Source organism: Collinsella sp. LCP19S3_A7 (assembly GCF_052121995.1).
In the GTDB taxonomy this organism is placed as follows: domain Bacteria; phylum Actinomycetota; class Coriobacteriia; order Coriobacteriales; family Coriobacteriaceae; genus Collinsella.
On record NZ_JBQKDE010000005.1, the window covers coordinates 57672 to 114599 of the forward strand.

Below are 56928 nucleotides of genomic sequence, written 5' to 3' on the forward strand. Positions count from 1 at the left end.
GATTACGCGCACGCCGAGTAACGCGCCTGACGCAAACATCGCTTGAGCGCGAAGCGGCATAGCCGGCTCCGCGCAACTCAACGCACTACAGAGCCCCCGGAATGTGATTCGTTCGCGTTCCGGGGGCTTTTTGCTGCCGCGAGGATGCGGCTGAACGATACGCTCGGGTTAAATCGGATCTTATATTTCGCATGCGCTTTATATGGCTCCATTTTTGGGTACAGTGTTGAGCCGATATTGCATTGGGGGATATATGAGCGATGAGACACGTGGCCGCGAGGATGCGGCCCAGGATGCGGAAGCATGTGCCGAGGCCCTGGAGAGCCTTGACCGGATTGCGCTAGACGAGCTCTCGTTGAGCGATTTGGCCGTCGACGCGCAGGACGAGGTGCGCGAAGGCACTGAGGACGAAGGCAGCGACGCCAAAGACGCTTCTGACGAGGCCGAAGCCGAAGCCGAAGAGGACGATAGCAAGGACGACGTCCAGTCGGAATCCGCCTCGGGAGAAGAGACCGCCCTGCTTGGCAGCTTGCCTGCCGATGACTCGCTCACCCGCGAGCTTCCTGGCCTGGGTTCTGCGCCGGCCGTCGACGAGACCATCGCCATGGGCGATATTCCCCTGCCGTCCGTTCCCTCGGCACGCGAAGCCAAGGCTCGCCATCACAAGATGTCGCCCAAGCGACGCAATTTGATGGTTGCCGGCGTCGTTGCCGCCGCGCTCGTTGCCGGCGGCGCGGGCTATGCCGCTTGGAACGGATACCAACAAGAACAGGCCGCCATCGCTGCCGTCAACGCCCACACCATGATGTCGGTGCAGATTGGCGTACATGCCGCAGGGCTCGACTGTTCCACCGGCTCCAAGATTCCCGTGCAGGTGAGCGGGCAAGACTCTGACGGCTCCTCCGTGAGCGAGACGCTCTATGTTGATGAGCACGGTCGCGGTATTAAGCTGCTGCCTGGCGACTATACGCTCTCCATCGCTGGGTCCCCCATCGCAGCTGACGGTACCATTTACACCGTGCCAACCACCAAGGCGCAGGTTAGCGTAAAGAGCGACGGGCAGGACCTGAGCGCTCAGGCATCCTTTAAGCTTAAGGTACCTTCGGCAGACACGGTGACCGACGACCAGATCGATGCCGCGGCCAAGTACGCCGAGGAGGGCGGCGCGAGCTCTGCCGCGGTCGCAAAGGTGCTCCAGCAGGCGGCAACCGCGCGCCGTGACGCCGCCGTCAATGCCATGAGTTCCCGCGAGGCGCAGGCGGCCCGCGACGCCGATGCTCGGCATAAGGCAACGAACCTGTATCAGCTCGATATTCCCGTTGAGTGGTACGGCAAAGTCGCGACTTGGCAAAACGGCAATACGCTGTGCATCTATCTTGCCAGCGACAGCAATACGCCGATCGCGACGCTTGTCGCAGTACGCGACGGCGAGAGCTTTACACCCGATAAGGGTGATACGGTTTTAGGTGCGGCAAGCCTTGGCAACGGCTACACGGTCTACGCCAGCGGCCCCGTCTATCCGTATGTGGTGCCCCAGACCATCAACGGGCGCACGCAAGACCCCGTGTCGACCTACCCCATGGACACGGCCATTGAGCTTGTCGAGCTTACAACCGGCAACCGCTATACCTATAGCCAGATCAAGAACGTACTGGTCGGTAAAGACGGCAAGGCAGACGCCGCGACCAAACTCGAGACCGACTACCTCGCCCAGATTCTGATGCCAAGCATCAAGGCCCAAGACTAGCCGGCCGCAGCGAGGGTAGCTAATTTGGGACGGGGCTTTTTTAGCTGCCCCGACCGTTAATCGACTAAACCGGCACATTACCAGCCGGGCAGCTAAAAAAGCCCCGTCCCAAATTAGCTACCCTGCAGGAGTTAGCGCCACGGATCGGCTTCGAACATCGGCTCGCGCTCGGGGCGGCGATCGCTGTAGGGATCGTAGCCGTCGTCGTCCTCGTTCTCGGCACGGATGTAGGGGTCGCGCGGCTTGGGTGCCGGCTTAGGCGCAGGCTTGGGTGCGGCGGGCGCTGGCTCAGGCGCCGGTGCGTTCGTCTCGTTCTCGTCTTTCATCTGCATAGCTCCTTGCCATGTACTCATGTTCAGCATCATCGATTGTCGCACGAAAAAGGGCGGCGGACCCAATTGGATCCGCCGCCCTTGGCGTTTGGCTCAAAAGGTAGATTTTAAGGCATGGCCCAACAATCTACTCGGCGTCGGGCACCTCGTAGGTGGCAGACGGCGTGTTATCGCACACGACGGTAAAGGCACCGTCCTTGTCGACGTCAACCGTCACCTGATCGCCCTCGCGCACCGTACCGTCGATGATAGCGGCGGCGATGGCGTCCACGACCTCGCGCTGCACCAGACGCTTGAGCGGACGGGCACCAAAGACCGGGTCCAGACCGCCCACGGCGAGCATCTGCTTGGCCGCCGGGGTGATGGCAAGCGTCATGCGCTCCTTGGCCAGACGTGCGCGGACGTCGGCGAGCTGAATATCGACGATCTTTTCGATCTGCGCCATACCGAGCGGATGGAACACCACGATATCGTCGATACGGTTGAGGAACTCGGGGCGGAAAGTCTGAGCCATGGCCGCGTCAACCTGATGGCGCATCTCCTCCTCGTCCTTGCCCGAAAGATCGGCGATAGCCTTGGAGCCCACGTTGGACGTCATGATGATGATCGTGTTCTTGAAGGACACCTGACGACCCTGACCATCGGTCAGACGACCGTCGTCGAGCACCTGCAGCAGCACGTTGAAGACATCCGGGTGAGCCTTCTCCATCTCGTCGAGCAAGATCACGGAGTACGGGCGACGGCGCACGGCCTCGGTGAGCTGTCCACCCTCGTCGTAGCCCACGTATCCCGGGGGCGCACCGATCAGACGCTGAACGCTGAACTTCTCCATGTACTCGGACATGTCGATACGCACGAGCGCGCGCTCGTCATCGAACAGGCACTCAGCCAGCGCCTTGGCGAGTTCGGTCTTGCCCACACCGGTGGGGCCCAGGAAGAAGAAGCTGCCGATGGGCTTGTCCGGATCGGAGAGGCCCGCACGGCTACGGCGCACGGCCGCGGCGACGGCGGAGACGGCCTCATCCTGGCCGATGACGCGCTTATGCAGCTCGCCTTCCAAGCCCTTCAGCTTGTCGAGCTCACCCTGCATCATCTTGGAGACGGGCACACCGGTCCAGGCGCTCACGACCTCGGCGATCTCGTCGGAGGTCACCTGCTCGTTGAGGCCTTCACCGTCCTGCTGCTTTTGTGCCTCGAGCGCGGCCTCGGAATCCTGAATCTGCTGCTGCAGACCCGGAATCACGGAGTAACGCAGCTCGGACGCACGGCCCAAGTCTCCGTTGCGCGTCGCACGTTCCTCTTCGCTCTTGGCCTCATCGAGCTGGCCCTTGAGCTCCTGCACATGGTCGATGGCGTTCTTTTGGTTGAGCCAACCGGCCTTTTGCACGTTGAGCTTTTCCTGGACCTCGGCGATTTCCTGGCGCAGGGTCTCCAGACGCTCCTTGGAGGCGTCGTCGGTCTCCTTCATGAGTGCCTGCTCCTCGATCTGCAGCTGGGTGAGCTGACGCGTGGTGGCGTCGATCTCGACCGGCATGCTGTCGAGCTCCATGCGCAGGCGGCTTGCGGCCTCATCGACCAGGTCGATGGCCTTGTCGGGCAGGAAGCGGTCGGCGATGTAACGATCGGAGAGGTCGGCGGCGGCCACGAGCGCGCTATCGGTAATGTGCACGCCGTGGAAGATCTCGTACTTCTCCTTGAGGCCACGCAGAATCGAGATGGTGTCCTCGACGGTAGGCTCGGAGACCATCACGGTCTGGAAACGACGGGCGAGCGCCGCGTCCTTCTCGATGTACTTGCGGTATTCGTCGAGCGTGGTCGCGCCGATCGCGTGCAGGTCGCCGCGGGCGAGCGCAGGCTTGAGGATATTGCCGGCGTCCATGGAGCCCTCGGTGGCACCCGCGCCCACAATGGTGTGGAGCTCATCGATGAACAGGATGACCTTGCCTTCGGACTTCTGTACTTCCTTGAGCACGGCCTTTAAGCGGTCCTCGAACTCGCCGCGGTACTTGGCACCGGCGACCAGCGCGCTCATGTCGAGCTCGATGAGGTCGCGGTCGCGCAGCGTGCTCGGCACGTCGCCGGCCACGATACGCTGGGCGATGCCCTCGACGATGGCCGTTTTACCGACACCCGGCTCACCGATGAGCACAGGGTTGTTCTTGGTGCGACGGGATAGTACCTGAATGGTACGACGGATCTCGTCGGTACGGCCGATAACCGGATCGAGCTTGCCGGCACGGGCCAGGTCGCAGATGTTGCGGCCGTACTGCTCCAGTGCCTCAAACTGGGTCTTGTCCTCGGCGGACGTCACGCGGTCATCGCCACGCAACTCCTCGTAGACCTGCTCGATACGCTCCTTGGTAACGCCGGCGTCGCGCAGCACGCGGCCCGCCTCACCTTTGTCCTCGGCAAGCGCCATCAGCAGATGCTCGGTCACTACAAAGCTGTCGCCCATCTTGGTGGCCTTTTTCTCGGCCTTCTCGATGACACGGACGAGCTCGTTGGACAGGCCCATCTGCTGGCCCTCGCCCGAAACCTTGGGTGCGCGGTCGATGGCATCTTGCGTGGAGTGTGCAAGCTGGGCTGGGTCGGCGCCGATGCGCTCGATAATCACGGAGATATTGCGCTCGCCGGCACCGAGCAGGGCGGACAGCAGGTGAATCGGCTCCACCGCGCCGGCCTGCGCGTCGGCAGCCGTGCTCATGGCGGTCTGCAACGCCTCGCGCGACGTCATTGCTAGCTTATCGATTCTCATGGAATCACCTCTCTTGGGGCGGCCGCCCTACGGGGCGGCTTCACGTTGTCCGAGAAGTATTGTTGCCAGCTTTGTACGATCTTATACACAAATCTAAGTCTCTATATATAAGATTTTCTGAGTGATTAAGAGATAGGGAGCAGGCACGCTCACCCGCTGCGCTCTCGTCCCCTTACTATCTCAATCAGTAACATCTAGCGGCTGTTTATGGCTCCAGATGTTACAAATCAAGATGAAATGACCAGCGGCACCCGTTTGTCTCAATCTGTAACATCTACTCGGCAAATAGAGCTCTATCTGTTACAAATCGAGACGAACAGAAGACACCCGAATCGAAAATCTAAATCTGTAACACCAGGCCCACTTTTAGCGGCCAAGATGTTACAGGTCGAGACAAACGGGATCACCACAAAGGTGCCTGTCCCCTATGTGGCGGTTCTCGACAAAAAAGAAGCCGCCCCATTAACAGAGGCGGCATCAAGCAAGTCTATTTTTGGCGTCCCTCAAGACCCAACGAGAACGTCGCGGTAGCCCCGGACACACCTTTCCCTCGGGCGACCCTCGCGAAGCGCGTGAGCACGAGGGAAAGGTGTGTCCGGGGCGTACAGCAACGTTACTCGGCAGCGGCCTTGAACTTGTTGTAGTTGATCAGGCAGCCGGCCTTGACGATGGCACGCTCCTCAGCCGTCATATCGGCAATGTAGAGCTCAATCTGCTCGACCGCACCATCGGCGCGCACCACGTAGGCGGCGATGTTCTGCAGATCGCCGTCGAGCGCGGCACGGATACCCGGCACGAAGACGTAGTCGCCCACCTCAAAGTTGGGCTCGGCCTCCATCTGGAAGGGCACCATGCCCCAGTTCATCACATTGGAGCGATAGCGCTTGGTGGCGTACTCGTGGACGATGTTGGCCAGACCGCCAATCACGCGCTGGCAGCTCGCGGCCTGCTCGCGGGCAGAACCGTCACCGGGCTTCTTGGCATAGAGCATGGAGCCGTACTCGGTCGCCTTGGCATCGGCCACGACACCCGCGCCGGCCAGTGCCTCAAACACGCCGGCAAGCTCGGCGTCGAGTGCCGCCAGGTCGCCCGCCGCCTCGCCGGCAACGCGGCGCTTCTCCACGGCGTCGACCTCCTTGGAGCGGCCCACGTAGGCCGGATCGCGGCGGCTGAGCGTAAACTCTGCCAGGCCCAGCGGATTGGAGCGGAAGGAGCTCGTCTCGCCCGAGGGAATGAGCTCGTCGGTCGTGGTGACCGAGTCCATGATCTTGGAGCACACCTTGAGCAGGATATCGTCGCCGAGAGGCTCCATCGCGGGCCACGGCTTGATGTTGGGGCCTTCGACCAGCTCGTCGGCAGGCTCTGCCTTGCCAAAGCCCCAGTACACGCGCTTTTTGTACGGCGCGTCATCAAAGGTGTACTCGCAGGCCTCGTCCCAAGTCTCCTCGGGCAGGTCGGTCGCCGGCGTCAGGACGCCGCCGTTGGCGGCCGTCGCCGCAATGGAGCGAGCGTCCATTAGGGCCACGGCGCTCAGCTGACCATTGCCCGGCTTGGAACCCTCGCGGTTGGGGAAGTTGCGCGTGGTGTGGCGGATGGACAGGCCGTTGTTGGCAGGCGTGTCGCCGGCGCCAAAGCACGGACCGCAGAACGCCGTGCGCACGATCGCGCCGGCCTCCATAAGGTCGTAGATATAGCCACGGCGCGTAAGTTCGAGCGCCACGGGCTGGCTCGTGGGATAGACCGACAGCGAGAACTCGCCGCAGCCGGTGTTGGCGCCCTTGAGCACGCGGGCAGCCTGGACCACGGAGTCGTAGTTGCCGCCCGAGCAGCCGGCGATAACGCCCTGTTGCACGTGAAGCTTGCCGTCGACAATCTTGTCGAGCAGGCTAAAGTGTATCTTGCCCTCGCCGATCTTGGCGGCCTCGAGCTCCACCTCATGCAGGATGTCCTCGAGGTTCTCGTTGAGCTCCTCGATCTCAAAGCCGTTGGAAGGATGGAATGGCAGCGCGATCATGGGCTTGATGCTCGACAGATCGACCTCGACGCAACCGTCGTAGTAGGCGACATCGGCGGGCTTGAGCTCGCGGTAGTCGTCGCCGCGACCGTGCATGGCCAAAAACGCGTGCGTGTCCTCGTCAGTGGCCCAGATGCTCGACAGGCAGGTGGTCTCGGTGGTCATGACGTCGACGCCGTTGCGGTAATCGGTCGTCATGCTCGCGATACCCGGGCCCACAAACTCCATGACCTTGTTCTTGACATAGCCTTTGGCAAAGACGGCACGGATGATGGCGAGCGCCACGTCGTGCGGGCCGACGCCGGGACGCGGGGCGCCCGTGAGGTAGATAGCGACGACGCCGGGATAGGCAACGTCGTAGGTGTCGCGCAGCAACTGCTTTGCCAGCTCGCCGCCGCCCTCGCCCACGGCCATGGTGCCCAGGGCGCCATAGCGGGTGTGCGAGTCGGAGCCCAGGATCATCTTCCCGCAACCGGCGAAGTTCTCGCGCATAAAGGAGTGGATGACGGCGATGTGCGGCGGAACGAAGATGCCGCCGTACTTTTTGGCCGCGGAAAGGCCAAAGACGTGGTCGTCCTCGTTGATGGTGCCGCCCACGGCGCACAGCGAGTTATGGCAGTTGGTGAGCACGTAGGGCAGCGGGAACTGCTCCATGCCCGAGGCGCGCGCCGTCTGGATGATGCCGACGAAGGTGATGTCGTGGCTCGCCATGGCATCGAAGCGAATCTTGAGCGCCTCGGGGTCGCCGGACGTATTGTGTGCCTGGAGGATCGAATACGCGATGGTGCCGCGCTTGGCATCCTCGGGCGTCTGCGTAATACCGCGCTCGGCAGCCTCGGCCGCAGGCACAACCTCGCTGCCGCCGCGCAGGTAGATGCCGTCCTCGTACAGCTTGACCATACTGTCTCCCACTCTGCCCAAAAAATTTGGGCGCATAGCATGCATTCGTTCAATATCGTGCCATAGAACGGTTGCGAATGGGTTACGAATCTGCACGTTCACTTTATCTCGGTAAAGTACAGGACGAGCCCGATGTGGGTCAGCAGATTTGGTGCAAGAGTGTCCCTTTCGACTAGTCATTTAAGAACGTCCCCAATGACTACCCATAACAACGCCGATGTTTTGGCGCGGATAGCGAAAGCCCGCCAGAGCGAGTAAGGCAACGCCGCAGGTAGAGGACGGACAGCGAGCGACGTCCAGAGCGAACAAGTTGGCATGAAAAAGGCAAGGCATAGACCTTCTGGTCATGCCTTGCCTTTTGAATGACAAATTGTCGCTCTGGGCGGCGCGCAGCGTCGACCGGTCCGCCGTTCGTTAGAACGGCGGAACCTAGAGATCCCCGCCGGCTCCCAGTAGCTTGCGCATGACCTGTTCGGGATTAACCGAGCCATCGCGCGGGGCCAGGGAGGTGATCTTCTTCTGCATCTTGTACTCGTGCAGCTCGTCCTCGAGCTGGCGCATGCGGGCGCGGAGCTTTTCGTTCTCGCGCTCGCGCTCCTCGGCACGCTCCTTCATATCGAGGATGCGCACCACGCCGGCAAGGTTGATGCCCTCGTCGGTCAGCTGGTTGATGAGCTCCAGGCGCTCGATATCGGCACGCGAATACAGGCGCGTGTTGCCGCCCGAGCGCTGGGGGTTCACCAGACCCTTGGACTCGTAGACGCGCAGAGTCTGCGGATGCATGCCGGTCAGCTCGGCCGCCACGCTGATCATGTACAGCGGTTTGTTCCTATTGTCCTCGGCCATGCTACCTGACCCCTTTCCGTCTCGTTATCGTCCATCATAAGCCCGCGGGCGTGGGCGTGCACCGCGACCGCCCTAGAACGTCGCCTTGTAGCGGTTAACTTTCTCGCGGTAGTCGCGCGTGTCGGCTTCGCGCAGCTTGGTCATGGCATCGCGCTCGTCATCGGATAGGTTCGTGGGAACCTGCACCTTGATCTCGACGAGCAGCGCGCCCGTACGGCCACGGTGCTTAACGTCGGGCGCCCCCATCTCCTTAAAGCGGAACTTCTTGCCCGTCTGGGTACCCGCAGGCACTTTCAAACGGACCGTCGCACCGCCGGGCGTGGGCACGTCCACCGTACAGCCGAGCGCCGCCTCGTAGACCGAGACCGGTACCTCCATGGTTACGTCGGCGCCTTTGCGCTTAAACAGCGGGTGCTCCTCCACATGCGTGGTCACGACCAGGTCGCCGCGCTCGCCGCCGGCGACGCCATACTCGCCGCGACGCTTGTAGCGTAGCTTGCCGCCGTCGACCGCGCCCGCGGGCACCGAGACCGTAATGGTCTGCTGCTCGCCTGTCGAGGGAATGCGATAGGTGACCTTGTGCGTCACGCCGCGAAACGCGTCCTCGGCCGTCACATCGACGGTCAGCGACAGGTCGCCGCCCTTGCGAGCGCGGCTGCGACCCGCTCCGGCACCGGCAGCGCCTGCAGCCCCGGCAAAGCCCGAGCCCCAATCGCTACCCCAGGCGCCGTTGCCGCTAAAGATGCTGTCGAAGATGTCGCCCCAGCCGCTGGCACCCGCGCCGGCACCGTAGCCGCCGCCATACGCGCCGCCTGCGCCCGGCATGCCGCCAAACATGAGCATCTGGTCGTACTCTTTGCGCTTCTTCTCGTCCGAAAGCGTCTCGTAGGCCTCGCTGATCTCCTTGAACTTGGCCTCGTCGCCGCCGGCGTCGGGGTGATATTTTTGCGCGAGCTTGCGAAACGCGCTCTTGATCTCTTTGTCGGAGGCGCTCTTGGATACGCCCAGGATGTCATAGAAGGTTTTGCCTGCAGCCATCGTAGCTCCTCTCCTGTTTTATCCGTCGCCCAGCGGGCGGCGGTTCATGCTTTCATATGGCACTAGGCCAGAAAGGGCCCCGGGTGTTGCCCCGGGGCCCTTCTCAATTACTCCTCGGTGCTCTCGGCCGTATCGGCCGCAGCATCCTCGGGCGCCGCTTCGGGCTCCGGTGCGGGGCGCTTTTCGCCACCGTAGGTCACCGTCACCATCGCGGAACGCAGGATGCGGTCCGCCATGCGGTAGCCCTTCTGGTACACGTCGTTGACGGTCTCGTCGTACTGCGACGAGTCCTCGACGCGACCCACAGCCTGGTGCTCGAGCGGATCGAACGCCTCGCCCTTGGGGTCGATGGGCTCAACGCCCTCGTGCGCAAACACATCGAGTAGCTTGGCATGCACCGCGTCGACGCCGTCGACGAACTGCTTAAAGTCGTCGGCAAGCTCTTGGCTGCGGGCATGGTCGATCGCGCGCTCGATATCGTCGACCACCGGCAGCAGCGCAGTGACGAGCTTCTCTGTCGCACGCTCACGCTCGGCGATACGCTCGCTGGCGGTGCGGCGACGGAAGTTCTCCCAGTCGGCCTGCAGACGGGCGGTGCGCTCGGTGGCGTCCTTCGCCTTGTCCTCGGCAGCCTTCTGAGCCTCTGCCGCAGCATCGAGCTCATTGCGCACGTCGGCAAGCTCCTTCTGGGCCTGCTCGAACTTGAGCTTAAAGTCGTTGTCGGCGGCTTCCTCACCGGCGCGGATAGCGGCTTCCACCATCTCGTCCTCGGTCATCGTCGCCTCCTTGTTGGAATCCTCTACCTGGTTCTCGACAGCCTCGGCGGCCTCGGCCTCGTTGGCCTCGGTATCGTCGACGGCCTCTACGGGAATCTTCACGTCCTTCTCCTCAGAGTCAACGGGGGCGGCTCCAACGGCAGCCGCCTCCGTGCGAGCTTTACGGGCGGACATGATTACTTGTCCTCGTCGTCCACAACCTCGTAGTCGGCGTCGACGACGTCATCGTCGGCAGGCTGGGCGCCGGCGGCACCGTCGGTCTGCTGCTGAGCGTCGGCGTAGACAACCTGAGCCAGCTCGTAGGCCACGGACTGCAGGGACTCGCCAGCGGCCTTGATGGCCTCGACGTCAGAGCCCTCGAGCGCCTTCTTGGCATCGGCGATAGCGGCCTCGGCCTTGGACTTCACGTCGGCGGAAACCTTGTCGCCCAGCTCGTTGAGGGTCTGCTCGGTGGAGTAGCACAGGCTGTCGGTCTGGTTGCGGACCTCGACCTCTTCCTTCTGCTTCTTGTCCTCCTCGGCATGAGCCTCGGCGTCCTTGACCATACGATCGACTTCTTCGTCGGACAGAGCGGTGGAGCCGGAGATGGTGATTTGCTGCTCCTTGCCGGTGCCCTTGTCCTTAGCGGAGACCTTGACGATGCCGTTGGCGTCGATGTCGAAGGTTACCTCGATCTGCGGCACGCCACGGCGGGCAGCCGGGATACCGGTCAGCTGGAACTTACCGAGCGACTTGTTGTCGCGGGCAAGTTCGCGCTCGCCCTGGAGCACGTTGATCTCGACGCTGGTCTGGTTGTCGGCAGCGGTGGAGTAGACCTCGGTCTTGGAGGTCGGAATCGTGGTGTTGCGGTCGATCATCTTGGTCATGATGCCGCCCATGGTCTCGACGCCCAGCGACAGCGGGGTAACGTCGAGCAGCAGGATGCCCTCGACGTCGCCGGTGAGCACGCCGCCCTGGACGGCAGCGCCGTCGGCAACGACCTCGTCGGGGTTCACGGACATGTTGGGCTGCTTGCCGGTCATGGTCTTGACGAGCTCCTGGACGGCGGGCATACGGGTGGAGCCGCCGACGAGGATGACCTCGGTCAGATCGGAGAGCTTAAGGTTAGCGTCGCGCAGGGCGTTGGTGACAGGCTGCTTGCAGCGCTCGAGCAGGTCGCGGGTGATCTTCTCGAACTCGGCGCGGGTCAGCGTGTAGTTGAGGTGCAGCGGGCCGGACTGGTTCATGGTGATGAACGGCAGGTTGATAGTGGACTGCTGGGCGGCGGAGAGCTCCTTCTTGGCGTTCTCGGCGGCCTCCTTCAGACGCTGCAGGGCCATGGGGTCCTGACGCAAGTCGACACCGTTCTCCTGCTGGAACTTATCGGCCATCCAGTCGATGACGCGCTGATCCCAGTCGTCGCCGCCCAGGTGGTTGTCGCCCGAGGTGGACAGAACCTCAAACACGCCGTCGGCGAGGTCGAGGATGGAGACGTCGAAGGTACCGCCGCCCAGGTCGAAGACCAGGATGCGCTGGTCGGAGCCCTGCTTGTCCAGGCCATAGGCCAAAGCGGCAGCGGTCGGCTCGTTGACGATACGCTTAACGTTGAGACCGGCGATCTTACCGGCGTCCTTGGTGGCCTGACGCTGGGCATCGTTGAAGTAGGCCGGGACGGTGATGACGGCGTCGGTGACGGTCTCGCCCAGATACTTCTCGGCGTCGGCCTTCATCTTTGCGAGCGTCATGGCGCTCACCTGCTCGGCGGTGTATTCCTTGCCCTCGATGTCGACGACGGCACGGCCACCCTGGCCCTCCTTGACCTCATACGGCACGGTCTTGAGCTCGGAGGTGCACTCGGAGTACTTGCGGCCCATGAAGCGCTTGATGGAGAACACGGTGTTCTTGGGGTTGGTGACCGCCTGGTTCTTAGCGGCCTTGCCCACGACGCGATCGCCGTCGGCACGGAAGCCCACGACAGACGGGGTGGTGCGGTCGCCCTCGGCGTTCACGATGATGGTCGGAGAACCGCCCTCGAGAACGGCCATTGCGGAGTTAGTAGTACCAAGGTCGATACCAAGAATCTTGCCCATTAGAAATTCCCTCTCTCTTGTGCGTTTGCACCGACTCGGCGGTCTGCCAAGCGGTCTTTCGGTTTGTCTTTCAGGATGTAGTGTATCCCCTTATGGACCGGAATATACAAAATCTAAGTCAATTCATATAAGATTTCTTATCACTTAGAGTTTAGGTTCTCGAATGCGCAGGTAAACGCGCTGATTGAGTTCTCGGCAAATCTATCGAGATCTATGTAGAGATGGCTGAGGTTTGAGCCGGGGGTGCCTGGGGCTGCTTTACGGAAAGCTCGTCCCGGTTTGAGTGTGGATTCCGGGTCGCAGTTTCCGTCTGAAGGCTCAACCGGAAACCATATCCCGTTTTGAGAGCTGATACCGGGTCGCAGTTTCCGCTAGCGGGCCCAACCGGAAACTGCGACCCGTTTTTCGACCAGGTAACGGGATGCGCTTTCCGAAAGCCCACTCAATTGCTCAATAATTCGAGTCACCTTTATCTAACATTTGCACAGCTCACCAGCCTCACCTGTGCATTTCTTAGTAAGCCTTGGCATACTCGGCGAATGGTATGAAGATGCCGGCCAGAGGGTATTGCAAACGGTCGCTCACGTGGTATGTTTTTGCCCGAATCAAACCGGCGCGCATCGCCTGTAGCGTCGGTCAACAGAGAGGAAACTACCATGGCTCATCCCGTAATTGATGCCGACGAGTGCATCGCTTGTGGCGTTTGCGTCGACTCCTGCCCCGCTGGCGTTCTGGAGCTCCAGGACGTCGCTACCGTTGCTGACGAGGACTCCTGCGTCGCCTGTGGCGCTTGCCAGGACGCTTGCCCCGCCGGCGCGATCACCGAGATCGTCGAGGAGTAACAGCTCTTCCACCTGCACACACTCAAAAGTACACCGTGCACAAACAAAAAGGAGGCCTCCGCATCGCCGCAGAGGCCTCTTTTTTGTACGGATAGCTAATTTGGCACCGTCGCAGGTTGAGCATAAATCAGCGAAAACGCCCCTAAGCGAGCAAGGTGACGTGAAAGAGGAGGGAAGCGTACTTTTGTACGCGACCGACGATTGAACGTCAGATTGCCGCTTAGGGGCGTTTGCAGCATCGGCTACGATAGATCGTCTTCGTAGGGCATCAGGTCTGCCAGATAGCCCTTCTCCTTGAGCATAGCCTCGATCTCGTCGAGGGTTTGCTCATCCTCTGCCGCGATGCGATGGAAGTGATAGCCGCTCGTCACCGTTAGTAGTGGAAAGCTCTTGCCGCTCTCGATATCGTGCAGGTAGCGCTCAACATCGCGACGATTGCGGATGTCCAGGTCGGCCGTGATCTTACCGTACACGCGGTGATTGACGATCACGTTGAGCACGGCGCCTCCGGCGTCAACGATACTCGTGAGCTCATCGCCTGTCTGCTCCACGCCATGGCGAACCTTGACCAGGCGCGTGGGCACGGCGGGGCTGCTGGGGGCCTCCTGCAGCACGTAGCCGCGATTGGTCGCCACGATATCGTGCCCATCGGCGCGCAGCAGGGCGATGTCTTGCACGACAACCTGGCGGCTCACACCCACCTCGCGAGCAAGCGTACTGCCGGAGACGGGGTCTTTGGCTCGCTCGAGCACGCCCATGATGGCACGGCGACGCTCGCGGGCGTCCATTATTTACCGTCCAGCAGACGCAGGTGCTTAAGCGAGAGGTCGAGAATCGGCGCAGAGTGCGTCAACGCCCCCGAGCTAATAAAGTCAACGCCCAGGTCGGCAAGCGCACGGATATTGCTGGCATCCACGTTGCCCGAACACTCGGTCTTGGCGCGACCGGCAATAAACTCAATCGCGGCAGCCATGTCATCGTGGGTCATGTTGTCGAGCATGATGATGTCGGCGCCGGCCTCCACGGCCTCGCGCACCATGTCCAGGTTCTCGCACTCGATCTCGACCGTCGCGGTAAACGATGCATGGGCGCGCGCCATCTCGATCGCACGCGTCACGCCGCCGGCGGCATCGATGTGGTTGTCCTTGAGCATGACGGCCGTCGACAGGTTGTAGCGGTGGTTGCTGCCGCCGCCGATCTCGACCGCGGCCTTCTCGAAGACGCGCATACCCGGCGTGGTCTTGCGCGTGTCGACGAGCACGGTCTTGGTGCCCTCGAGCGCCGCAGCCATCTGGTGCGTATAGGTAGCGATACCGCTCATGCGCTGCAGGTAGTTGAGCGCCACGCGCTCGCCCGAAAGCAGCACGCGCGCATCGCCGCGTACCTGGCCCACATGGTCGCCGGCGTGCACCTCGTCGCCATCGGCAACGTCAAACAGCACCGAGCTCTGCGAATCCAGCAGCTCAAAGGTGCGAGCGAACACATCCAGGCCCGCGATGATGCCATCGGCCTTGGCGATGAGCTCCACCGTGGCGGGACGCGCCGTGGGGCACACGCTCGCCGTGCTCACGTCCTCAAACGTAATGTCCTCGCGCAGAGCCTGCAGAATCAGATCATCGACGACGAGCTTCATGGTAATGGGGTTCATGGTCTACTCCTCCACGGCCTGCGTGCCGGCGGCACGGGCCAAATCATCGATTGCCAGGGTGTCGGCGCTCAGGGCGCGATGACGGCCGTCGAGCGCGGGCTCGCCCGCCTGCTCCACGGCGAGCGACTCGCCGGTACGCATGTGCCACGCAGCGCGACGACCCCAGACCAGCGCCTCGAGCAGGCTGTTTGATGCAAGGCGGTTCTTGCCGTGAACGCCGTTGCAGGCCGTCTCGCCGGCGGCGTAGAGCTCGGGCATCGAGGTGCGGCCGTCCTTGTCGACCCACACGCCGCCCATAAAGTAGTGCTGCGTGGGTGTGACGGGGATGGGCTCGTCCAAGATGTCGCGGCCGTCCTCCAGGCAGCGTGCGCGAATGTTGGCAAAGTGCCCGGTCACCACGTCGCGCTCAACGGGGGCAAAGCTCAGCCACTCGTGCTCGGTACCATCCTGCTTCATCTGCTCGCGAATAGCGGCGGCGACCACATCGCGCGGCTGAAGCTCATCGGTAAAACGCTCGCCGGCGGCGTTGAGCAAAATCGCGCCCTCGCCGCGGCAGCTCTCGCTGATCAGGAAGGTGCGGCCCGGCTGCGGCGAGAACAGTCCCGTGGGGTGAATCTGCACGTAGTCCAGGTGCTCCATCTTAATGCCGTGCTCCTGGGCGATGTAGCAGGCATCGCCGGTGAGCTGCGGGTAGTTGGTCGAGTGGTCGTATACGCCGCCGATACCGCCTGTCGCCCACAGCGTGTGGCGGGCATGGATCTTAAACGGCTCGCCGGCATGCACGCCCTCGGCGGCATTTGCCAGCTCGTCGGCGGGGCGAACCGAGTTGTCCTCGTCCACGGGAACGGCGACGACGCCGAGGCACGCCGTGGCGCCATCACGCTCGCCCGTCAGAATGTCGGTCATGGCCACGTGCTCCAAAATCTGCACGTTATCCAGCTTGCGAACGGCCTGGAGGAGCTTGGTCGTGATTTCCTTGCCCGTAATGTCGGCATGGAAGGCGATGCGCGGGCGACTGTGCGCACCCTCGCGGGTAAAGTCGAGGCTGCCGTCGGCCTTGCGCTCAAAGTCCACGCCCATGGCCAGCAGGTCGTTGATGACCGAGCGGCTCGAGCGGATCATGATGTCGACGCTCTCGCGGCGGTTATCGTAGTGGCCGGCGTGCATAGTGTCCTCAAAGAAGGCGTCGTAGTCAGAGCCTTCGGGAAGCACGCAGATACCGCCCTGCGCGAGCATCGAATCGCACTCGTCGACAGCGCCCTTGGAGAGCATGATCACGCGCGTGCTCGTCGGCAGATTGAGGGCCGCGTATAGGCCCGCCACGCCGCAACCGGCAATGACGACGTCGCACTCCATGTCGGGGCATTGTTTGGTTTCCACAGGAATCCTCTCCCTTGTAATGTGGCATAAGGGATGGTCCCTCATGTCACATCGTTCTAGCGCGCCGCGTATTCGAGCATGCGGTCGAGCGTGAGCTTGGCCTGGTCGGCGGCCTCATCCGACACGCCAATCTGCACCTCGCCCTCGCCCGTCTCCAGGCAGCGCACGAGCTTTTCGAGCGTGATGAGATCCATGTTGACGCAGGTGGGCTGTACCGCGGGGAAGTAGAACTTTTTGCCGGTGCCCTGACAGCGGCGCTCGAGCTCGTAGAGCACGCCGCGGACCGTCACGATGATAAACTCGCTCGCGTCCGACTCCTCGGCATACTTGATAATGCCGGCAGTGGAGCCGATGTAGTCGGCCTCGGCCAGGACGTCGGCCTTGCACTCGGGGTGCGCCAGCACGAGCGCATCGGGGTGCGCCTCCTGTGCGTCGACGATCTGCTCGACGGTGATGATGTGATGGCGCGGGCAGTAGCCGTTGTTGAGGATGACGTGCTTTTGGGGCACCTGCTCGGCCACAAAGCGGCCCAGGTTCTGGTCGGGAATGAACAAGATGTGCTGCTGCGGCAGCTCGGAGACGATCTTGACGGCGTTAGAGCTGGTAACGCACACGTCACTCCAGCTCTTGATCTCGACCGTCGAGTTGACGTAACACACCACGGCCAGGTCGTCGCCATATTCGGCGCGCGCCGCGTCGACCGTCTCGTGCTTGACCATGTGCGCCATGGGACAGTCCGCGCCCGGCTCGGGCAGCAGCACGGTCTTGGTGGGGTTGAGCAGCTTGGCGCTCTCGCCCATAAACTCCACGCCGCACAGCACGATAGTCTGCTGCGGCAGGCTCTTGGCGAGCTTTGCCAGGTAGAAGCTGTCGCCGACGTAATCGGCAACGGCCTGGACCTCGGGCGCCACATAATAGTGCGCCAGGATCACTGCGTCACGTTGGGTTTTTAGCTGATGAATGGCCTCGACGAGCTCTGCGGGCACCAGTGCCGCGCGCTCCGTTGCCGTCGTTGCCGATGCCAGGCCGGCCGCGATATCGCGTGCAAGCTCCGATGCATCCATGTTCGCACTCTGTGCCATCAAGGCCCCTCTCTTTTGGCGAATCTTGGGGCTTTAGTATGACACCTGGCTTTACAGCTGACAAGACAGCTGTAAAGCCAGGTGTAAAGTTGGAATAAGGATTCAATCTTGGGGCGGGTCCATTTTCGAACTGGCAAGCTGAGGACAGTCGAGCTCTCGATAACGCAGGGGGCATCTTTGGGCGCCCGCCGCGCATGGTCGACGGCATGCCCGTGGCCGAGCACACCGGACACGGCTTTGGAACCAGGAGCATTAAGCTTGCCGTCGAGCGCATGAACGGCAACTGCCAGTTTCGCATTCACGGCAATCGGTTTGAGCTTCGCGCAGTGATGTAAGGGCGCGACAAGTCGGCGCCGCGCTCGACCCATCAGGACCGCCTTGCCGGCGCCAGTCCGCTACAGCGGTGCGGCGGCCGGGGTCAGCTGCTTGATATAGGCCCACATGCGCTGCTTGGCGGCCTTGTCGGTCAGCGCGGCCTCAAAGCCGTCGAGCGCGAGTACGCGACGACCCTGCACGTGGGCGACCAAGCCTGGCTTGAGCATGGCGGTATCAAAGTCGTCGATCGCCACGAGCATGTCTGCGTAGGTCTCGCGCATGGTATCGGCCGCGCGATCGTCCAGCAGCAGGACCGCCTCGGGGTCCAAAGACTCGAGCGCCTCGCGGAACAGCTCGCACGGCAGGTCCTCGCCTGCCGCAACCGCCCCGTCGCCCGCGCCGGCAACACTTGCCAGCACGCAGAAATCCTCGGGCGCGTAACCGATGGCGCCGAGCGCCTTACGCAACGCGGCGCCGTCTGGACCGGCAGCCAACTCGCCACCTGCGCGCTCGGCATCGTCTAAATCACCTTTTACCAGCACAATTGGCGAGCACGCGTTACCCGCGATACGCACGCCGCGACCCGCGAGCGATGCGAGCTCCTGCTCGGTCGCCTGGGCGATGGCTTCTTTTTTCTGGCTTTGTGACGTGGGCATGCGCTCTCCAATCGTTTGCGTGCCCACCATTATATAAAAGAGCCGCCCGCGAGTGGTTGCATTGCGGGCCGTTGGGTATAAGCACGGTCGTACTGAGTTTTACGCGGCCGAGCCGCGTCGCACTATGGAGGTCACCATGGCTGACATTAAGCAGATTACCCCCGAGAATTTCGATTCCGTCGTTAACGGCAGCCTTCCCGTGCTGGTTGATTTTTGGGCACCGTGGTGCGGTCCCTGCCGTTCGCTCTCGCCCATTGTTGACGAAGTGGCCGACGAGCTGGCCGGCAAGATTACCGTCGCCAAATGCAACGTCGACGACAATCAGGACCTGGCCATGAAGTTTGGCGTTATGAGCATCCCCACGCTGGTTGTCTTTAAGAACGGCGAGGAAATCGACCGCTCCGTCGGTGCGCTGCCCAAGGCCAGGCTGCAGGCGCTGCTGGAGAAGCACCTGTAATACGCCGGTCATTTGTTGCCGTCCATGAGTGGTTTTGTGCCGCTCGCCGGAGAGCCGGGTGTTGCGCCCGCGACCACGGATAGTATGGTAATCACAAACAGCCCCCAGTGAACGGGTGCGGGTCAGACGGACTCGCACCCGTTTTCTTATGCGGCGATGCGTAAAGCGGGCGTAGTAGAATCTGAACCACTGATTAGACCCGTACAAAAGGAGATTCCCATGCATGACGTCGGAATGAACATGAGCCAGCTTGCCATGAGCGTCAAACAGGTCGACGACACGATCGAGCTCGCCCACGAGTGGAGCCATCAGCTGCTGCATGCGACCGAGAACTTTGACATGGAGCGCATTGGCGCCAAACTCGAGGCCGTCATGGCGGCGCTCCACGAGGCGCACGATGTGCTCGAGGGCTACGAGGAGGCCATCGAGGCCGACCATAACTCCGTTGGCTCCGTAAAGCTGGTGTAGCGTGGCCGAGCACGAGCACGCCTGCGAGCACGAGCATCCGCACGGGCCGACCGGCGACGTGGGCTGCCGCCTCAGCGGCTCCGCCTCCGAGCTGGTCCGTTTTTCGGTCACCGCTCCCGACGACCTGTTGCGCCGCTTTGACGAGCAAATCGCGCGCCGCGGCGACGTTGCCAACCGCTCCGAGGCCGTGCGCGACCTGATTCGCGCCTCCATTGCCAAGGAGCAGATGCGAACGCCCGACGAGCAGGTCATCGGGTCGCTCACCATGATCTATGACCACCATACCGGCGATCTGACGCGCCGTCTGGACGAGGTGCAGCACGACTACACCGACGAGATTGTCTCGACCATGCACGTGCATCTGGACCACCACAACTGCTTGGAGATTCTGGCGCTCAAGGGTCGCGGCGAGCGTGTCTACGAGCTGGCTGACCGTCTGCTGGGCCTGCGCGGCGTTAAACACGGCGAGCTCACCTGCGCCGCCACCGAGCAGAGCCTGGGGCTGTAGCGGGTCTTTGCGCGGCGCACCTGCCAATAAGGGACAGGTTTGTTTTGGCAGGTTTAACGTTTTACCTACCAAAATAAACCTGTCCCTTTTTGGCAGGTCTCGATGAAGGAGGGTCGCATGCGACATGCGCATATCCATGTAACGGGCATTGTGCAGGGCGTTGGCATGCGGCCATTTGTGTATCGCGAGGCCATGGCGCATGGCATTTGCGGATGGGTGCTTAACGCGGGCGATGGCGTGCATATCGAGGCGCACGCCCTAAGCGAGGCGCTCGACGAATTTGTCGCCGCGCTTTCCGAGCATGCGCCCGCGGCGGCTCGTGTGGAGCATGTCGAGGTTATGGACCTAGCGCCCGGCGACTGGGACGCCGCCAACGAGCGGGGCTTTCGCATTGTGGCATCGCAGGATCAAACCGCCCACACGACGCTCGTCTCGCCCGACATCGCCACGTGCGACGACTGCCTGCACGAGCTGTTCGACCCCGCCGACCGACGCTTTCACTATCCCTTTATCAACTGCACCAACTGCGGACCGCGCTTTACCATCATCCGGTCGCTGCCCTATGACCGAGCGGCCACCTCGATGGATTGCTTTCCCATGTGCCCCACCTGTGCCGCAGAGTATGGCGACCCGCTTGACCGGCGGTTTCACGCGCAGCCCGATGCCTGCTTTGATTGCGGGCCGCACATTACGTGGCGCGAGGCCGGCGAAGCCGCCGCGTCGCTGACCGTCGGCACCACGCGCAAGACCAGCGACGCCATTATCGACCGCTGTGTTGAGCTGCTGGCCAACGGCGGTATCGTCGCCATCAAGGGTCTGGGCGGATTTCACTTGGTATGCGACGCCTCCAACGAGAAGACGGTAGCCGAGCTTCGCCGCCGCAAACGCCGCAGCAACAAACCGCTTGCCGTTATGGTGCGCGGCCTTGCCGATGCTGAACGCCTGTGCCATGTCAACGACGTTGAACGCGGCTTGCTGACCGGCAGCATTCGCCCCATTGTGCTGCTGCGCCGACGTGCCGTTTGCGAGAGCGGCGGCTCCCCCAACGCGCTCGCACCGTCCGTCGCGCACAACCTTCCTGAGCTTGGCGTTATGCTCCCCTATACACCGCTTCAGCATCTGTTGCTTGCCGCGGCAGAAGCCCGCGGTATGCACGCACTCGTCATGACCAGCGGAAACCTGAGCGAGGAACCTATCGAGACCGATGACAACCTTGCATGGGAACACCTTGTTGCCGCCGGCATCGCTGACGCGCTACTTGGCAACGACCGTGCGATTCTCTCGCGCTACGATGATTCCGTGGTGCGCGTGGTCGGTGGGGTCGCCATGCCCGTTCGCCGCGCTCGCGGATATGCACCCCAGCCGCTGCCGTTGCCGGCGCTCGACGGCACCACGCCCTGCGTGCTCGCCTGCGGGCCACAACAAAAGGCCACGATTGCGCTCACGCGTGAAGGGACGAACGGCGAGGCAACCTGTTTTGTGTCGCAGTATATCGGCGATGTTGAAAACGGCGGGACCTTCGATGCCTGGAACGCCGCGCGCACGCGCTTGGAAGATCTCTTTGACTTGGCGCCCGCCGCCTTGGCCTGCGATCTACACCCCAGCTATCTATCGAGCCAGTGGGCGCGCGAGCAGGCGCGAAAACGCAATCTGCCGCTCGTCGAGGTGCAGCACCATCATGCGCACATCGCGAGCGTAATGGCCGAGGCGATTGCCGCGGGCCAGCTTACAACCGACGCGCGCGTCCTTGGCATCGCCTTTGACGGCACCGGCGCCGGCACCGATGGGACCATTTGGGGCGGCGAGTTTCTTGTTGCCAGCCTTGGCGGCTTTGAGCGCGCCGCGCATTTGCGCACCTGGACGCTCCCCGGCGGGGCGGCCTCCGTGCGCGACGCCCGCCGCAACGCCTTTGCCCTGCTCAGTGAGCTCGGCCTGCTTGAACATCCGGGGGCCGAGCGGCTCTTGGACGGCCTAGACGAGCAAACACGCAGCGTGACGGCAACGATGATCGAGCGGAACATCAACAGCCCACGCACGAGCAGTATGGGGCGTCTCTTTGACGCCGCCGCTGCAGTTTTGGGCATTTGCGGGCAGGCAACCTACGAAGGCGAGCCCGCCATCGAACTCGAAGCCGCCGCCTGGCGCGCGCTCGGCAGCAAAATTACCCATGTTCCCGGCGATAAAGACGGCTGTTCCGCATCTGACCCATTGCGACTGGACAGTTTGTTCAGATTTGTATTAAAAACGGACCCTCTAACCAACGGTTTTGGCTCAGATTACCCCGAAGAGGGCTCTCCAGGCACCTCATTTGCGGTTAATACGCCCGCCGGATACCCCAAATCAACCCATTCGGGGCCCTCGCAGACGATCTATACCACCCATTACCACTCTAAAAAGTACAAATCTGAACTAACTGTCCAAGCTACCTCGAGCAGGTCTCTCGTCCTGAGCCCCAGCTCACTTTTTGCGGCGCTTTTGGAGGGAACCAGAGCCAGTGTGCCCGCCGACAGGCTCGCACTCGACTTCCATGTCGCCGTCGCGCGCTCCTCGGCACGCATCGCCAGCGAGATCTGCGCGTGCGAGGGCATCGACACCGTCGCGCTCTCGGGCGGTGTGTTCATGAACCGACTTCTGCTCCAGCTCCTCACCCGCGAGCTCAAAAGCGCAGGTCTTACTGTCCTTATCCCCCATACCGTGCCCGTCAATGACGGCTGCATCGCCTACGGTCAGGCGGCGGTCGCAAGCGCTCGTCTTGCGCAGATCGCATCGCAGTAGCTCGCTCTCGCACACCGCTGTGCCCAGCCGTCTCACAGGCGTAACGCGTTTGCCCGCGAACCCCGCGAGCGCTACCATCAACTGATGGATTATCGAGCGCCTATCCAGCGCAAAGCGTCTAAAAGGGGAACAATATGTGCCTTGCCGTCCCCGGTAAAGTAGTCAAACGCGACGACGGCCTCAAGGCCACCGTCGACATGATGGGCATCGAGCGCCCCGTGTCGCTACGACTCGTGCCGACGGCGCAGGTTGGCGACTATATTCTCGTGCACGCTGGCTTTGGCATCCAGATTGTCGACGAGCAGGAAGCGCAAGAAACGCTCGAGCTCGTTAACGCCATGACCGAACTGGCCGAAGAAGACCAACTGGCCAGCAACCCGGCCGAGGCATACTAGTGGCGGCCGGACAGCCGGCTCGCTCCGGTATCGACTTTTCGGCATTTCGCGACCCCAAGCTGGCTCGCGAGCTCATCGAACGCATTCGCGGTCTTGTCGGCGACCGTACCATCAACCTTATGGAAGTCTGCGGCACACACACCGTGAGCATCGGCCGCTATGGCTTTCGCTCCATTATGCCGGCCGGGCTCAAGCTGCTGAGCGGCCCGGGCTGCCCCGTCTGCGTTACCGCCAACCGTGACATCGACCACGCGATCGCGCTCGCCAACATAGACGGCGCCATCATCACCACCTTTGGCGACATGATGCGCGTGCCCGGATCGTCCACCTCGCTCGCTGCGCAAAAGGCGGCAGGGCGCGATATCCGCATCGTCTACTCCCCGCTCGATGCGCTCGACATTGCCGAGCAAAATCCCGATCGTCCGGTCATTTTTATGGGCGTGGGCTTTGAGACCACGACGCCCACCATCGCCGCTGCCATCTTGGAGGCCGAGGCGCGCGGGCTTTTGAACTTTTCGGTCTATTGCGCCCACAAGACCACGCCGCCGGCGTTGCGCGCCATCGCCAACGATCCCGAGACCGCCATCGACGGCTTTATCTTGCCGGGCCACGTCGCCACCATCACGGGCTTGGCGCCCTTTAGCTTTTTGGTCGACGAGTTCGATACCCCGGGCGTGGTCACGGGATTTGAGCCGGTCGATATCCTGCAAGGCATCTGCATGCTGGTCCAGATGGCTGTCGAGGGCAGGCCCGCGATCGACAACGCCTACCGTCGCGGCGTCAACGCAGACGGCAACCCCGTGGCGCGACAGTTGGTCGAGCAGGTGTTTGAGCCATGCGACACCACATGGCGCGGGCTGGGGCCGATTGCCAACTCGGGCCTTTCCATCCGCCCTGAGTTCTCGCGCTTTGATGCCCATGCTCGCTTTGACGTGCCCGTTGAGGCGACGGTCGAGCCGCGTGGGTGCCGCTGCGGCGACGTACTGCGCGGGGCCATTACGCCGAGCGGCTGCCCGCTCTTTGGCCGCACCTGCACGCCCGAGCACCCCGTCGGCCCGTGCATGGTGAGCTCCGAAGGCAGCTGCGCGGCGTACTACCGCTACCGCGACTATTAGGTTCCGCCGTTCTAACGAGCGGCGGACTGGTCGACGCTGCGCCTCACCCATATAATTCCACCCACGATTGGAGTTTTGGATATGTCCCATAGCATCACCGATAGCACCGTCCTTTTGGGCCATGGCTCCGGCGGTCAGATGATGAAACGCATCATCGATGAGGTCTTTTTAGATGCCTTTGGGGCGCCCGAGTTGCTCGAAGGCAACGACGCCGGCGTCGCCGCGCTGCCCGCGAGCGGGCGCATCGCCATGTCGACCGACAGCTTTGTAGTCTCGCCGCAGTTCTTCCCCGGTGGCAATATCGGCCGCCTCGCCGTGTGCGGAACCGTCAACGACGTCGCGACCTCGGGCGCCAACGTGCGCTACCTATCGTGCGGCTTTATCCTCGAAGAGGGCTATCCCATGGATAAGCTCCGCCAGATTGTGCAGACCATGGCCGAGACGGCGCGCGAGGCGGGCGTAGCGATCATCACCGGCGACACCAAAGTTGTTGAGCGCGGCGGGGCCGACGGCGTCTACATCAATACCGCCGGCGTGGGCGAGGTTCCCACGGGCGTGGCGCTCAGCGGCGCCAACTGCCGCCCCGGCGACGTTATCCTGGTGTCAGGCACACTGGGCGACCACGGGATCGCCATCATGAGCCAACGCGAGGGCCTGGCATTTTCGAGCACGATCGAAAGCGATGCCGCGCCGCTCAACCACCTGATTGCCGCCGTTTTGGCCGCCGCCCCCGACACTCGTTGCTTCCGCGACCCCACGCGCGGTGGCCTGGCATCCACACTCAACGAGTTTGCCCAGGCCAGCGGCGTTGCCATGGAGATCGACGAGGATGCCGTGCCCGTGCGTCCCGACGTGCAGGCCGCCTGCGAAATGCTCGGCTACGATGTGCTGCAGGTGGCAAACGAGGGCAAGATGGTCGCCGTGGTGCCGGCCGAGCAAGCCGATGCCGCGCTGAGCGCCATGCGCGCCGCCCGCTACGGCGAGAATGCCGCGATCATCGGCCGCGTGCTGCCGCTTGGATCGGACGCCCGTCCCGCCGTGCGCGTGCGCACCGGCTGGGGCTCGACCCGCATCCTCGACATGCTCGTGGGAGAGCAGCTGCCAAGGATTTGCTAGAGCGGAATCGCACGGTCGGCGCGATGTCACCTGATATCCCTGGAGATGTTCAGATTCCAAGCACACCCAACGCGTAAGCCCAGTATTATGGGGTGCGTTTTGAAACCCAACGACGGGAGCTTTCATGGCAGCAGCCTTTTCCCATGTGATCTTTGATCTGGACGGCACCATCCTCAACACGCTCGAGGACCTGGCAGCCGCCGGCAACCATACCTGCGAGGCGCACGGCTGGCCCACGTTTGCCGTTGACGAGTACCGCTACAAGGTGGGAAACGGCATGCTCAAGCTGGTTGAGCGCTTTATGCCCGCCGAGTACGCGGGCGACGGCCGTATGTTTGAGCAGACGCTTGCCGAGTTTAGGGCTTATTACGGCGAGCACAAGGAGGACCACACCGCCCCCTATGCCGGCACGATCGAGATGCTCGACCGCTTGCGTGCCGCGGGCGTGCAGCTTGCCGTGCTCACTAACAAGGATCACGTCTCGGCGGCCCCGCTTATCGAGAAGTATTTTGGTTCCGAGCGCTTTGCGCTGGTACAGGGCCGTGTCGATGCGTTTCCGCCCAAGCCCGAGGCACCCGTCACGCTGCATGTGATGGAAGAGCTGGGCGCCGACCCGGCGACCACGCTCTACGTAGGCGATTCCAATGTCGATATCCTGACCGGCCACAACGCCGGTCTTAAGAGCGCAGGCGTCAGCTGGGGCTTCCGCGGCCGCGCAGAGCTGGAAGCCGCCGGCGCCGACTACGTGGTGGACAGCCAGGCAGAGCTCGCGGCGCTGGTGCTGGGCGAGTAGCGAGCGGGCACCAGAGCGAACAAATTGGCATGAAAAGAGGACGGCATAGACCTTCTGGTCATGCCGTCCTCTTTGAATGACAAGTTGTCGCTCTGGTGCCCACGCAGCGTCGAGCAGTTGCGGCGTTTGGTAAAACGCCGCAACGAACTAGTTCATCATCGCATTCATCATCTCGGTGGTTGCGGAATCGTCGGCAGACCACTCGTTATCCTCGTTGGCGGAATACTTAAAGGTGACCTTGGTGTCCTTGGTCTCAGCGGCCTTGGTCACGTCGACCATCACCTGGCCGGCCATCTTGTACAGCTCGTCCTCGGAAGGCATCGTATCGAGTGCGGCGATCTTCTCCTGATACTGGGTGGCGAAATCTTCGACGATCTTGTTCATGGACTTGCAGGTGATGGTGACCTCGGCGGTCGCGGTGCCCTTGTCCTCATCGACCGTCACATCACCGATCTTGTAATCAAAACCCTCGAGATAGCTCTTGGCATACTCCTTGGGATCGATGCCCAGCTGCTCAAACTCGTCGCCCGAAGCCTCTTCCAGGCCGGAGAGGAAATCATCGCCGCCGTTCTTGATCTCGTCAAACTGACTCGTAAGGTCGTTGGTGATGAGCTCCTCCACCGAAGGCCCTCCGCAGCCGGAAAGCAAAACCACGCACGCGACCAGGGCAGCCATCAGGGGCGCAAGCAGCAGCTTCTTTTTCATGACATTCCTCCAAACAAGCGGCGCTGCGTTTCCCGCGCAGCGCACGTCGTAACAGTAGGTCCATATTAGCGGCTCCGTTCAACCCCCTACGTCGCAAAAGCGTGGGCGGCTCAATTTGACGAGCGAATGGCCCATAAAGCAAGCCCCCTGCAATAAAATGCTCCTGCTCGGCCTACTAAAAAAGGGTGGCCGGATAACCCGACCACCCTTGTGCATCTTCTGGATGCCGCAGACTACTTGCGGACGACCTTAACGATGGCGTCACCGGCGGCGACGGCAGACTCGGCCTCGACGGCGAGCTCGACATCGGCAAACTCGGCGGTGTTGGACACGGCCACGACGACGCAGTCCTTGTAACCGGCGGCAGCGATCTTGGCGCGGTCGATCTTGAGCAAGGGCTGGCCGGCCTTCACGACGTCGTCGGCCTTGACGAAGCCCTCGAAGCCGTCGCCATTCATGTTGACGGTATCGACGCCAACGTGCACCAGAACCTCGATGCCGCTATCGGACTGCAGGCCCACGGCGTGACCCATGGTGACGGTCACCTTGCCGTCGCAGGGAGCGTAGACCAGGTCGTCCTCGGGCCACACGGCGCAGCCCTTGCCCAAAACCTCGCCAGCAAAGACGGGATCGGGCACGTCGGCCATCTTGATGACCTTGCCCTTGACGGGCGAACACAGCACGTCGGCGCCGGCAGAAGCAGAAATGGAGGCCGGAGCAGCGGCAGCCACGGGCTCAGCCTTCTTCTTGAACATATCAAACAGACCCATACGTTTTCTCCTCTTGATTAAGCGCAACGTTATGCGCATACCTATGGTGATTATAGTGCCAAATGGCCAAAATGCTAAGGCGAGGGCCCGAATCACAAGCCCTTCCAAGCCCTTCCAAAACCTTTTCCCCAGTGGCACTCATATTGTCGATTAAGCCTCGATAAGCCCCGGGTGAACAAAAGCGTTCCAAATGCCGTCGTCATCGACGTCGGTGGTCACGTAGTCGGCGGCCGGTCCGGCGTTCGGCGGAACGCCGGAGCTCAATTATTCCAAGCCCTCGGTGCCGTTGGACTTGATGATCTTCTGGTATGCGAAGAAGCTGTCCTTGCGACGGCGCTCATAGGTGCCCGTGCCGTCGTCGTACTTATCGACGTGGATGAAGCCGTAGCGCTTGCGCATCTCGCCAGTGCCGGCGGAAACCAGGTCGATCGGGCCCCACCAGGTGTAGGCAATCAGGTCAACGCCATCGGCAATGGCCTCGCCCATGGCCTTGATGTGGCTCTGCAGGTAGGCGATGCGATACGGGTCATGGATGGAGCCGTCCTCCTCGACCTCGTCGTAGGCGCCCATGCCGTTCTCGACCACCATCAGCGGAATCTCGTAGCGGGCGTAAATCTCGTTGAGGGCGATGCGCAGGCCCAGCGGATCGATCTGCCAGCCCCAGTCGGTGGGGACGTTCTTAAACGACTAGTCAAACAAGAATGTCCCCAACGACTAGTCGTTTAAGAACGTCCCCAATGACTACCCATCCGGAGCAAGACAACGCTGCAAGTAGAGGACGGACAGCGAGCGACGTCCAGGGCGAACAAGTTGGCATGAAAAAGGCGAGGCATTGACCTTCTGGTCATGCCTCGCCTTTTGAATGACAAATTGTCGCCCTGGGCGGCGCGCAGCGTCGGCCGGTTACGGCGTTTGGTACAACGCCGTAACTACTCCTGTGCTCCGTACTGCTCGTAGTAGGCGTCGATGGCGGTCTTAAGTTCGTCATCGATGACGACCTTGCCGTCGATCTCGTGGTTGTAGAGGGTCTCGACGACCTCGGCCATGGAGACGATGCTCGCGACGGGGAAACCGTACTTTGCCTCGATCTCCTTCTGCGCGGTGGTCACGCCGCCCTTGCCGACCTCCATGCGGTTGAGGGACACGATCAGGCCCTTGATTTCGACGTCGGCGGCAGCCTTGACCTTGGGATAGGTCTCGTCGATGGACTTGCCGCTGGTGGTAACGTCCTCGACCATGACCACGCGGTCGCCGTCCTTGGGCTCATAACCCAGCAGGTTGCCCTTATCGGCACCGTGGTCCTTGGCCTCCTTGCGGTCGCAGCAGTACTTGACCTCCTTGCCGTACAGCTCGTGGTAGGCAATCGCGGTCACGACGGCCAGCGGAATACCCTTGTAGGCCGGTCCAAACAGCACATCAAAGTCGTCGCCAAAGTTATCGTGGATGGCCTGGGCGTAATACTCGCCCAGCTTCTTGAGCTGATAGCCCGTCACGTAAGCGCCGGCGTTCATAAAGAACGGGGACTGACGGCCGCTCTTGAGCGTAAAGCTGCCGAACTTAAGAACGTCGGACTCAACCATAAACTTGATGAATTCTTGCTTGTAAGCCTCCATGCGGGCTCCTCTCGTAATCGCGTACGTGCCCTCCAGTTTAGCGCAGGCGAAGCGTCGATGCGGGTGCGCTTTGGAGCCACATCCCCCCGTTAGAGTAAGGAACTGGGCGGCGCCTCATACGCTAGTCCTTGGGTGCCCAGGACCAGAAGAAGTTGATAAGGGCCACACGCGAGGCGGTACCGGTCTTTCTGTTGATCGAGGAAATGTGGCGGTAGAGCGTAGAGCGCGAAAGGAAAAGCGTTGCGGCAATGTCCTGAACGCTCAACTGTACTCATTTAAGTACGTCCCCAATGAGTGGCCGAAGAGTGTCCCCGGCGTCCAGTCAAAAATGGGCCATGTGTCCCAGTTGTGGAGACTCGTTGAGCCGTCTGGGTATCGTGAAAGATCGAGCGCTCACCCATCATCAAAAGTGACACACGCTACCTGTTGATGGGAGGCAGCCATGGGCTTCTTTGACAAGATGTTCGAGAAGAAAGAGTGCGCGATTTGCGGTACCGAACTGGGGATTTTGGGAAAGACCAAGATCAACGAAGGCTACCTGTGCAAAGAGTGCGCAGGCAAGCTGTCCCCCTTCTTTAGTGGTTGGCGCTCCAGCACCGCGGACGATATCCGCGAGCAACTCGCCTACCGCGAGGCCAACGCCGAGCGCCTGGCCTCGTTCAACCCAACGCGCACGCTCTCTGCCGGGCGCACCAACATCATGCTCGACGAAGACGCGGGTCTGCTGATCATCACTTCGCAGAGCCGCTGGCGCGACGCCAATCCCGACATCATCGAGTTCTCACAGGTACTCGGCTGCGATATGGATATCGACGAGCATCGCACCGAGATCTATCGCGAGACCAAGGACGGCGAGCGCGAGAGCTACAACCCGCCGCGCTACGACCTGGATTACGACTTTAACCTGACCATTCACGTCAACACGCCGTACTTTACCGAGATCAACCTGCGCGTGAACGACTCCACCATCGATCAGCGTGGCTCCATCGAATATCGCGAGGCCAAGCGCCAGGCAACCGAAGTCCGCGATGCGCTGGTACAGCTGCGTCAGGAGACACGCGACAGCGTCGTGGCCGCCAAGGCCCCCAAGACCGCGGTCACCTGCCCCTTCTGCGGTGCAACCACCATTCCCGATGCCAGCGGACGCTGCGAATACTGCGGCGGCGCCATCGGCGCATAGCCTCCGGCACGGAAAGGACCGATCATGGCCTTCGAGAGTGTCAACTATCAGTGCCCCGCGTGTGGCGGCCCCCTTCACTTTGCCAGTGCCGAACAAAAGCTTGTCTGCGACTACTGCGATTCGCGTTTTGAAGTCGAAGAAGTCGAGGCCCTCTATCGCGAGCGCCAGGACAAGGCAGATGCCAAAGCCGATGCCGCAGCCGCGGCCCCCAAACCTGCTGTCGACGATGCCGTGCAGGATCTGGCCCAAAACGCCGGCTACATCTGCTCGTCGTGCGGCGCCGAGCTGGTCTCGGACGGCACCGTCGCCGTTACCACCTGCCCATACTGCGGCAACTCCGCCGTGGCGCCCGGCCAGCTCTCGGGCGACTTCTCACCCGACCTGGTGATTCCGTTTAAGCTCGGGCGCGATGATGTCATGGCAGCACTCAAAGAGCATTACAAGGGCAAAATCCTGCTGCCCAAGAGCTTTGTCACCGGCAACCACATCGACGAGGTCCAAGGCGTTTACGTGCCGTTTTGGCTCTACGGCGCCCGCGTGGATGGCGAAGTGTACTTCGATGCGACCAACGAGACCGTGACCGAGGAATCCGACCGCACCGTCACGACCACCGACCACTACGACGCCTACCGTAAGGGCAAAATCTCGTTTGAGCGCGTGCCCGTCGACGGATCGTCCAAGATGCCCGACGGCCATATGGATGCTATCGAGCCGTTTGACTACGACGCGCTGCGCCCGTTCTCGGTCGCGTATATGCCCGGCTACATCGCCAACCGCTACGATGAGGATTGCGAGACCTGCAAGGCGCGCGCCGAGCGTCGTATGGAAGAAAGTACGATTTCGGCCCTGCGCGAGACCGTCGTCGACGAATATGACGATGCCAAGGTCGAAAGCAAGCAGCTCGACTACACCTGGGAAGACAGCAACTACGCTCTGTTCCCCGTGTGGATGCTTTCCACCTCGTGGAACGGCAAGAGCTACCTGTTTGCCATGAACGGCCAAACCGGCCGCATGGTCGGCGAGCTGCCCTGCTCCAAGCCCAAGCTCGCCATCGCCTCGGTGCTGTTCTTTGTAATCGGGTTTGTCCTCTCCCAGATTCTCTTTATGGGCGAGAACGCCTTCGATCCGGACTACCTCACCTTTGATATCGAGGGCATCCTCATCAACATCGTCGCACCGCTGATTATCGTAATCATCGGAGACGTGCTGCTGGTAGGCCAGCTCAAGACGGCCAACGAGGCCACCCACGCCGATTGCTACTGCGGCGAGCTCGACTTGACCGAGAAGCACGACACCTTCAGCCACACCGAGACCACCGTTGTCATGAAGGACAACAAGGACGATTAGCCATTCTGACCAATACCACCCGGCCTTTGACGAGAAAGGAAGATCACCATGGGACTCTTGAAAGCTGGATTGGGAGCTGCCGGCGGCGTCATGGCCGACCAGTGGAAGGAATATATCTATTGCGAATCGATGCCCGCTGACGTCTTGGCCTGCAAGGGCAGCAAGCGCACCGGCGGCCGCAGCTCCAACACGCGCGGCGAGGACAACGTCATCTCCAACGGCTCCGTCATCGCCGTCAACGACGGCCAGGGCATGCTCGTGGTGCAAAACGGCAAGATCATCGAGGTCGCGCTGGAGCCCGGCGAGTTTGTCTTTGACACCGGCAGCGAGCCGAGCGTCTTTAGCGGCAACTTGGGCGACTCCATCAAGGAGACGTTCGCCAATATCGGCAGCCGTTTTGCCTTTGGCGGCGACGCGGGCAAGGACCAGCGCGTCTACTTCATCAACACCAAGGAGATCATCGGCAACAAGTACGGCACCGCCTCGCCTGTGCCCTTCCGCGTGGTCGATAACAACATTGGCCTGGATGTCGACATCTCCGTTCGCTGCAACGGCGAGTATTCGTACCGCATCACCAACCCGCTGCTGTTCTACACCAACGTGTGCGGCAACGTGACCGATAGCTACACGCGCGATAAGATCGACAGCCAGCTTAAGTCCGAGCTGCTCACCGCTCTGCAATCCGCCTTTGCCAAGATCTCGGAGATGGGCATCCGCTACAGCGCTATCCCCGGCCACACCACCGAGCTCGCCCGCGCGCTCAACGAGGTTCTCTCCGCCGACTGGCGCGACCTGCGCGGCGTCGAGATCGTGAGCTTTGGCGTCAACTCCATCGCCGCCTCGCAAGAAGACGAGCAAATGATCAAGGACCTGCAGAAGGCCGCAGTCATGCGCGATCCCACCATGGCAGCCGCCAACATCGCCAGCGCCCAGAGCGATGCGATGCGCGCGGCAGCCGCCAACCCCAACGGCGCGATGGCCGGCTTTATGGGCATGGGCATGGCGGGCGGCATGGGCGGCATGAACGCCAGCCAGCTGTTCGCCGCCGGCCAGGCGCAGCAGCAGGCTGCCCCACAGCCGGCTCCGGCACCCGCCCCCGCACCAGCTCCTGCCGCTGCCCCCGCGGCCGGCACGTGGACCTGCAGTTGCGGTGCCACCAACACCGGCAAGTTCTGCCCCGAATGCGGCAGTCCCGCACCCGCCCCGGCACCGGCCAAGTGGTTCTGCCCCAACTGCGGCAGCGAAAACGGCGGCAAGTTCTGCAGCAACTGCGGAACGCCTAGGCCCTAACCCCTCTATCTGGTAATTGGCGGGGGGTCCGCCACCCCCGCATTTGCTTCTATGGGTTTCGTTCGATAAAGGAGGACACCATGAAGACAACGTTCAAAAAGTCCGTACTCGCATTTCTGACATGCGTCCTGGCGCTCGCCTTTGCCCTGACGGGCTGCAGCGGCGGCGGCAAGGACCCCAAGGCCAACTTCGTCGGCAGCTGGGAACTCTCGGGTGGAACCCTGGAGGGCGAAGAGCTCACCGATGAGTACATGGATATGCTCAAGGAGTGGGGCCTCAACTGTATCCTGATCCTCGACGAAGACGGCACGGGCGTCCTCGACATGTTCCTTGAGGTCGCCGACCTGAAATGGGAGGCCAAGGACGCCACCACTGCAACCATCACCGCCGACGGCGATTCGCAGGACATGAAACTCAAGGACGGCAAGCTCGTCCTCGAGGTGGAGGGCGACAAGCTTATCTTTACGAAGTCCGACAAGGATCTGTCCGGTACGGTAAAAAAGGATCGCGAGGCGGCCGAGAAGGAAGAGGAGATCGATGAGGCCGTCGAAGACGACGACGTCCAGAGCGTCGAAATCTCCCCCGCCGTCACCGTCGCCGATGACGATCTGTGCACCATCACCATCACCGAGAAGTTCAAGGACGAATGGGGCGACATCGGCTTTGTCGTCAACATCACCAACAAGAGCGACAAGGACCTGACCTTCTACGCTCCCTCCGGCAAGACCAACGTCAACGGCACCATGAAGGAACCCTGGTTCTCGGCTAACCTGATGCCCGGCACCAACGCCACCGAGGAATTCACATTCTCGAGCGGCGAGCTTGACAGCCTTGACGACCTGGTCAACACGACCATCGGCATCGACGCCTATCTGACCGATTCCTACGAGGACGTCGCCTCCTACACCGCAACCATCGCGTAGCGGCACGTAACATCAGCCACGGATTGGCGGACACATCCGCGCACTTGCCAGGCGGGGCCGCAGGAGTTGATCCTGCGGCCCCGTCGTTTTTATGCCGACAGCACAGCCGCACAAGCAGGCCGCCCGTCGTTTTCTGATGCAAAACGGCGGGCGGCCTATCTTTACGGCGCCGGAACACGGCGAGCGCGTCGATTACGGGCGCTCCATGTTGGGAACGATGCTGCCCTCCGTTACCGCGCGCACGGCAAGACGCATGATGTTGTCGTAGCCGGTCTTGCTCAGAATCTCCGAGATGCGACGCTTGATGGTACCCTCACTCATAAACAGCTCGGCCGCGATCTCGCGGCGGCTTTTGCCCTCGCAGGCAAGACGCAAAATCGACAGCTCGACATCGTCGAGTGCCGCCGTGCCCGAAAAAATGCTCTCGGGCGGCTTGGGAAACGTGCAATAGCCCGCCAGCGTGGAGCGCATCACGGTGAACAGCTCGTCGATACCGACGTTCTTGTACACAAAGCTATCGACGCCCGCCTCGCGAGCCTGATCGACAAAGGTGATCTCGGGCATGCCGGTCATGATGATGACGCGGCACTCGGGCAGCTGCTCCTTGATGCGCGCCGCCGCCACGATGCCGTTTGAATCGTGTTCGGTGCACACGTCCATCAATATCATGTCCGGGCGCTCCTTGAGCGCGACACCCAAGGCCTCGGAGGCATCGGCGATCGCGGCGACGACGGTCATATCGGGCTGGTCGCCAACGGAGCGCGCCAGGCTTTCGCGCAGAATGGCCTGATCTTCGACAATTAACACGCGGATCATGAACTTCTCCTTTGGACCGTGGCGTTGGGGCTCAGCGGGATGGACACCGCAAGCGTGAAGGGCTGAGCGGCGTGGACTTCCAGGCCGCCGCCCAAATCTTGCGCGACATGCCTCATACCTGGGATACCCGTTCCCTCGCGATACGATACGGGGGCCGGGGACCCGTCGTTAGAAATCGTCATGCGCGCGACGGCGCTAGCATTCGTCCCCTCCTGCCACAGGCGCACGAGGACCCGATGCGCCTGCGCATGCCTGGTGGCATTGGTCGAGGCCTCGCGGATAATCTGCAAAAATGCGGCGGCGACACGCGCGTCCTCAGGCAGCGCACCCTCAACATCGATCTGCACACTCACCAAGCCAAAGGCGTGGACGATATCGCTCAGCTGCTCTGCAGGCTTGCTGGCACCGCCACTGCGCAAATCGGCGGCGATTGAGCGCAGCAACGGGTCAATCTGCTCGAGCGACTCATCATCCAGACGTCCCTCCTCCAAATAGCGATGAAGAATGGACAGGCGCTGGCCGATCACATCGTGAACGCGGGCACGCATACGTAGGTAGGCCGCATTGTCGGCAACCTTTTTGGCTTCTTCGATCTGGGCCTGGAGCTCTTGGCCAGCACGCTCAAGCAGGTGGTTGGCTTGCGCCAGACGGTCGTAGGCGTGTGCGTATTCCGTCACGTCCAGGCCGACGACGCGCTCGAACGGACGGTTCGAGACCGTAACGGAGTCACGCACGAACAGACGAATCTCGGAAGGAGAGATCTCGACCACGGCGCGATCCCTACCAAAGCGATCAAGGTCGATATGGGCGCGATTAGCGCTGCTTTCGGGCGTTTGCATGCTCAGTTTGCGCAGGTCGTTCCATGTGCTGCTCATGTCGCCCAGGTCGGTGGGCATATGGAGCTCTACGAGGTTTTTGCGCATGCAGCGGTTCATGAGCAGCGGACGGCCCCTCGGGTCTAGATACAGGATGCCCACGGGAATCACGTTGATGGTCTCGATCGTCGAGAACATGGTGATATCCTCTTGGCGGTTACGGACGTCCATCAAGAGCGCCGCGATGGAACGGAACAGGAAGAACGCTCCCTCTGCGATAAGGACAACGGTCCACGCCGAGCCCATGGCAAAAACCACCGGTGGTGTAACGGCGACAACAAGCAACAGCTCGACCAGCATGACGGGACGACGATAGTGCACCATAAGTACCACGCCATAGGCAAAGATTGCGGCATTGAGCCACAACGCTCCGCCCATTGCCCTGGCGCAAACGTCAAGCGGCGCCACCAGATACGAGCCAGACGACGTGAACAAGATGAGCGCCGAAATCATCAGGTGAAGCACAAGACTCGCCTCGTAGGCGCAAATCACCTTACGGTTATAGGACGAGCGGCGCGATGCGATGAGCGGGACGTGGATCGTCTGCAGACACGCAGCCAGGGCAAAGACAACATCGAGCGCAACGATTTGGGGAAGGATGAGCGAAATCTGCATCGTCACTCACCCGCCCTCGGCATCAAGACGATCATGCGCAGCTGACCGGACTCGCCCTCAAGGCGGTATGCCACGTTGCGCCCTTGCAAAGCGCTTTCGAGCTCTTGCGCAGCGGGCGTCTGCGAAAGATCTTCATCATCGTTGGAAAAAAGTGTGGCGCGCAGCTCGACGCTGCATCGGTCATGGTCGCCCAAGTGATACATAAGTGCCGGATGATCGGTGGTGTAGGCAAAAAACGCAAAGTCATACACGCAGTCGTACAGCGCGCTTACCGTACTGGCGTGCATCGGGCGCCGTATGGCAATAATCGAGGCGCAATCGACATCGATCGTGCGCAGGTCGCTTGCGAGCTCGTTGGCAATGAGCTGAATGCGGTCGCGGTCAAAACCGCTCTCCCCGTGCTGTGCCAACGTGAGCGACCCCTTCCGTTTGCAATAGGCAACGAGCATCTTGGCGCGCTGCAGCATGCGGTAACGCTCGCGCGAAGATTCCTCGTCAGTCAACGGCGGCAGCGAGCTCAACAAGTCGTACATCTCTTCGAGCGCGCGGGCAAGCGCCTGGTCCACGTCTTGGACTAGCAAGGTCTCGGTCTCTTGATCTGCCAAATGTGTCTTAAGGTCGTAGTCGGCGGCAAGCAGCTCGTTTTGGCGTTGCAGCTCCATGCGACGATGTGCCAGTTCGCGATTGAGCTCGTTGAGCTCCGATACGTCTTGGGCAAGCAGGGCCGATCCCCCCAGCAGCGGAAAAGCACGATACATCACATCGGGATCGGACGCCACGGTAAAGGCATGGGCGCGGCCGTGCTCCTGGGTCCGCAGCTCCTCGCGCACGCCTACCGGCATTGGCTTTGACACCGGCGTGGCATAGACCTCCTGCAGGTCGCGCGTTAGAACTTTGAGGTCAAGCGGCAAGGTGTCGAAGATGCCGGCGATATCGTGGTACGACGGAATGACACCGCAATCGAGACAGATTTCCATCGCCACCACGCACAGGATGCAATAGACGAGCGAAAAGTTGAGCCTCCATGCCCAGGGCACGCGCAGAGCATATGAGATGCCAAAGAATGCGCCGCCCAGCAGCACGAGCGCCGCCGTGCCCGAGAAACGTTGGATGCGAAAGGACGAGGACCGACCAACCAGGATAAAAAAGGCCACGAAGTTAAAGGCCGTCCACACGAGGAAGGCGAAATAACCCCGGCCGTACGTGTAATCGTTGCTCCAGGTGTCGCTTGTACGGTCAAAGCGGAAGACCTGCTGGTGAAAATCGTTGGTGAGCACAAATCCGATAAGCAGGATAGCCACAATCCACAGCGCAGCACGGTAGCGGCGACCCAGGCGGCGTTGCTCCAGGCCCGCAAGGCGCAGGCCGCAGAGCTGGTAGAGCAGCGGAATGAGCGTCATGGGCACGTAGTACAGGTACCACAGCAAGGTGGCATAGAACGGCGTGTACGACTTGTACTTGAGAATGACCTCGATCATCCACAGGGCACAGATGGTGGCGATGGCAACAAGGCGGCGGCACAGCACATAGTCCAAACAACGCAGATAGACCAACACGCCCCAAATCGAAAATACAATTGCGGCGACAAGCAGCGGGAGAGGGCTCGAATGGGTGAGCGCATCCACGACCTCTTCGGACACCTCGCTATAGGCGGGCACGGCGTTAGAAAGTTTGGGGTCGAAGGCGAACAGCACCGGCAAGATCGCCAAAAGCATGAGGAACAGCGCGGTGATGGCGCCGGCGATAGCAAAGACGCGGTGACGGTACACCTGATGCGTTATGCCAACAAGGAATCGCGGCATGGCGAAGAGCCTGCCGCCCCTGGGATCCGCAACCGGAGCGGTCCGGGCGGCCGCGTGGCCGATATGTCGCTCGCGGGTACTCATAGTCCCTTTAGTGTACCGACAGGCGGGTCCAAAAAGCGGGCCGCATGTCCCAAAATCCGCAGACGGCAAGACCCCCGGCGAGCAATAACTACTCGCCGGGCGCCTTGGTTAGAAGGCTATGAAGTTGAGTGTCTCAGCTTCCTTAGGACAGGTCCTCACCATTAGAAGCAATAACCTTCTTGTACCAGTCGAAGCTCTTCTTTTTGGAACGCTTGAGGGTACCGTTGCCTGCATCGTCGCGGTCCACATAGATAAAGCCGTAGCGCTTGGACATCTCACCCGTGCCGGCAGACACCAGGTCGATCGGGCCCCAGGTGGTGTAGCCCAGCAGGTCAACGCCGTCCTCGGTCACCGCATCGCGCATCGCGGCGATATGCTGGCGCAGGTAGTCGATACGGTAGTCGTCGTTGATGGAGCCATCCTCCTCGACAACATCCTTGGCGCCCAGACCGTTCTCGACCACAAACAGCGGCTTCTGATAACGGTCGTACAGGTCGTTGAGGGTGATGCGGAAGCCCAGAGGATCGATGGCCCAGCCCCACTGGCTCTCCTGCAGGTAGGGGTTCTTGGCGCCGGCGAAGGCGTTACCCTGGGTGCGCTCGACATCGGGGTTATCGGCACCGGCAGAGCAGCGGGTGCTGTAATAGCTAAAGCTGATGAAGTCGACGGTGTTAGCGGCCAGGATCTCGCGGTCCTCGTCCGTCATGCCCACATCGATGCCTAGACGCTCGAGCTTCTTGACGGCATATGCCGGGTAGTAGCCGCGGCTCTGGACGTCGACGAAGAAGTAGTTGTCCTGGTTATCGAGCTGCGCCTGGCGCACATCGCCCGGACGGCAGCTGTAGGGGTAGTAGCTGCCCGCGGCGAGCATGCAGCCGATCTTGATCTCGGGGTCGATCTCGTGGGCGATCTTGGTTGCCCAAGCGCTGGCGACGAGCTCGTTGTGGGCGGCCAGGTACTCGACGGCCTCCTTGTTCTCGCCCTCCTCAAAGACCAGACCGGCACCCATAAACGGCAGGTGCAAGATCATATTGATCTCGTTGAAGGTGAGCCAGTACTTCACCAGCCCCTTGTAGCGGGTAAAGATCGTGGTCGCGAGGTTCTTGTAGAAGTCGATGAGCTTACGGTTGCGCCAGCCGCCGTACTCCTTGATGAGGTGAATCGGGCAGTCGAAGTGCGTGATGGTCACGAGCGGCTCGATGCCGTGCGCCTGACACTCGCGGAATACGTCCTCGTAGAAGGCCAGGCCAGCCTCGTTGGGCTCGGTCTCGTCGCCGTTGGGGAAGATGCGGGTCCAAGCCAGGCTCATACGGAAGGTCTTAAAGCCCATCTCGGCAAAGAGAGCGATGTCCTCTTTGTAGTGGTGATAGAAATCGATGCCGGTCTGCGCGGGATAGTAATAGCCGTCCTCGAAGTCGAGCATTTTACGCTGGCCGGAGACCACCGCATAGCGCTCGGGGCCGTGCGGAGCCACGTCCACGTTGGCCAGGCCGCGGCCGTCCACGTCGTAGGCACCCTCGCACTGGTTGGCAGCCGTTGCGCCGCCCCACAGGAAGTCATTACGGAAAGCCATGTATCAATCCTTTCGCACGCTGTTGTCATAGGCTCAGTATCCCTGCAAACAACGCGTCGCTCAACGGCAGTGGCACAGGCCGATACTTCTTTTCGCGCGCAGGCGCCCGGCAGCCACCCCGCCTGACACTTTTTGATACCCGCCTGTCCAAGCCGCCACAAAGGGGACAGGCGCCTTTGTGGCGGTTTGGGGCGATTTGTCTCGATCTGTAACAGGTAGGCCGCCAAAACCGGGCCTGGTGTTACAGATTGAGATTGTTCGGCCAGTCCCTTGCAGTTTGTCTAAATCTGTAACAGGGAGAGACGATTTAGCCCGCTAGATGTTACAGATCGAGACAGAAGATTCTAGTCACAGGCGATGTCGAGGTTTTTGCCGATGAGACCTACGTAGCCGCCTTCGCTCAGCAACTCATTTGACTGAATAGGAAAAAAAGGAAAAAATAGGAAAAAAAGGAAAGGAGACTTATGACTGAAAGCATCTTCTCCCCCTCATTTGGAAATCGCCCGTCCTATCTGGTGGGACGCGGGAGCGTGATTTCGACATTCATCTCCGGCCTTGAGCAGGAGCCGGGCAATCGAGACCGAGCCATGCTCATGCTCGGCCAGCGAGGCAGCGGCAAAACGGTTCTGTTGTGGGAACTTGCCGATCACGCCCGCAAGCTCGGCTTTGTTGTCGCCACGCCCACCGTAGCCTCCGAGGATATGCTCGAGCGCATTGTTGAGAAAATCCAGGAAGCGGGCGAGCCTTACGCCAACAAGCATCGTCTCCCCAAACTTACAGGTGGCAGTTTGAGCGTCTTCGGTTTCTCAGCCGGCCTCGAGTTTACGCGCGACGTACAGGAAACTAAGAGTTTCCAGTTCAAACTCACGCAGTTGGCACGCAAGTTAACCGAGCAGGGACACGGCATCCTCATCCTCATCGACGAGCTCCAGGCAAATTCACCCGAGATCAGACAGCTCGTCACCGCCTATCAAGAGCTGGTCGGCGAGGGACTCAACGTCGCGCTCGTCATGGCGGGCCTCCCGGGAGCAGTCTCCGCGACACTCAACGACCGCGTACTGACATTTCTCAACCGCGCACGCAAAGTCACGCTCGAACCGCTTTCAGTCGGAGATGTCGATGCCTATTATCAGCGGGCTTTCGAAGAGCTCGACCTTGATATTCCAGGCGATCTTCGCCTCCGTGCCGCTCGTGCAACCCAAGGATCGCCCTATATGCTGCAGCTCATCGGCTACAACATCGCCAATCGCTGCCAGGCAGGAGAATACGTAACGCCAGAGCAAGTCGACGGAGCTATCGAAGCGTCAAAGGCCGATTTCGAAAACGATGTTTGTGAAACGACGCTCGCCGCGCTATCGGACCAAGACGTCGCGTTTCTCGACGCAATGTCTGATGACAAAGACGGCGTGTCGCGCATCTCCAATGTGGCCGAGCGCATGTCAGTCACACCCGACTATGCGCAAAAGTATCGCCGACGCCTCATCGACGCCGGCGTTATCGAACAGGCACGCCGCGGTTACGTGCGTTTCGCTGTTCCATATATGGCTGACTATCTGCGCAGCCAGCTCTAGACAGCCACCACAATGGGGACAGGCACCTTTGTGGTGGCTGGGGGGCGGTATGTCTCGATCTGTAACAGGTAGAGACGATTTAGCCCGCTAGATGTTACAGATCGAGACAGAAGATTCTAGTCACAGGCGATGTCGAGGTTTTTGCCGATGAGACCTACGTAGCCGCCTTCGGCTGCCTTGGGGCTGTCAGCATGGCAGAGAACCCACTTGTCGGCCTTCCAGTAGCAGTAGCTGTCGCCGGCAGCAGGCATATCGGCCGCAGCCTCGGGACGCGGACCGTTGGTGCCGGCGGGCAGCGCCACCATCACCTGGAAGCCACCGTCGTCGACCATGCACGGCGTGTAGTGGAGCGTGGTGTTGAAAACCTCGACGACCTTGCCTGCCGGCACGCGGAACGCCTTGACGCACGCGGTATCGAGCTTGCAGCCCTCGATCTCCCAGCGATGCGCCACGAGCAGGATAAAGTCGCGTGCACCCAGGTTGAACTCGCTGGCACGGTGGTACTCCAGGCAGTTGAGACGCGTGTTGTGCCCGTTGCACCAGCCGAGCTGGAAGGGACGGCCACCAAACATGAGAAAGCCCAGTTTATCGGCACCCTTAACGCCCTCGAGCTCCGGCGTACTCGCTACGTACTTACTGCCCTCGGGGATGGGCGTAGCGGAGAGTGCCTCGACGAGTGGAGCGGTCAGGCCGGACGGGACGTCGTCCCACACGCGGCCATAGGACTTGAACTCGGGATCGTTGACAGAGTAGATATGCATGTTCACTCCTGTTCGTAAATGTGACTATACGAACATTCTAGAACAAACATGAGCGATTTTGAACGCTCATCCAGGCCACTCAACAAAAAGGCGCCCCCGCATAAGCGAAGGCGCCCAATGCGCGCGTTTTGGGCGATAAAACCCTTACGCCTGCTGATAGTGCAGGTGCTTCCCGTCGATATCGGCCAGGTCGCGGTCGAGGTAGCGGCGCGCGAGCCAGTTTGCCATGGGAAGGTTCTGGTCCAGGTAGTTGCCGCACTCCTCGGGAGCGGCTCCGGGGACATCGCCCTCAAAGTCGGCGACAAACTCAAACAACTCACGCACGAGCGGCAGGATCTCCTCGCTCGTCACCTCACCAAAAACGACCAGGTAAAAGCCCGTGCGGCAGCCCATGGGGCCAAAGTAGACAATGCGGCTCGACCACTCGGCATGGTTGCGGAGGAACGTCGCCCCCAGGTGCTCGATGGTGTGGCACTCTGCCGTGTTCATGACCGGCTCCTTGTTGGGCGTGGTCAGGCGCAGGTCAAAGGTGGTAACGACAGCGGCGGTCGCCGGATCGCGGTCGATGCGGCTCACATACACGCCGGGCTCAAGCAGCAGATGGTCAACGGAAAAGCTCGCGATACGCTCCATGGCAGATCCTCTCGATAGTCAATTTGGGACGGGGCTCTTTTAGCTGGTTCGAATGGTCGCACCAATCATACCAGTCAAAAAAGCCCCGTCCCAAATGAGCTGCCCGAGACGGGGATCAATGAGTTTTTAATCCCCGTCCCAGAAAAATCATGCTAGGCAGTGTACGAAATGGTCGCGTCGACGGCTTTGCCGCCCTGCGGCCCGGCGTTGCCTTTGCCTAGATCTCGCACACGCTCTGACGCTCGACAAAATAGGTCGATACGGCCGTCTTGCAGGTATAGCTCTTGGGATTGCGGATGTTGCCCACCAGGCGGCGCACCGCGATCTCGCCCACCTCGTGCTTGGGAACGTGCACCGTGGTGAGCGGCGGGTTGGAGAAGGCGCCCAAAGACAGATCGTCAAAGCCGATGATCGAGACATCCTCGGGCACGCGTATGCCGTGCTCGTTGAGCGCGCGCATGGCGCCTACGGCGAGCACGTCGTTTTCGGCAAAGAAAGCCGTCGGCAGGTCGTCGCGCGAGACGCTGTCGAGCCATGCGCCCATGTCGCGATAGGCGCCCTCGAGCGTGGTGCCCAGCGTAACGCGCCATGTCGGGTTGGCCTCAAGGTCTGCGTCCTCAAGCGCTTGGCGATAGCCGCGCTCGCGATCCTTAAAGTTGCGGATGCGAAGGTCGCCTGCCAGATAGCCGATCTGCCTGTGACCTTTCTCGATGAGGTGATCCACGGCGCGCAGCACCGAGTCGGTGTTGGCAATGACCACGGCATCGAAGTACTGACGATCGCTCCAGCCATCGAGCACGATAAGGTGGGCGGCAGCGTTGGCAAACAGGGCGTAGTCTTCCTCACCCAGCTCGGTGCCCATCAGCACGATAGCGGCGGACGGATCGGCGATCAGGCCCTCGACCTGCGGACGCACGGCGTCCAAGTCGCTAAAGTCGAGCGAGACAAAGCTCGTGCTCATGCCGTGACGACGCGCCTGGCGCTCCACGCCCTCGATGACCGCGGGATGGAAGGTGCTCTCGTCCAAGATGGCACCCGTCTTGCGCGCGAGCACAAACTGAATGCTCTCGAGCTGCGTCGACTGCTGATAGCCAAGCGACTGTGCGCACTCCAGAATGACCTTGGCGGTCTCTTCACTCACACTACGCTTGCGGTTGAGCGCGTTGGACACGGTCGCAGGTGAAAAACCGGTGATGCGGCTGATCTCGCGAACACTTGCTTTGGCCATTGTTCCCCCTAGCAACGGCCGTGGCGGAGCATCACAACTTGATGACTCGGCAACTAAACGACCGCAAATTCAATCTAAACAGAATAGTAAATGTTTATGAGCTAGTTTAGCCTGTTGTCAAGCGAAGTGGCACGACTCTTCCCCCAACGGGCACATTTACTCGGTAGCTAAAAAAGCCCCGTCCCAAATTGACTACATGGAGCGGGGCACGGAAATCATCTAGCCAAGAACACGGGCCATGCGCGTCTTGAACTCGGACAGGAAGCGCGGGGCATCCACGGTCAGCGCCACAAGCGCGCTCTTGTCCGGATCGGACAGGCGATGCTCGTCGCAAATGGTGCGGCCGCGATACTCGCCCAGCAGATCAACACGCAGGTTGCAGCCGAGCGCACCCACGAGCGTGGGGTCGATCGCCACGGCGACGGCCAGTGGATCGTGCAGCGCACAACCACCCAGGTAGGATGCGTTCATCTCGTACGAACCAATGTAGTGCTCGACCATGCTCGCAAACGCACAGCCTGCCATGGTGCCCGAGCCCGTCCATCCGGCAATGTCGCGACGCGTGAGCACCACGCGATGCGTCACATCCAGGCCCACCATAGTGAGCTTGCGGCCCGAACGCAGCACGGCATCGGCCGCTTCGGGATCGCTTGCCATGTTGGCCTCGGCACCCGCGCTCACATTGCCGGGCACGGTCAGGGCGCCGCCCATCACCACCACGCGGCCAATAGACATCACCGCCGCCGCATCGCGCTCCAGGGCAAGCGCCAGGTTGGAGAGCGGGCCGGTCGCTACGTAGACCAGATCGGGACCATAGGTGCGCGCGGCATCAATCAGATAATCGACTGCAGCGTTGCCATCGGCCGACGTCGCCCCCACCGGCTCGTAGGGCGACGCGGGCACACTCGCGCCGCCGATGCCATTCTTGCCGTGAATGAGTACGGTGGACGCCGGCGGCGTATAGGGCTCAGTCGCCTGCAGAGGACGGTCGGCACCCAGGTACACCGGCACCTCGGGACGGCCCAACAAGTCGAGCACCGCCAGGCAGTTGCGCGCCGACTGGTCAACGCGCACGTTGCCAAAACACGTGGTTATGCCCACGAGCTCAACCTCGGGGCTCGCGATGGCATAGGCAAGCGCCATCGCATCGTCCACACCCATATCCAGATCAAGGATCAGCTTCTTGGTTGCCATTGTTCTACTCCGCTTCTCCGTCTTGTACTAAATCGTCTAAATCAAACACGCGCTCAACTTCGGCACGCGTGGGAATCGACTGCTGCGCGCCCAGGCGCGACACCGTCACTGCCGAGGCGCGAGCACCCGCGGCCATGCACTCAAAGAGTGGCAAGCCCTCCAAACGAGCCGCAGCAAGCGCACCGATAAACGTATCGCCCGCGGCCGTCGTATCGACCACCGTGCTCGAAAGCGCCGGCATGCGCAGCAGCTCGCCGTCGTCGCCGAGCGTAACCGATCCGGCGCCGCCCAGCGTGATGACCGCGGCGCCGGCACCCTTGGCGAGCAAGGCATTGAGCGCCGCGACGCAGCTCGCATCGTCTGCAGGCAAGATGCCCGTCAGTACCTGGCACTCAGTCTCGTTGGGACAAACCAGGTCGACTGCAGGCCAGACCTCCGCAGGCACTTCGCAGGCTGGCGCTGGATTAAAGACCGTATAAAACCCCAGCTCGTGAGCGCAGAAAAGCGCCTCGACAGTCGCCACAAGGTCACATTCGCCCTGGGCGATAAAGACGCTTCCGGCAGCCGGGGCAATCTCGCTGGCGTTGCCATCGAGCTCATCGGCCACCAGGCGCCTCAGCGCGCGGGCAACGTCCTCGCCCGCAAGCGCATGGTTGGCGCCCGGCGATAGCACGATGCGGTTATCGCCCTCACAGCGAATGATGGTCGCCGTTCCCGTCTCCACGTCGTCGCGACGCGCCACAAAGCCACAGTCCACGCCAGCATCTTGGAGCCCCGCCACGAGCGACGAGCCAAACGCGTCGCGGCCGACCGCGTCGATCATGCGCGTGCGCGCGCCCATGCGCGCAGCTGCTACGGCCTGGTTGGCGCCTTTACCGCCGGCGTTGGTGATAAACCCGCTGCCGCCGACGGTCTCGCCCGCACGCGGCATGCACTCGCACGCCACCGAAAGGTCCATGTTCATGCTGCCAAACACCGCAACGATGCCGCAATCTGCCATGAAAACCTCCTCGTCCGCGGGCTCTGCACCCGCTGTCGGCCGTCAATCGTGCATTCTCGCACCTCTATAACTTTAGTTCACTTTGATGTGGACGCGCGCTTGAGCTTACGCCAGCAGCAAGCATTCACAGGAGTAGGCGGCTACAATGAAAGCGTGCTGATTATTCTCGTCATTGGATGATGTTTTATGGAACAATTCCCGCGATCGAGCTCGCGCAGCTCACGCCATGCGAGCGATCAACAAGCGCCGCACGAACGTTCGCGCACTAACCGCCAAACCACCGAGCCGCGCCGCGCTGCAGGCTCCCATCGCTCGCCCGCCAACAAGGGCGCCTGCACCGACAGCACCGCAAAAGAACAGGCGCCCACGCGTCCCAAATCTCGCTACATCCCCGCCCTCGACGGCCTTCGCACGCTCGCCGTTGTCGCGGTGGTGCTCTATCACCTCAACCTCACGTGGGCACAGGGCGGCCTGCTCGGTGTCACGATCTTCTTTGTGCTCTCGGGATACTTGATCACGCGCCTGCTCATCAACGAAATAGCAAAGACCGGTCGTATCGATCTTAAGAGCTTCTGGATCCGCCGCATCCGTCGCCTGTTCCCCGCCGTGGTAACCGTCGTGGTGGTGACCTGCGCACTGTGCACTGTCTTTAACCATGTGATGCTCACCAAGATGCGCCCCGACATCCTGCCGTCGCTGCTGTTCTTTAATAACTGGTGGCAGATTATGCAGGACGTTTCGTACTTTAACGCCTTGGGCGACCCCTCGCCGCTCACGCACTTTTGGTCGCTTGCCATCGAGGAACAGTTCTATCTTATTTGGCCGCCACTGCTGTTTGCCATGGTATCCATGCATGTGAGCAAGCCCAACACGCGCCGCGTGGTCCTGGGCCTTGCCGCGGTATCCGCCCTCGCCATGATGGTGCTTTACAACCCTGCCGCCGACCCCAGCCGCGTGTACTACGGCACCGACACCCGCGTGTTCTCGTTGCTGCTGGGTGCCTGGATGGCCTTTATTCCCGACCGCGACCTGGCGCCTGCGCGCCTTGTCCGCCATCTGGGGCTCGACCGACTGGCCGGCGCCGACAAGCACGACAAGTCAAAGAGCGACACCGCCGAGGCCGCCACGACAAAGCCAAGTGAGCCCGCACGCTTTTGGTCCTCCCCCGCATCCATCGATTTGATGGGCGTCGTTGGCCTGGTCGGACTCGCCGCCATGGTCGCGCTCACCAACGGCTATACCGCGTTTCAGTATCGCGGCGGCACGCTGCTGTGCTCCATCCTCACACTGATGGTTATCGCGGCATGTGTGCAGCCCCAGGGCATGGTCGCACGGGCCTTGGCCGCCGAGCCGCTCGTATGGATCGGCAAGCGCTCCTACAGCATCTACCTGTGGCATTATCCGCTGCTGCTCCTCATGAACCCGGTCGCCAACATTAACGATACGCCCTGGTGGCACTACATTTTGCAGGTGTTGTTGGTGGTCGCCGTGGCCGAGTGCTCCTATCGCTTTATCGAAACGCCGTTTAGGAAGGGCGCTTTTGGGCGCACCGTTTCCGAGCTCCGCGACGGCACCACCACGCCCGCCGGCTGGATGCGCGCACATGTCCCCACCTGCGCCGTTTGCGCCATCGTGCTTGTTGTGGCGCTGGGCGGCCTGGTCTTTGTGCCCGACACATCCGCGCTGAGCGGCGAGGGCGCCGAAATCCTAAACAAGGAGGCCAAAAATGCAAAGCCTCAAGATCAGCGGGCGGCCGATGACACCGACAAAGATGACGACGGCTTCCCCGACGGAGCCTACGACCTGCTAATGATTGGCGACTCCGTGTCCCTGCGCGCCGTCGATGCCTTTGACGGCGTGTTCCCGCACAGCCACATCGATGCCGAAAAGGGCCGCCAGTTTGATGCGGGCCGCGCGACATTTGAGGGCTATATCCAGCAGAACCTTGCCGGCAAGATCGTGGTCTTTGCCCTGGGCACCAACGGTTTGGTAACGGACGCCCAGGTCGACGCGATCATGGCCGACGCCGGTGATCAACGTATTGTCGTGTTTGTAAACACGCGCAGCCCACAGCCGTGGGTCGGGTCCACGAACCAGGCCATCGCCAACGCCGCTACGCGCTACAAGAATGTACGCGTTATCGACTGGTACGGATACAGCACAAATCGCAACGACCTGTTCGATGGCGACGGCACGCACCTGTCGACTACCGGCGTGACCGAGTACCTTAAGCTCATCCACGATGCCGTCAAGAAGGACCTACCCGTGCACCCCGAGGACCACGTTAACGATCCGCAGCCGGCGGCTGTCAAATCCGCTGCCGAGGCACTCGTCAACGCCCTCGCCTACAAACCGCACAAGCTAGGCACCGACAAGTAACGCACAGCCAAATCTGCTTACAATCCGGCACTTGGGACCACTTCCGCGACTTACAAAGCCGCCTCTGGGCTGTTAATTCACCCCAGAGGCGGCTTTATAGCTGCACATCGGTATATAACTAGCACCCTATAGCAGACAAAAACAGGCCGCAGCCCATGGCGGCGGCCTGTTTAGAGTCCAAGAGAGGTGCTACGCGCTGTAACCCATCGCTTGCAGAACAAACATGACGACCGTCAGCACCGTAATAACGCCGATAGTCGCCCAAGTGAGCACATTCCACACACGGCCGTTGCGGTTGGCGCCCATAATGTGTCGATCGGCGGCAATAACCACCTGGAACACCAGAACCACGGGCAGCAACACGCCGTTGATGACCTGCGAGGTCATCATAATCTGGAACAGGTCGACGCCGGGCATGAGCACCAGCACGGCAGAAATGCCAATGATTGCCGTAATGATGCCGCGATAGACCGGGGCCTCGTCCCAGCTGCGATCGGCACCGCGCTCCCAGCCAAACGCCTCGCAGATAGCGCTGGATGTAACGCCCGGCAGCACGCAGGCGGCCAAGAAGCTCGCCGCGACCAGGCCCGAGGCAAACAGCACCGTGGACCACTGGCCCGCAATGGGCTCCAGCGCGCGGGCAGCGTCTGCAGCGTCGCTAATCTGAATGCCCGCGGGGAACAATACCGTACCGGTCGTGATGATAATAAAACCGGCAATGACATCGGCGGCAATCGAGCCGCTCACGGTATCGATGCGCTGCAACACGATATCGTCCTCGCCCGCATTCTTATCGACCACGTTGTTCTGTGCCAAGAAAATCATCCAGGGCGCGATGGTGGTACCGATCGTCGCGACCACAAGCGACACGTAGCTGGGGTCATTTTGAATGTTGGGTACAACCAGATCGACCGCCACCTCGCCCCAACTGGGACCAGCCATAATTGCAGCGACAATGTAGGTCACAAACACGCAGCTCACCAGCAACAGAATCTTCTCGATGCGCTGGAAGCTACCCGACATGGTAAGCATCCAAACCATCAGCGCCACAAGCGGCACCGAGATGCTCGCCGGCACGCCAAAGAGGGCAAGGCCGCTCGCGATACCCGCAAACTCCGAAATGGTCACGGCTGTGTTGGCAATCAGCAGCGCCGCCATGGCCAGCACGCTCTTGCGCACGCCAAAGCGCTCGCGAATGAGCGAGGCCAGGCCCTTGCCCGTCACGCAGCCGCAACGCGCCGCGGTCTCCTGCGTCACGATGAGCAGCACGGTCATGACGGGAAGCATCCAGAGCATCTTGTAACCATAGCTGGCACCGGCGCTGGAATACGTGGCGATGCCGCCGGCGTCATTGCCCGAAAGCGCCGCCAAAAGGCCAGGACCCATGGCACCAAAGATGGCCGCGATGGTCAGCTTTTGCTTGGTGCCCTGCTTTTGCTTGCTATTTTGCACGCGACCACCTAACCCATGACCGACATGGTGAGCAGCACCGCAGCGGCACAGTACGCCACGCACGAGATCATGACGGCAATGACGTTCATGGCGGTACCCGACGTATTGAGGTCGTGCTCGTCACGCCAGAACAGCACCATCAGGTAAATCACAGCGCTCATGTTACCAATCAGGCAGACGATGGCCGCGATGTTAAAGCAGCCGGTAAAGAGCTGCTCCTCAAGCATGGGCGCGTCGGGGAACGCCGTGGTGCGCACCAGCTGAGCGCACAGGTAGGTCACGAGCGACAGGATCAGGCCCATGCCCGTGCTCTGGAAGAAGAATCCCAGATACGGCTTGGGTTCATCGTCATGGCCGTCGTACTCCAGGAAGTAGTTCTTGACGAACGACACCATACGCGAGGCAGCCAGCAGCACGAGCGGCATGGCGCACATGGGGAACACCACCAGATGCGCGGAGCCCAGCGCCGTCCCCAGCACTGCCGCCATGATGCACGAGGAAATGCCCCACACGACAACCCAGTACTGGCGATGCACAAACCAGCTGAGCACATTCGTCGAGTCGTCGGACGCGCTATCGCCCGAGCCGACGCCTGCGATCTGCAGGTCCTCCTGGTGCTCCTCGGCGATAACGTCCATGGCGTCGTCGAAGGTCACAATGCCCAAGATGTGGCGGTTCTCATCGCAGACGGGGATGGCGACCAGGTCGTACTTGGTCATCTCGTCCGTTACGTCTTCCTGGTCCTCGTCGGGCGACACATAAACCAGGTCGCGGTAGGCCAGCTGGCCCAGCGTGGCGTCGCGGTCGGCCACGATCAGCGTGCGCAGCGAGAGCACGCCGGTCAGCATACCGCTCGGATCCTCGGTATAGACGTAGTAGACGCTTTCGAAATCCTCGTCGAGCTTGCGGATCGCCTCGATGGCGTCACCGACCGTCGCCGTGGCGGGCAGGGAGACAAACTCCGAGGTCATAATGCGACCGGCAGTGTTTTCCTCATAGCCCAGCAGGTTACGAATCGCCTTCTCCTCCTGAACGCCCATCAGGCGCAGGAGCTTCTCGGCCTTCTCGTAATCGAGCTCGTCGATCAGGTCGGCGGCGTCGTCCGGGTCCATCATGGCCAGCATCGACGACGCATCCGTGTCGGACAGGCCCTCGAGCATCTCGGTCATGAGCTCGTCGTCATCGAACTCCGAGATGGCCTCGGCGGCCTGGGCGGTGTCGAGCTGCGCGAACACCTGCGCGCGCAGGCGAGGATCGAGCTGCTCGATAATGTCGGCAATGTCGGCAGGATGCAGCTCGCCGAGCGTCTTATGCGACACCGACAGCTGGATGTTCTTATTCGAGCGATCGAGCAGGTCCATGTAGGACCAGGCGATGATGTCCTCGCCGAGCGGTTTGCCCAGGTGCTTCATAAAGCCCTCGACGACATGTTCAAGAGCGGGGCTGATTGCGCGCAGCAGACCGCGGGCACCGACTTCGGCACCCAGCAGGCGCAGCTGATTTTCGCCCGACATGGAAAACTTGATGTCGTTTACGCGCACGACCTTCATGCCCTGCGTGTCGACGATTTGTTTATTGAGCACGTCGCGCGCGAGCAGGAGTTCGGTCGGCTGCAGGTACGAAAAACGGATTTCGGTAGCCGACGTCTTAAGGTATACGCCCGTCTCGTCGATACGGTCGACCCATTTTCGCCAGCTGATCATAAACGGCGTCTTGCCGGGACCGCGGAACGCGAGCGACGTCACGTGCGGAAAAACTTCGCCGGTAGCAATGCCAAAATCGTTCACAACGCCGAGCTTTTCGCCATCGACGTCCAAGACCGGCAGCTTGAGCATCTCACTCAGATAATTCACTGGTGCTCCCCATCATTATTCCTTCGGACCGTGGCCATGCCGGCACACCATCCGTGGACTTTTAGATATGTATACGCATGCGCGGGCGGCACACCGCTCGGCGCTCACACCCCGTGCATGCGCAAGAAGCACCTGCAAGGGGTCATCGACTGTATGGTCGAGGTTTGGATTTCACCTGCAACCTTTCTCTTGACCCTTGTTATCCGCAGTAACTATAGCATCAGCATCGCGCCGTGACGCCAAATTTATGCTCCAAACATCGCAGGCATACCAAACGCTGACGCATCCGTGACATAGTCGTTTAAGAACGTCCCCCATGACTAGTCTGCGGTGTCGTTATCTTCGGCGAGCTGGGGAAACACGGCGTTCTTGGGCATGGAAGTCTTCGTTAGCGAGGTGAGTTTTTTGCTCAGCGACGTATCCGTCTTAACCAAATCGCTCAGCGTCACGATCTTGTAGCCCTTGGCGACAAGGCCATCGATGATCTGCGGCAGCGCTTCGAGCGTCTGTTCGGAGCACTCGTCGCTATCGGTGAACAAAACAATGTTGCCCGGAGTCACCGATTCGAGCACTGTCGAAACCTGTTCGTCGGCGCCGTTGAGCAGCCAGTCGCCCGAATCGACATTCCACGAGACCACGGCAGACACCAGGTCCATCGCATCGATCCAGTTTTGCTCGTCAAACGCGGCATAGGGAGCACGCAGCAACATCGTCTCGACGCCGGTCGCCGACTTAATCGCCTCGGTGCCCTTCGTGATCTGCTTGCGCACCGCCTCGCGATCCTCGCCCTTGAGCGAATCATCGCTGTAGCTGTTGGAGCCGATCTCGCATCCGGCATCGACAATCGCTTTGGCAGTAGCGGGCGAGGCTTCCGCAGCATCGCCCGAAAGGAAGAACGTCGCCGTGACGCCCTTTTCCTTGAGCACCTGCAAGACCTGCTTGGTCGCGCCGCTCGGACCCTCGTCAAATGTCAGGGCCACGTACTTTTCGTTGCCCTTGGGCGCTACGCTCGCGCACTCGACTACACAGTCGGTGGCGGGCACGACCTCGCCGCGGTCCTGCGTCTTGCCCGACTGCTCGCCGACCCATACCTCGGAGCGGCCCCGAACGCCCCAGGTTTTAACGTATTCGATAGCGCCCGCGCCCTCGACCTTCAACTTGGGCTCAATGGTCGTGACCTGGACCTCGTGCTTCTCGTACGTGTCGCGGCCGTCTTTGACCGTCACTTTCTCGTCGCCCGTCAGCTCGCGGCTATTCCACTTGCCCTGCTTCACCCGTTTGCCGTCCACCTTCACCGACAGCTTTTCGCCGCCACGGCGGGTAAGCACGCTATCGTCGACAGCCAACAAGTCGCCGGCATCGTAGGTGTCGGTCAGGCCTTGGTCATCGATAAGGTTCTGCAACGTGGAACCCACGCGCACCGAAGCCTGCTCCCCATTGAGCACAATGTCCACGCTGCGATTGACATAGCCCACGACGGCAGCGATAAACAGCACGAGCGCACAGCCGACAGCGATGAGCGCATAGGGCAGGCGGGACGGTCGGCGCGGTGAGCGCCCGTTGCCGATGCGCGCGCTGCGATCGCTAAACCCACGGCTATGGTTGAGGTACATCGCGCCGGGTTTACGGCGACGTCGACGCTGACCGCTGGGCAGCTGCCCCAGGTCGCGTCGCGCCGTCGGACGCGCACCCGAGCGCCCGTTTAAGTTAGATCCGTTTTGGCGCATGTGCCCTCCCCCATAAACACAGCGAGCCGGAGCAACATGTCTCCGGCTCGCCTCCCATCATTTGGTACGTCGCTATTTGCTAGCTTTTGACGAGCCCCCGCTCGCCTTTTGATATTCGTCCTTAAAGGCCTTGAACATACCGCGCGTCTTGCCGAGCTGCTTGCCCAGTGCGCGACTGCCCTTGTCCACGGCGGCCGATCCCTTGTCATCGAGCACCTTGGCGCCCTTCTTGACCTTATCGCCCACCACGACACTGGCCTCGGCAGCCTTGGCGGCCGCGCCACCCGAATACCCGAGCGACTTGACCTCGTCCGAGACAATCATCGCGCCGTTCTCGTAGCCGCGCAGCATCGTCGGCGGCATCTGTGTGTCGCCCACCAGCACACTCGAGGCAGTGCCGGCGGTCACGTAGAACGTCTGCACGATACCCGAACGCGGCTTGAACTCAACGTCCGAGCAGTAGCCCACGACGTCGCCCGATTCCGTGCGCACGTCCATGCCAACCCAGATGACGCAATCGTCCAGGTTGATATCGAGGCGCTTGGCCGCGGCGGCATCGTAGGTGCCCTTGACGTCGTCGACCGCAACAGCACCCTCATAGACGCCGATGGCATCGAGCGCCACAAATCGATCGGGGCGCTCGATCATGCCCGCGATATCGGACTGGCGAACCATAAAGCCCACCACGCGCGTACCGCCCGGGGTAAAGACCGGAAAGTGAATCTTGCCGAGCTTTTTGGGGCTGCGCGGCGTGCCGTCCTTTTTGGTGCGCTTGTCTTCGGCAGGCTTACGATAAACCTTGACGCCGACAAAATCCCCTGCGCGCATTATGCCTCGGTCGAGGGCTCCGTGGCCTCGGTGTCGGCCTCAGTGACGTTCTCGACCACGACGTCGGCAGCGGGCGTCACGTTGCCGCCCGAGATGGCGTCGTTGAGCTGCTCGCGAAGCTGGTCCATGCGCTCGCGGGCCAGGTCGACCTTGGCGCGCAGGTCATCGGTCTTGGCGTCGACCATCGGACCAAAGTCGTTGACCGCGGCACGAGCCTCCTCGGCACCGTGCTCGTAGGTGTCGCGCATGTTGTCCCAGGCATCGTTGGCGATATCGGCGGCCATGGCACGGGTCTCGGCACCCGAGCGCGGGGCCAGAGCAACGCCGATGATAGCGCCGGCGGCAGCGCCAAAGAGCGCACCGGAAACAAAGCTGAAAGTCTTTCCCATGATCATTCCTCTCCTGCGGGCACCTCGATGCCCACCGTTTGAATGCTGTCCATTATACCCGCAGCGCAACACTTGCCGTCGCGCTCATCTGCGTACGGTAAAAGCGCAGGTACATGATGGTGATAAGCGAGTGAGCCTACTCCTGCGGTATGGCAGGCATGGCCACCGTGGCGGCCGGGTCCTCGCCGGCGCCATCAACGAGCGGAAGCGCACCTTCCTGTGCGGGGCCTGCCGGAACCGTCGCCGCGCCACCGTAGACGGCAGCGGGGGCCTCGTGGCTCTCGGCGGTCGCGCCCTCGGTATCGATTGCCTCCTGCAGCTCATCGTCAAAGCTCGGGACACCCTGGGGCTCCGCGGGCTCGGACTCGACAGCTTCCTCAGCAGCTGCCTCGACGCCGGGTTCGGAATCGGCAGGAGCCTCGCCTTCGGCCCCGTCCTCGGCGTTTGCGGCGGCGATGGCCTCGTGCGGATCCTTGCCCTCGGCCTCGGCGCGCATACCCAGCACCAGGTTGCGCAGGCCCGCGACCGTGCCCTCCACGTCAGGGGCAGGCTGGTCGGCGTGCAGATAAGCCCAGTCCATCATAAAGGTCGCCGAAGACAGCGCGCCGATGGCCAGCGCGTCATCGGGGCATGAAAGCTCAACCTCAAAGACACGCTCATCGTGCTCGCTTACGCGGGTACGGCCGCACGAAATGCTGCCGGCGAGACCGGTCTCGTTCATGAGCTCCACTGTCACGTGCTCCAGCAGATGGCAAAGCTCGGTCTGGCCCATGCAGTCCTGGAATTCACGACCGGAATCGCCTAGGCACAGGTGCTTGGCAATCGCGGGCACCAGGTAGTACACGCGCGCCGTGGCCTCGATGTCCTCCGAGGTCATGAGCGGCATGCCGGGGTTCACCAGCACATGCGCGCAGATCTTGTCCTCGCTGACGGTGACCTTAAGGATGTTGAACAGGCCTGCCATAACTCTCCCCTACTCTTCCTTGCCCCACTCGTCGCCGTCGTGCGGGTCCTCAGAGCCCGCGCCCGGCGTCGCCGGCTTATCTGCCGAGGACTCGGAATCCTTCTTATCGGTTTCGGCCGGAGCGATCACGCGAATAAGCGAGATGCGCTGGCCACGCATCGACTGCACCTTGAACTTGTACCCTGCAACCTCAAACACCTCTCCGATGTCGGGCACCGAGTCGCAAAGTTCCAAAATCCAGCCGGCGATGGTCTCATAATCATCGCTTTCCTCGAGCGGCCAACCAAGCTCAATCGCATCATCGCACGAAAAACGCCCATCGACGAGCCACTCACGGCGCGAAAGACGCGTGAGGTACTTGTTGTCGGGGTCGAACTCGTCCTCGATCTCGCCCACGATCTCCTCGACGATGTCCTCGATGGTAATGATGCCAGCCGTGCCGCCGTACTCGTCCACGACCACCACGATCTGGTCGTGCGAAGTCTGCATCTCGGACAGCAGCGGCAGGATGTCCTTGGTGTCGGGCACAAAGGTGGCGTCGCGCAAATAACCGGCGATGGGCTGGTCGCCCTCGCCGTCGAGCGAGGGCTGAATCAGGTCCTTGATGTGCGCTATGCCCGCCACGTTGTCGGGATCTTCGTGATAGACGGGGATGCGGCTAAAGCCGGTCTGGCGCATAGTGGACAGCACGTCGGCGACCGTCTCGTCGTCCTCGCACATGGTGGTGTCCACGCGCGGCACCATGACCTCGCGGGCAACGGTATCGCCCAGGTCGAAGATCTCGTGGATCATACGCTTTTCCTCGTCGAGCAGGTCGTCCTGCTCCGAGACCATGTACTTAATCTCTTCCTCCGAGACGTTTTGGCGATCATCGGCGCTCTTGATGCGCAGGATGCGGGCCAGACCATCGGAGCAAGCGCCAGTCAGCCACACGAGCGGACGGGCGATCTTTTGGAAAAACGACAACGGCCCCACCACCTGCTTGGACACGCCTTCGGCATTGGCCAGACCAATGCGCTTGGGCACAAGCTCGCCAATCACGATGGACACGAAGGCGACCGCAACGGTGATGATGACCGGCGCCAGTCCGCGCGCGATAGCAGAGAGCGGCGCGATGCCAAAGCTCATGAGCCACGTGGCGAGCGGGTCGGACAGGCTCGTCGAAGCAACGGCGGACGAGGCAAAGCCCACGAGCGTGATGGCGACCTGGATGGTGGCGAGCAGCTGGTCGGAGTCGGCAGCCAGCTTAACGGCGCGCTCGGCGCGTTTGTCGCCTTCCTCGGCCTCGTGCTCCAGCACGGCGCGCTTTGCCGTGGTGAGCGCCATCTC

General features: G+C 61.5%; 51 protein-coding genes and 1 pseudogene (2 of these 52 running past the window's edge). 19 read left to right on the forward strand and 33 right to left on the reverse strand.

The window, feature by feature from the left end:
• Positions 1-21 carry the end of a DUF5692 family protein gene (locus ACTQV3_RS03690; protein WP_154518417.1) on the forward strand. Its footprint begins 987 nt before the window's first position, so 21 of the gene's 1008 nt are visible here — the last part of the coding sequence; its start codon lies off the left edge, out of view; the stop codon is at positions 19-21.
• A 232-nt stretch (positions 22-253) separates the two neighbouring features.
• Positions 254-1747, forward strand: a complete 1494-nt coding sequence (locus ACTQV3_RS03695; protein ID WP_441067406.1) for a hypothetical protein — start codon at positions 254-256, stop codon at positions 1745-1747.
• 131 nt (positions 1748-1878) lie between these two features.
• Here the strand turns inward: ACTQV3_RS03695 and ACTQV3_RS03700 are convergent, their stop codons facing one another.
• Together ACTQV3_RS03700 and clpB are read right to left on the reverse strand one after the other, a co-directional pair.
• Positions 1879-2073 (reverse strand): hypothetical protein, encoded by a 195-nt coding sequence (locus ACTQV3_RS03700; RefSeq protein ID WP_441067408.1) that lies wholly within the window; start codon positions 2071-2073, stop codon positions 1879-1881.
• Positions 2074-2206: 133 nt separating this feature from the next.
• The gene (gene clpB, locus ACTQV3_RS03705; protein WP_154518122.1) at positions 2207-4834 is read right to left on the reverse strand and encodes an ATP-dependent chaperone ClpB; all 2628 of its coding nucleotides are present in this window, start codon (positions 4832-4834) and stop codon (positions 2207-2209) included.
• 207 nt (positions 4835-5041) lie between these two features.
• Here clpB and ACTQV3_RS03710 point away from each other — a divergent pair, with 207 nt between their 5' ends.
• Positions 5042-5365, forward strand: coding sequence for a hypothetical protein (locus ACTQV3_RS03710; RefSeq protein ID WP_441535753.1), 324 nt, complete (start codon positions 5042-5044; stop codon positions 5363-5365).
• A gap of 82 nt (positions 5366-5447) precedes the next feature.
• Here ACTQV3_RS03710 and ACTQV3_RS03715 read toward each other — a convergent pair whose 3' ends face one another.
• From ACTQV3_RS03715 to dnaK, 5 genes are all read right to left on the reverse strand, one after another.
• Positions 5448-7748 carry a hydratase gene (locus ACTQV3_RS03715; RefSeq protein ID WP_441067410.1) on the reverse strand — a complete coding sequence of 767 codons (2301 nt, stop codon included), beginning with the start codon at positions 7746-7748 and terminating at the stop codon, positions 5448-5450.
• A 429-nt stretch (positions 7749-8177) separates the two neighbouring features.
• Entirely contained in the window at positions 8178-8594 is a 417-nt protein-coding gene (locus ACTQV3_RS03720) for a heat shock protein transcriptional repressor HspR (protein WP_427719306.1), read from the reverse strand.
• Between the two features lie 72 nt (positions 8595-8666).
• Positions 8667-9632: a DnaJ C-terminal domain-containing protein gene (locus ACTQV3_RS03725; RefSeq protein ID WP_154518131.1), complete on the reverse strand. Its 966-nt coding sequence runs from the start codon at positions 9630-9632 to the stop codon at positions 8667-8669.
• Positions 9633-9739: 107 nt separating this feature from the next.
• On the reverse strand, positions 9740-10582 hold the full coding sequence (locus ACTQV3_RS03730; RefSeq protein WP_427727348.1) for a nucleotide exchange factor GrpE: 843 nt from the start codon (positions 10580-10582) through the stop codon (positions 9740-9742).
• A gap of 2 nt (positions 10583-10584) precedes the next feature.
• Entirely contained in the window at positions 10585-12477 is a 1893-nt protein-coding gene (gene dnaK, locus ACTQV3_RS03735; protein WP_154518137.1) for a molecular chaperone DnaK, read from the reverse strand.
• 590 nt (positions 12478-13067) lie between these two features.
• Here dnaK and ACTQV3_RS03740 point away from each other — a divergent pair.
• A complete protein-coding gene (locus ACTQV3_RS03740; RefSeq protein WP_158564522.1) occupies positions 13068-13319 on the forward strand; it encodes an indolepyruvate ferredoxin oxidoreductase subunit alpha in 252 nt (83 codons plus the stop codon).
• A 242-nt stretch (positions 13320-13561) separates the two neighbouring features.
• On the opposite strand, the gene ACTQV3_RS03745 is transcribed toward ACTQV3_RS03740, so the two are convergent.
• The 4 genes from ACTQV3_RS03745 to nadA are packed head-to-tail and all read right to left on the reverse strand — an operon-like array spanning position 13562 to position 17429.
• Positions 13562-14107 carry a transcription repressor NadR gene (locus ACTQV3_RS03745; RefSeq protein WP_441067412.1) on the reverse strand — a complete coding sequence of 182 codons (546 nt, stop codon included), beginning with the start codon at positions 14105-14107 and terminating at the stop codon, positions 13562-13564.
• On the reverse strand, positions 14107-14967 hold the full coding sequence (nadC, locus tag ACTQV3_RS03750) for a carboxylating nicotinate-nucleotide diphosphorylase (RefSeq protein WP_441015372.1): 861 nt from the start codon (positions 14965-14967) through the stop codon (positions 14107-14109). Before nadC ends, ACTQV3_RS03745 begins: the two co-directional genes overlap by 1 nt.
• A gap of 3 nt (positions 14968-14970) precedes the next feature.
• On the reverse strand, positions 14971-16347 hold the full coding sequence (locus ACTQV3_RS03755) for an L-aspartate oxidase (protein WP_427727339.1): 1377 nt from the start codon (positions 16345-16347) through the stop codon (positions 14971-14973).
• 56 nt (positions 16348-16403) lie between these two features.
• Positions 16404-17429 carry a quinolinate synthase NadA gene (nadA, locus tag ACTQV3_RS03760; RefSeq protein WP_427747652.1) on the reverse strand — a complete coding sequence of 342 codons (1026 nt, stop codon included), beginning with the start codon at positions 17427-17429 and terminating at the stop codon, positions 16404-16406.
• 194 nt (positions 17430-17623) lie between these two features.
• On the opposite strand from nadA, the gene ACTQV3_RS03765 reads away from it, so the two are divergent.
• Entirely contained in the window at positions 17624-17764 is a 141-nt protein-coding gene (locus ACTQV3_RS03765; RefSeq protein ID WP_441031933.1) for a hypothetical protein, read from the forward strand.
• Positions 17765-17824: 60 nt separating this feature from the next.
• Here ACTQV3_RS03765 and ACTQV3_RS03770 read toward each other — a convergent pair whose 3' ends face one another.
• Positions 17825-18400 (reverse strand): hypothetical protein, encoded by a 576-nt coding sequence (locus ACTQV3_RS03770; RefSeq protein ID WP_441535755.1) that lies wholly within the window; start codon positions 18398-18400, stop codon positions 17825-17827.
• A 136-nt stretch (positions 18401-18536) separates the two neighbouring features.
• On the opposite strand from ACTQV3_RS03770, the gene trxA reads away from it, so the two are divergent.
• The 8 genes from trxA (at position 18537) to ACTQV3_RS03810 (ending at position 26027) form a co-directional block, all read left to right on the forward strand.
• Positions 18537-18857, forward strand: coding sequence for a thioredoxin (trxA, locus tag ACTQV3_RS03775; RefSeq protein WP_154518161.1), 321 nt, complete (start codon positions 18537-18539; stop codon positions 18855-18857).
• 219 nt (positions 18858-19076) lie between these two features.
• A complete protein-coding gene (locus ACTQV3_RS03780; RefSeq protein WP_441067419.1) occupies positions 19077-19325 on the forward strand; it encodes a hypothetical protein in 249 nt (82 codons plus the stop codon).
• Between the two features lies 1 nt (position 19326).
• Entirely contained in the window at positions 19327-19833 is a 507-nt protein-coding gene (gene nikR, locus ACTQV3_RS03785) for a nickel-responsive transcriptional regulator NikR (RefSeq protein WP_370450671.1), read from the forward strand.
• A gap of 117 nt (positions 19834-19950) precedes the next feature.
• On the forward strand, positions 19951-22608 hold the full coding sequence (gene hypF / locus ACTQV3_RS03790) for a carbamoyltransferase HypF (RefSeq protein ID WP_441067421.1): 2658 nt from the start codon (positions 19951-19953) through the stop codon (positions 22606-22608).
• 134 nt (positions 22609-22742) lie between these two features.
• Entirely contained in the window at positions 22743-23003 is a 261-nt protein-coding gene (locus tag ACTQV3_RS03795; RefSeq protein WP_154518167.1) for a HypC/HybG/HupF family hydrogenase formation chaperone, read from the forward strand.
• Positions 23003-24118 carry a hydrogenase formation protein HypD gene (gene hypD / locus ACTQV3_RS03800; protein WP_441535756.1) on the forward strand — a complete coding sequence of 372 codons (1116 nt, stop codon included), beginning with the start codon at positions 23003-23005 and terminating at the stop codon, positions 24116-24118. Before ACTQV3_RS03795 ends, hypD begins: the two co-directional genes overlap by 1 nt.
• 81 nt (positions 24119-24199) lie before the next feature.
• A complete protein-coding gene (gene hypE / locus ACTQV3_RS03805) occupies positions 24200-25234 on the forward strand; it encodes a hydrogenase expression/formation protein HypE (protein ID WP_441535757.1) in 1035 nt (344 codons plus the stop codon).
• Between the two features lie 124 nt (positions 25235-25358).
• Positions 25359-26027 carry an HAD family hydrolase gene (locus ACTQV3_RS03810; RefSeq protein ID WP_229770728.1) on the forward strand — a complete coding sequence of 223 codons (669 nt, stop codon included), beginning with the start codon at positions 25359-25361 and terminating at the stop codon, positions 26025-26027.
• A 147-nt stretch (positions 26028-26174) separates the two neighbouring features.
• On the opposite strand, the gene ACTQV3_RS03815 is transcribed toward ACTQV3_RS03810, so the two are convergent.
• The 5 genes and pseudogenes from ACTQV3_RS03815 to ACTQV3_RS03835 form a co-directional block, all read right to left on the reverse strand.
• The gene (locus ACTQV3_RS03815) at positions 26175-26732 is read right to left on the reverse strand and encodes a hypothetical protein (protein WP_427727307.1); all 558 of its coding nucleotides are present in this window, start codon (positions 26730-26732) and stop codon (positions 26175-26177) included.
• A 233-nt stretch (positions 26733-26965) separates the two neighbouring features.
• Complete coding sequence (locus tag ACTQV3_RS03820; RefSeq protein ID WP_427719835.1) at positions 26966-27502, reverse strand: PTS sugar transporter subunit IIA; 537 nt, start codon at positions 27500-27502, stop codon at positions 26966-26968.
• A gap of 264 nt (positions 27503-27766) precedes the next feature.
• Positions 27767-28171 (reverse strand): annotated as a pseudogene (locus tag ACTQV3_RS03825) (family 1 glycosylhydrolase); the annotation flags it as partial.
• A gap of 260 nt (positions 28172-28431) precedes the next feature.
• The gene (gene pyrE, locus ACTQV3_RS03830) at positions 28432-29115 is read right to left on the reverse strand and encodes an orotate phosphoribosyltransferase (protein ID WP_161145429.1); all 684 of its coding nucleotides are present in this window, start codon (positions 29113-29115) and stop codon (positions 28432-28434) included.
• 121 nt (positions 29116-29236) lie between these two features.
• Positions 29237-29380: a LuxR C-terminal-related transcriptional regulator gene (locus ACTQV3_RS03835; protein WP_154518191.1), complete on the reverse strand. Its 144-nt coding sequence runs from the start codon at positions 29378-29380 to the stop codon at positions 29237-29239.
• 177 nt (positions 29381-29557) lie between these two features.
• On the opposite strand from ACTQV3_RS03835, the gene ACTQV3_RS03840 reads away from it, so the two are divergent.
• The 4 genes from ACTQV3_RS03840 (at position 29558) to ACTQV3_RS03855 (ending at position 33855) form a co-directional block, all read left to right on the forward strand.
• Positions 29558-30295 (forward strand): DUF4428 domain-containing protein, encoded by a 738-nt coding sequence (locus ACTQV3_RS03840; protein WP_154518194.1) that lies wholly within the window; start codon positions 29558-29560, stop codon positions 30293-30295.
• Positions 30296-30319: 24 nt separating this feature from the next.
• On the forward strand, positions 30320-31642 hold the full coding sequence (locus tag ACTQV3_RS03845; RefSeq protein ID WP_441015342.1) for a hypothetical protein: 1323 nt from the start codon (positions 30320-30322) through the stop codon (positions 31640-31642).
• A 48-nt stretch (positions 31643-31690) separates the two neighbouring features.
• Positions 31691-32932 (forward strand): SPFH domain-containing protein, encoded by a 1242-nt coding sequence (locus ACTQV3_RS03850; protein WP_441535758.1) that lies wholly within the window; start codon positions 31691-31693, stop codon positions 32930-32932.
• Between the two features lie 80 nt (positions 32933-33012).
• Positions 33013-33855, forward strand: coding sequence for a hypothetical protein (locus ACTQV3_RS03855; RefSeq protein WP_441015338.1), 843 nt, complete (start codon positions 33013-33015; stop codon positions 33853-33855).
• Between the two features lie 192 nt (positions 33856-34047).
• Here the strand turns inward: ACTQV3_RS03855 and ACTQV3_RS03860 are convergent, their stop codons facing one another.
• From ACTQV3_RS03860 to ACTQV3_RS03875, 4 genes are all read right to left on the reverse strand, one after another.
• Positions 34048-34671 (reverse strand): response regulator transcription factor, encoded by a 624-nt coding sequence (locus ACTQV3_RS03860; RefSeq protein ID WP_441535759.1) that lies wholly within the window; start codon positions 34669-34671, stop codon positions 34048-34050.
• Complete coding sequence (locus tag ACTQV3_RS03865; RefSeq protein WP_441067432.1) at positions 34668-36167, reverse strand: sensor histidine kinase; 1500 nt, start codon at positions 36165-36167, stop codon at positions 34668-34670. Before ACTQV3_RS03865 ends, ACTQV3_RS03860 begins: the two co-directional genes overlap by 4 nt.
• Positions 36164-37963, reverse strand: a complete 1800-nt coding sequence (locus ACTQV3_RS03870) for a histidine kinase N-terminal 7TM domain-containing protein (RefSeq protein ID WP_441067434.1) — start codon at positions 37961-37963, stop codon at positions 36164-36166. The genes ACTQV3_RS03865 and ACTQV3_RS03870 overlap by 4 nt, the downstream gene beginning before the upstream one ends.
• Before the next feature lie 226 nt (positions 37964-38189).
• Positions 38190-39620 carry a 6-phospho-beta-glucosidase gene (locus ACTQV3_RS03875; RefSeq protein WP_427718111.1) on the reverse strand — a complete coding sequence of 477 codons (1431 nt, stop codon included), beginning with the start codon at positions 39618-39620 and terminating at the stop codon, positions 38190-38192.
• Between the two features lie 464 nt (positions 39621-40084).
• On the opposite strand from ACTQV3_RS03875, the gene ACTQV3_RS03880 reads away from it, so the two are divergent.
• A complete protein-coding gene (locus ACTQV3_RS03880; protein ID WP_441535762.1) occupies positions 40085-41191 on the forward strand; it encodes an ATP-binding protein in 1107 nt (368 codons plus the stop codon).
• A gap of 116 nt (positions 41192-41307) precedes the next feature.
• Here ACTQV3_RS03880 and ACTQV3_RS03885 read toward each other — a convergent pair whose 3' ends face one another.
• The 5 genes from ACTQV3_RS03885 to ACTQV3_RS03905 all read right to left on the reverse strand — a co-directional run bounded on the left by ACTQV3_RS03885 (position 41308) and on the right by ACTQV3_RS03905 (position 46007).
• Positions 41308-41952, reverse strand: a complete 645-nt coding sequence (locus ACTQV3_RS03885; RefSeq protein WP_441067437.1) for a DUF4867 family protein — start codon at positions 41950-41952, stop codon at positions 41308-41310.
• Between the two features lie 144 nt (positions 41953-42096).
• On the reverse strand, positions 42097-42585 hold the full coding sequence (locus ACTQV3_RS03890) for an S-ribosylhomocysteine lyase (RefSeq protein ID WP_441067439.1): 489 nt from the start codon (positions 42583-42585) through the stop codon (positions 42097-42099).
• Positions 42586-42802: 217 nt separating this feature from the next.
• The gene (locus ACTQV3_RS03895; protein ID WP_441067441.1) at positions 42803-43813 is read right to left on the reverse strand and encodes a LacI family DNA-binding transcriptional regulator; all 1011 of its coding nucleotides are present in this window, start codon (positions 43811-43813) and stop codon (positions 42803-42805) included.
• Positions 43814-44032: 219 nt separating this feature from the next.
• Complete coding sequence (locus ACTQV3_RS03900) at positions 44033-45007, reverse strand: nucleoside hydrolase (protein ID WP_441067443.1); 975 nt, start codon at positions 45005-45007, stop codon at positions 44033-44035.
• A gap of 4 nt (positions 45008-45011) precedes the next feature.
• A complete protein-coding gene (locus ACTQV3_RS03905) occupies positions 45012-46007 on the reverse strand; it encodes a ribokinase (RefSeq protein ID WP_441535763.1) in 996 nt (331 codons plus the stop codon).
• Positions 46008-46193: 186 nt separating this feature from the next.
• Between ACTQV3_RS03905 and ACTQV3_RS03910 the strand changes: the two genes are divergently transcribed.
• The gene (locus tag ACTQV3_RS03910; RefSeq protein WP_441067447.1) at positions 46194-48386 is read left to right on the forward strand and encodes an acyltransferase family protein; all 2193 of its coding nucleotides are present in this window, start codon (positions 46194-46196) and stop codon (positions 48384-48386) included.
• Between the two features lie 189 nt (positions 48387-48575).
• Here ACTQV3_RS03910 and ACTQV3_RS03915 read toward each other — a convergent pair whose 3' ends face one another.
• The 7 genes from ACTQV3_RS03915 to ACTQV3_RS03945 all read right to left on the reverse strand — a co-directional run.
• A complete protein-coding gene (locus ACTQV3_RS03915; protein WP_427747655.1) occupies positions 48576-49772 on the reverse strand; it encodes an Nramp family divalent metal transporter in 1197 nt (398 codons plus the stop codon).
• A gap of 74 nt (positions 49773-49846) precedes the next feature.
• Complete coding sequence (locus ACTQV3_RS03920) at positions 49847-51691, reverse strand: magnesium transporter (protein ID WP_441067449.1); 1845 nt, start codon at positions 51689-51691, stop codon at positions 49847-49849.
• 320 nt (positions 51692-52011) lie between these two features.
• Entirely contained in the window at positions 52012-53418 is a 1407-nt protein-coding gene (locus ACTQV3_RS03925) for a polysaccharide deacetylase family protein (protein WP_441067451.1), read from the reverse strand.
• Positions 53419-53490: 72 nt separating this feature from the next.
• Positions 53491-54246: a PRC-barrel domain containing protein gene (locus ACTQV3_RS03930; protein ID WP_441067453.1), complete on the reverse strand. Its 756-nt coding sequence runs from the start codon at positions 54244-54246 to the stop codon at positions 53491-53493.
• The gene (locus ACTQV3_RS03935; protein ID WP_154516595.1) at positions 54246-54635 is read right to left on the reverse strand and encodes a YtxH domain-containing protein; all 390 of its coding nucleotides are present in this window, start codon (positions 54633-54635) and stop codon (positions 54246-54248) included. The genes ACTQV3_RS03930 and ACTQV3_RS03935 overlap by 1 nt, the downstream gene beginning before the upstream one ends.
• 136 nt (positions 54636-54771) lie before the next feature.
• Positions 54772-55599 carry a cyanophycin synthetase family protein gene (locus ACTQV3_RS03940; RefSeq protein WP_427718075.1) on the reverse strand — a complete coding sequence of 276 codons (828 nt, stop codon included), beginning with the start codon at positions 55597-55599 and terminating at the stop codon, positions 54772-54774.
• Positions 55600-55608: 9 nt separating this feature from the next.
• On the reverse strand, positions 55609-56928 hold the 3' portion of the coding sequence (locus ACTQV3_RS03945) for a hemolysin family protein (RefSeq protein WP_441067455.1). Its footprint extends 69 nt past the window's final position; the window shows 1320 of its 1389 coding nt (coding positions 70-1389); its start codon lies beyond the right edge, outside the window; its stop codon occupies positions 55609-55611.

Bases quoted from the DNA above. Each gene is read 5' to 3' on its own strand.
- ACTQV3_RS03695 (WP_441067406.1), top strand. From the start codon at position 254: ATGAGCGATGAGACACGTGGCCGCGAGGATGCGGCCCAGGATGCGGAA.
- ACTQV3_RS03700 (WP_441067408.1), bottom strand. From the start codon at position 2,073: ATGAAAGACGAGAACGAGACGAACGCACCGGCGCCTGAGCCAGCGCCC.
- clpB (WP_154518122.1), bottom strand. From the start codon at position 4,834: ATGAGAATCGATAAGCTAGCAATGACGTCGCGCGAGGCGTTGCAGACC.
- ACTQV3_RS03710 (WP_441535753.1), top strand. From the start codon at position 5,042: ATGGCTCCAGATGTTACAAATCAAGATGAAATGACCAGCGGCACCCGT.
- ACTQV3_RS03715 (WP_441067410.1), bottom strand. From the start codon at position 7,748: ATGGTCAAGCTGTACGAGGACGGCATCTACCTGCGCGGCGGCAGCGAG.
- ACTQV3_RS03720 (WP_427719306.1), bottom strand. From the start codon at position 8,594: ATGGCCGAGGACAATAGGAACAAACCGCTGTACATGATCAGCGTGGCG.
- ACTQV3_RS03725 (WP_154518131.1), bottom strand. From the start codon at position 9,632: ATGGCTGCAGGCAAAACCTTCTATGACATCCTGGGCGTATCCAAGAGC.
- ACTQV3_RS03730 (WP_427727348.1), bottom strand. From the start codon at position 10,582: ATGTCCGCCCGTAAAGCTCGCACGGAGGCGGCTGCCGTTGGAGCCGCC.
- dnaK (WP_154518137.1), bottom strand. From the start codon at position 12,477: ATGGGCAAGATTCTTGGTATCGACCTTGGTACTACTAACTCCGCAATG.
- ACTQV3_RS03740 (WP_158564522.1), top strand. From the start codon at position 13,068: ATGTTTTTGCCCGAATCAAACCGGCGCGCATCGCCTGTAGCGTCGGTC.
- ACTQV3_RS03745 (WP_441067412.1), bottom strand. From the start codon at position 14,107: ATGGACGCCCGCGAGCGTCGCCGTGCCATCATGGGCGTGCTCGAGCGA.
- nadC (WP_441015372.1), bottom strand. From the start codon at position 14,967: ATGAACCCCATTACCATGAAGCTCGTCGTCGATGATCTGATTCTGCAG.
- nadA (WP_427747652.1), bottom strand. From the start codon at position 17,429: ATGGCACAGAGTGCGAACATGGATGCATCGGAGCTTGCACGCGATATC.
- ACTQV3_RS03765 (WP_441031933.1), top strand. From the start codon at position 17,624: ATGGTCGACGGCATGCCCGTGGCCGAGCACACCGGACACGGCTTTGGA.
- ACTQV3_RS03770 (WP_441535755.1), bottom strand. From the start codon at position 18,400: ATGCCCACGTCACAAAGCCAGAAAAAAGAAGCCATCGCCCAGGCGACC.
- trxA (WP_154518161.1), top strand. From the start codon at position 18,537: ATGGCTGACATTAAGCAGATTACCCCCGAGAATTTCGATTCCGTCGTT.
- ACTQV3_RS03780 (WP_441067419.1), top strand. From the start codon at position 19,077: ATGCATGACGTCGGAATGAACATGAGCCAGCTTGCCATGAGCGTCAAA.
- hypF (WP_441067421.1), top strand. From the start codon at position 19,951: ATGCGACATGCGCATATCCATGTAACGGGCATTGTGCAGGGCGTTGGC.
- ACTQV3_RS03795 (WP_154518167.1), top strand. From the start codon at position 22,743: ATGTGCCTTGCCGTCCCCGGTAAAGTAGTCAAACGCGACGACGGCCTC.
- hypE (WP_441535757.1), top strand. From the start codon at position 24,200: ATGTCCCATAGCATCACCGATAGCACCGTCCTTTTGGGCCATGGCTCC.
- ACTQV3_RS03810 (WP_229770728.1), top strand. From the start codon at position 25,359: ATGGCAGCAGCCTTTTCCCATGTGATCTTTGATCTGGACGGCACCATC.
- ACTQV3_RS03815 (WP_427727307.1), bottom strand. From the start codon at position 26,732: ATGAAAAAGAAGCTGCTGCTTGCGCCCCTGATGGCTGCCCTGGTCGCG.
- ACTQV3_RS03820 (WP_427719835.1), bottom strand. From the start codon at position 27,502: ATGGGTCTGTTTGATATGTTCAAGAAGAAGGCTGAGCCCGTGGCTGCC.
- pyrE (WP_161145429.1), bottom strand. From the start codon at position 29,115: ATGGAGGCTTACAAGCAAGAATTCATCAAGTTTATGGTTGAGTCCGAC.
- ACTQV3_RS03840 (WP_154518194.1), top strand. From the start codon at position 29,558: ATGGGCTTCTTTGACAAGATGTTCGAGAAGAAAGAGTGCGCGATTTGC.
- ACTQV3_RS03845 (WP_441015342.1), top strand. From the start codon at position 30,320: ATGGCCTTCGAGAGTGTCAACTATCAGTGCCCCGCGTGTGGCGGCCCC.
- ACTQV3_RS03850 (WP_441535758.1), top strand. From the start codon at position 31,691: ATGGGACTCTTGAAAGCTGGATTGGGAGCTGCCGGCGGCGTCATGGCC.
- ACTQV3_RS03855 (WP_441015338.1), top strand. From the start codon at position 33,013: ATGAAGACAACGTTCAAAAAGTCCGTACTCGCATTTCTGACATGCGTC.
- ACTQV3_RS03860 (WP_441535759.1), bottom strand. From the start codon at position 34,671: ATGATCCGCGTGTTAATTGTCGAAGATCAGGCCATTCTGCGCGAAAGC.
- ACTQV3_RS03870 (WP_441067434.1), bottom strand. From the start codon at position 37,963: ATGCCGCGATTCCTTGTTGGCATAACGCATCAGGTGTACCGTCACCGC.
- ACTQV3_RS03875 (WP_427718111.1), bottom strand. From the start codon at position 39,620: ATGGCTTTCCGTAATGACTTCCTGTGGGGCGGCGCAACGGCTGCCAAC.
- ACTQV3_RS03880 (WP_441535762.1), top strand. From the start codon at position 40,085: ATGACTGAAAGCATCTTCTCCCCCTCATTTGGAAATCGCCCGTCCTAT.
- ACTQV3_RS03885 (WP_441067437.1), bottom strand. From the start codon at position 41,952: ATGCATATCTACTCTGTCAACGATCCCGAGTTCAAGTCCTATGGCCGC.
- ACTQV3_RS03890 (WP_441067439.1), bottom strand. From the start codon at position 42,585: ATGGAGCGTATCGCGAGCTTTTCCGTTGACCATCTGCTGCTTGAGCCC.
- ACTQV3_RS03895 (WP_441067441.1), bottom strand. From the start codon at position 43,813: ATGGCCAAAGCAAGTGTTCGCGAGATCAGCCGCATCACCGGTTTTTCA.
- ACTQV3_RS03900 (WP_441067443.1), bottom strand. From the start codon at position 45,007: ATGGCAACCAAGAAGCTGATCCTTGATCTGGATATGGGTGTGGACGAT.
- ACTQV3_RS03905 (WP_441535763.1), bottom strand. From the start codon at position 46,007: ATGGCAGATTGCGGCATCGTTGCGGTGTTTGGCAGCATGAACATGGAC.
- ACTQV3_RS03910 (WP_441067447.1), top strand. From the start codon at position 46,194: ATGGAACAATTCCCGCGATCGAGCTCGCGCAGCTCACGCCATGCGAGC.
- ACTQV3_RS03915 (WP_427747655.1), bottom strand. From the start codon at position 49,772: ATGGGTCCTGGCCTTTTGGCGGCGCTTTCGGGCAATGACGCCGGCGGC.
- ACTQV3_RS03925 (WP_441067451.1), bottom strand. From the start codon at position 53,418: ATGCGCCAAAACGGATCTAACTTAAACGGGCGCTCGGGTGCGCGTCCG.
- ACTQV3_RS03930 (WP_441067453.1), bottom strand. From the start codon at position 54,246: ATGCGCGCAGGGGATTTTGTCGGCGTCAAGGTTTATCGTAAGCCTGCC.
- ACTQV3_RS03935 (WP_154516595.1), bottom strand. From the start codon at position 54,635: ATGGGAAAGACTTTCAGCTTTGTTTCCGGTGCGCTCTTTGGCGCTGCC.
- ACTQV3_RS03940 (WP_427718075.1), bottom strand. From the start codon at position 55,599: ATGGCAGGCCTGTTCAACATCCTTAAGGTCACCGTCAGCGAGGACAAG.